General features: G+C 53.4%; 54 protein-coding genes (1 of these 54 only partly in view). 23 read left to right on the top strand and 31 right to left on the bottom strand.

What is annotated here, in order from left to right; genetic code table 11:
* Window positions 1-31: 31 nt before the first annotated feature.
* The 3 genes from CLV88_RS17195 (at window position 32) to CLV88_RS17185 (ending at window position 2,738) form a co-directional block, all read left to right on the top strand.
* Window positions 32-820, top strand: a complete 789-nt coding sequence (locus tag CLV88_RS17195; RefSeq protein WP_106609645.1) for a PaaX family transcriptional regulator C-terminal domain-containing protein — start codon at window positions 32-34, stop codon at window positions 818-820.
* Window positions 821-897: 77 nt separating this feature from the next.
* Window positions 898-1,740 carry a peptidyl-prolyl cis-trans isomerase gene (locus CLV88_RS17190; protein ID WP_106609644.1) on the top strand — a complete coding sequence of 281 codons (843 nt, stop codon included), beginning with the start codon at window positions 898-900 and terminating at the stop codon, window positions 1,738-1,740.
* Complete coding sequence (locus CLV88_RS17185) at window positions 1,737-2,738, top strand: HupE/UreJ family protein (RefSeq protein ID WP_243403702.1); 1,002 nt, start codon at window positions 1,737-1,739, stop codon at window positions 2,736-2,738. The genes CLV88_RS17190 and CLV88_RS17185 overlap by 4 nt, the downstream gene beginning before the upstream one ends.
* Before the next feature lie 5 nt (window positions 2,739-2,743).
* On the opposite strand, the gene CLV88_RS17180 is transcribed toward CLV88_RS17185, so the two are convergent.
* A complete protein-coding gene (locus CLV88_RS17180; RefSeq protein ID WP_106609643.1) occupies window positions 2,744-3,490 on the bottom strand; it encodes a BUD32 family EKC/KEOPS complex subunit in 747 nt (248 codons plus the stop codon).
* Between the two features lie 134 nt (window positions 3,491-3,624).
* Here CLV88_RS17180 and CLV88_RS17175 point away from each other — a divergent pair, with 134 nt between their 5' ends.
* From CLV88_RS17175 to CLV88_RS17145, 7 genes are all read left to right on the top strand, one after another.
* Window positions 3,625-4,236, top strand: a complete 612-nt coding sequence (locus CLV88_RS17175) for a ribonuclease D (protein ID WP_106609642.1) — start codon at window positions 3,625-3,627, stop codon at window positions 4,234-4,236.
* Complete coding sequence (locus CLV88_RS17170) at window positions 4,236-5,210, top strand: KpsF/GutQ family sugar-phosphate isomerase (RefSeq protein ID WP_106609641.1); 975 nt, start codon at window positions 4,236-4,238, stop codon at window positions 5,208-5,210. Before CLV88_RS17175 ends, CLV88_RS17170 begins: the two co-directional genes overlap by 1 nt.
* A gap of 50 nt (window positions 5,211-5,260) precedes the next feature.
* Window positions 5,261-5,827 (top strand): LPS export ABC transporter periplasmic protein LptC, encoded by a 567-nt coding sequence (gene lptC, locus CLV88_RS17165; protein ID WP_133169985.1) that lies wholly within the window; start codon window positions 5,261-5,263, stop codon window positions 5,825-5,827.
* Between the two features lie 3 nt (window positions 5,828-5,830).
* Window positions 5,831-6,310 carry a lipopolysaccharide transport periplasmic protein LptA gene (lptA, locus tag CLV88_RS17160; RefSeq protein ID WP_341477181.1) on the top strand — a complete coding sequence of 160 codons (480 nt, stop codon included), beginning with the start codon at window positions 5,831-5,833 and terminating at the stop codon, window positions 6,308-6,310.
* A gap of 2 nt (window positions 6,311-6,312) precedes the next feature.
* Complete coding sequence (lptB, locus tag CLV88_RS17155) at window positions 6,313-7,071, top strand: LPS export ABC transporter ATP-binding protein (RefSeq protein ID WP_106609638.1); 759 nt, start codon at window positions 6,313-6,315, stop codon at window positions 7,069-7,071.
* A gap of 296 nt (window positions 7,072-7,367) precedes the next feature.
* Window positions 7,368-7,937 (top strand): ribosome hibernation-promoting factor, HPF/YfiA family, encoded by a 570-nt coding sequence (gene hpf, locus CLV88_RS17150; RefSeq protein WP_106609637.1) that lies wholly within the window; start codon window positions 7,368-7,370, stop codon window positions 7,935-7,937.
* A gap of 43 nt (window positions 7,938-7,980) precedes the next feature.
* A complete protein-coding gene (locus CLV88_RS17145) occupies window positions 7,981-8,445 on the top strand; it encodes a PTS sugar transporter subunit IIA (protein ID WP_106609636.1) in 465 nt (154 codons plus the stop codon).
* Window positions 8,446-8,507: 62 nt separating this feature from the next.
* Here CLV88_RS17145 and CLV88_RS17140 read toward each other — a convergent pair whose 3' ends face one another.
* From CLV88_RS17140 to CLV88_RS17110, 7 genes are all read right to left on the bottom strand, one after another.
* Window positions 8,508-9,941 (bottom strand): sulfotransferase family 2 domain-containing protein, encoded by a 1,434-nt coding sequence (locus CLV88_RS17140; protein ID WP_106609635.1) that lies wholly within the window; start codon window positions 9,939-9,941, stop codon window positions 8,508-8,510.
* Window positions 9,942-9,947: 6 nt separating this feature from the next.
* Window positions 9,948-11,645, bottom strand: coding sequence for a DUF5927 domain-containing protein (locus tag CLV88_RS17135; protein WP_106609634.1), 1,698 nt, complete (start codon window positions 11,643-11,645; stop codon window positions 9,948-9,950).
* Window positions 11,642-12,610: a glycosyltransferase family 2 protein gene (locus CLV88_RS17130; protein ID WP_207797090.1), complete on the bottom strand. Its 969-nt coding sequence runs from the start codon at window positions 12,608-12,610 to the stop codon at window positions 11,642-11,644. The genes CLV88_RS17135 and CLV88_RS17130 overlap by 4 nt, the downstream gene beginning before the upstream one ends.
* Before the next feature lie 93 nt (window positions 12,611-12,703).
* Window positions 12,704-13,750 (bottom strand): glycosyltransferase family 4 protein, encoded by a 1,047-nt coding sequence (locus tag CLV88_RS17125; protein WP_165798921.1) that lies wholly within the window; start codon window positions 13,748-13,750, stop codon window positions 12,704-12,706.
* Between the two features lie 172 nt (window positions 13,751-13,922).
* Window positions 13,923-14,906 (bottom strand): UDP-glucose 4-epimerase GalE, encoded by a 984-nt coding sequence (gene galE, locus CLV88_RS17120; protein ID WP_106609631.1) that lies wholly within the window; start codon window positions 14,904-14,906, stop codon window positions 13,923-13,925.
* A gap of 26 nt (window positions 14,907-14,932) precedes the next feature.
* Window positions 14,933-15,826, bottom strand: a complete 894-nt coding sequence (gene galU / locus CLV88_RS17115; protein ID WP_106609630.1) for a UTP--glucose-1-phosphate uridylyltransferase GalU — start codon at window positions 15,824-15,826, stop codon at window positions 14,933-14,935.
* Window positions 15,827-16,034: 208 nt separating this feature from the next.
* Window positions 16,035-17,138 carry a polysaccharide biosynthesis/export family protein gene (locus CLV88_RS17110; RefSeq protein ID WP_106609629.1) on the bottom strand — a complete coding sequence of 368 codons (1,104 nt, stop codon included), beginning with the start codon at window positions 17,136-17,138 and terminating at the stop codon, window positions 16,035-16,037.
* Window positions 17,139-17,699: 561 nt separating this feature from the next.
* Here CLV88_RS17110 and CLV88_RS17105 point away from each other — a divergent pair.
* Window positions 17,700-19,409 carry a polysaccharide biosynthesis protein gene (locus tag CLV88_RS17105; protein WP_341477180.1) on the top strand — a complete coding sequence of 570 codons (1,710 nt, stop codon included), beginning with the start codon at window positions 17,700-17,702 and terminating at the stop codon, window positions 19,407-19,409.
* Between the two features lie 1,641 nt (window positions 19,410-21,050).
* Here the strand turns inward: CLV88_RS17105 and CLV88_RS17100 are convergent.
* The 4 genes from CLV88_RS17100 to cysQ are packed head-to-tail and all read right to left on the bottom strand — an operon-like array spanning window position 21,051 to window position 24,931.
* Complete coding sequence (locus CLV88_RS17100; RefSeq protein ID WP_106609627.1) at window positions 21,051-22,070, bottom strand: NAD-dependent epimerase/dehydratase family protein; 1,020 nt, start codon at window positions 22,068-22,070, stop codon at window positions 21,051-21,053.
* A 30-nt stretch (window positions 22,071-22,100) separates the two neighbouring features.
* A complete protein-coding gene (locus tag CLV88_RS17095; RefSeq protein ID WP_106609626.1) occupies window positions 22,101-23,327 on the bottom strand; it encodes a glycosyltransferase family 2 protein in 1,227 nt (408 codons plus the stop codon).
* Window positions 23,324-24,124, bottom strand: coding sequence for a 3-deoxy-manno-octulosonate cytidylyltransferase (locus CLV88_RS17090; protein WP_106609625.1), 801 nt, complete (start codon window positions 24,122-24,124; stop codon window positions 23,324-23,326). Before CLV88_RS17090 ends, CLV88_RS17095 begins: the two co-directional genes overlap by 4 nt.
* 9 nt (window positions 24,125-24,133) lie before the next feature.
* Window positions 24,134-24,931 carry a 3'(2'),5'-bisphosphate nucleotidase CysQ gene (gene cysQ, locus CLV88_RS17085; RefSeq protein ID WP_106609624.1) on the bottom strand — a complete coding sequence of 266 codons (798 nt, stop codon included), beginning with the start codon at window positions 24,929-24,931 and terminating at the stop codon, window positions 24,134-24,136.
* Window positions 24,932-25,049: 118 nt separating this feature from the next.
* Here cysQ and CLV88_RS17080 point away from each other — a divergent pair, with 118 nt between their 5' ends.
* From CLV88_RS17080 to dnaJ, 4 genes are all read left to right on the top strand, one after another.
* Complete coding sequence (locus CLV88_RS17080) at window positions 25,050-25,871, top strand: ABC transporter permease (protein ID WP_106609623.1); 822 nt, start codon at window positions 25,050-25,052, stop codon at window positions 25,869-25,871.
* Window positions 25,868-26,485 (top strand): hypothetical protein, encoded by a 618-nt coding sequence (locus tag CLV88_RS17075; RefSeq protein ID WP_106609622.1) that lies wholly within the window; start codon window positions 25,868-25,870, stop codon window positions 26,483-26,485. Before CLV88_RS17080 ends, CLV88_RS17075 begins: the two co-directional genes overlap by 4 nt.
* Before the next feature lie 258 nt (window positions 26,486-26,743).
* Window positions 26,744-28,657: a molecular chaperone DnaK gene (gene dnaK, locus CLV88_RS17070; RefSeq protein ID WP_106609621.1), complete on the top strand. Its 1,914-nt coding sequence runs from the start codon at window positions 26,744-26,746 to the stop codon at window positions 28,655-28,657.
* Between the two features lie 80 nt (window positions 28,658-28,737).
* Window positions 28,738-29,880 carry a molecular chaperone DnaJ gene (dnaJ, locus tag CLV88_RS17065; RefSeq protein WP_106609620.1) on the top strand — a complete coding sequence of 381 codons (1,143 nt, stop codon included), beginning with the start codon at window positions 28,738-28,740 and terminating at the stop codon, window positions 29,878-29,880.
* A 107-nt stretch (window positions 29,881-29,987) separates the two neighbouring features.
* Here the strand turns inward: dnaJ and CLV88_RS17060 are convergent, their stop codons facing one another.
* Window positions 29,988-30,827, bottom strand: coding sequence for an amino acid ABC transporter substrate-binding protein (locus CLV88_RS17060; protein ID WP_106609661.1), 840 nt, complete (start codon window positions 30,825-30,827; stop codon window positions 29,988-29,990).
* A 220-nt stretch (window positions 30,828-31,047) separates the two neighbouring features.
* Here CLV88_RS17060 and radC point away from each other — a divergent pair, with 220 nt between their 5' ends.
* Window positions 31,048-31,809, top strand: a complete 762-nt coding sequence (radC, locus tag CLV88_RS17055; protein ID WP_106609619.1) for a RadC family protein — start codon at window positions 31,048-31,050, stop codon at window positions 31,807-31,809.
* Between the two features lies 1 nt (window position 31,810).
* Here the strand turns inward: radC and CLV88_RS17050 are convergent, their stop codons facing one another.
* The 3 genes from CLV88_RS17050 to secA form a co-directional block, all read right to left on the bottom strand.
* Complete coding sequence (locus CLV88_RS17050) at window positions 31,811-33,370, bottom strand: phosphate ABC transporter substrate-binding/OmpA family protein (protein WP_106609618.1); 1,560 nt, start codon at window positions 33,368-33,370, stop codon at window positions 31,811-31,813.
* Window positions 33,371-33,391: 21 nt separating this feature from the next.
* The gene (locus tag CLV88_RS17045) at window positions 33,392-34,417 is read right to left on the bottom strand and encodes a hypothetical protein (protein ID WP_106609617.1); all 1,026 of its coding nucleotides are present in this window, start codon (window positions 34,415-34,417) and stop codon (window positions 33,392-33,394) included.
* A gap of 85 nt (window positions 34,418-34,502) precedes the next feature.
* The gene (gene secA, locus CLV88_RS17040) at window positions 34,503-37,208 is read right to left on the bottom strand and encodes a preprotein translocase subunit SecA (protein WP_106609616.1); all 2,706 of its coding nucleotides are present in this window, start codon (window positions 37,206-37,208) and stop codon (window positions 34,503-34,505) included.
* Between the two features lie 172 nt (window positions 37,209-37,380).
* Here secA and CLV88_RS17035 point away from each other — a divergent pair, with 172 nt between their 5' ends.
* Genes CLV88_RS17035 through mutT form a run of 3 tightly spaced genes read left to right on the top strand, consistent with a single transcriptional unit; the run spans window position 37,381 to window position 39,877 of the window.
* Complete coding sequence (locus CLV88_RS17035) at window positions 37,381-38,238, top strand: peptidylprolyl isomerase (RefSeq protein WP_106609660.1); 858 nt, start codon at window positions 37,381-37,383, stop codon at window positions 38,236-38,238.
* A 14-nt stretch (window positions 38,239-38,252) separates the two neighbouring features.
* Window positions 38,253-39,482 carry a bifunctional glutamate N-acetyltransferase/amino-acid acetyltransferase ArgJ gene (gene argJ, locus CLV88_RS17030; protein WP_106609615.1) on the top strand — a complete coding sequence of 410 codons (1,230 nt, stop codon included), beginning with the start codon at window positions 38,253-38,255 and terminating at the stop codon, window positions 39,480-39,482.
* Window positions 39,479-39,877 (top strand): 8-oxo-dGTP diphosphatase MutT, encoded by a 399-nt coding sequence (mutT, locus tag CLV88_RS17025; protein ID WP_106609614.1) that lies wholly within the window; start codon window positions 39,479-39,481, stop codon window positions 39,875-39,877. Before argJ ends, mutT begins: the two co-directional genes overlap by 4 nt.
* Window positions 39,878-40,279: 402 nt before the next feature.
* Here the strand turns inward: mutT and infB are convergent, their stop codons facing one another.
* The 6 genes from infB to pip form a co-directional block, all read right to left on the bottom strand.
* Window positions 40,280-42,769, bottom strand: coding sequence for a translation initiation factor IF-2 (infB, locus tag CLV88_RS17020; RefSeq protein WP_106609613.1), 2,490 nt, complete (start codon window positions 42,767-42,769; stop codon window positions 40,280-40,282).
* A complete protein-coding gene (locus tag CLV88_RS17015) occupies window positions 42,766-43,398 on the bottom strand; it encodes an RNA-binding protein (protein WP_106609612.1) in 633 nt (210 codons plus the stop codon). Before CLV88_RS17015 ends, infB begins: the two co-directional genes overlap by 4 nt.
* Before the next feature lie 22 nt (window positions 43,399-43,420).
* Window positions 43,421-45,046: a transcription termination factor NusA gene (nusA, locus tag CLV88_RS17010; protein ID WP_106609611.1), complete on the bottom strand. Its 1,626-nt coding sequence runs from the start codon at window positions 45,044-45,046 to the stop codon at window positions 43,421-43,423.
* A gap of 2 nt (window positions 45,047-45,048) precedes the next feature.
* Complete coding sequence (gene rimP / locus CLV88_RS17005; protein ID WP_106609659.1) at window positions 45,049-45,630, bottom strand: ribosome maturation factor RimP; 582 nt, start codon at window positions 45,628-45,630, stop codon at window positions 45,049-45,051.
* Window positions 45,631-45,774: 144 nt separating this feature from the next.
* Entirely contained in the window at window positions 45,775-47,229 is a 1,455-nt protein-coding gene (locus CLV88_RS17000) for an ABC transporter substrate-binding protein (RefSeq protein ID WP_106609610.1), read from the bottom strand.
* A 71-nt stretch (window positions 47,230-47,300) separates the two neighbouring features.
* Window positions 47,301-48,272 carry a prolyl aminopeptidase gene (pip, locus tag CLV88_RS16995; RefSeq protein ID WP_106609609.1) on the bottom strand — a complete coding sequence of 324 codons (972 nt, stop codon included), beginning with the start codon at window positions 48,270-48,272 and terminating at the stop codon, window positions 47,301-47,303.
* A gap of 50 nt (window positions 48,273-48,322) precedes the next feature.
* Between pip and ubiG the strand changes: the two genes are divergently transcribed.
* Window positions 48,323-49,069 (top strand): bifunctional 2-polyprenyl-6-hydroxyphenol methylase/3-demethylubiquinol 3-O-methyltransferase UbiG, encoded by a 747-nt coding sequence (gene ubiG, locus CLV88_RS16990; protein WP_106609608.1) that lies wholly within the window; start codon window positions 48,323-48,325, stop codon window positions 49,067-49,069.
* 2 nt (window positions 49,070-49,071) lie between these two features.
* Here the strand turns inward: ubiG and CLV88_RS16985 are convergent, their stop codons facing one another.
* The 4 genes from CLV88_RS16985 to CLV88_RS16970 are packed head-to-tail and all read right to left on the bottom strand — an operon-like array spanning window position 49,072 to window position 51,388.
* Window positions 49,072-49,512 carry a MarR family winged helix-turn-helix transcriptional regulator gene (locus CLV88_RS16985; RefSeq protein ID WP_106609607.1) on the bottom strand — a complete coding sequence of 147 codons (441 nt, stop codon included), beginning with the start codon at window positions 49,510-49,512 and terminating at the stop codon, window positions 49,072-49,074.
* Window positions 49,512-50,342 carry a carbon-nitrogen hydrolase family protein gene (locus tag CLV88_RS16980; protein ID WP_106609606.1) on the bottom strand — a complete coding sequence of 277 codons (831 nt, stop codon included), beginning with the start codon at window positions 50,340-50,342 and terminating at the stop codon, window positions 49,512-49,514. The genes CLV88_RS16985 and CLV88_RS16980 overlap by 1 nt, the downstream gene beginning before the upstream one ends.
* Before the next feature lie 5 nt (window positions 50,343-50,347).
* Window positions 50,348-50,605: a glutaredoxin 3 gene (grxC, locus tag CLV88_RS16975; RefSeq protein WP_106609605.1), complete on the bottom strand. Its 258-nt coding sequence runs from the start codon at window positions 50,603-50,605 to the stop codon at window positions 50,348-50,350.
* Between the two features lie 36 nt (window positions 50,606-50,641).
* A complete protein-coding gene (locus tag CLV88_RS16970) occupies window positions 50,642-51,388 on the bottom strand; it encodes a ComF family protein (protein WP_243403701.1) in 747 nt (248 codons plus the stop codon).
* Here CLV88_RS16970 and CLV88_RS16965 point away from each other — a divergent pair, their 5' ends adjacent.
* Window positions 51,389-52,210, top strand: coding sequence for a methyltransferase domain-containing protein (locus tag CLV88_RS16965; protein WP_106609603.1), 822 nt, complete (start codon window positions 51,389-51,391; stop codon window positions 52,208-52,210). It abuts the gene before it with no gap.
* Window positions 52,211-52,241: 31 nt separating this feature from the next.
* Window positions 52,242-53,294 carry a ferrochelatase gene (gene hemH / locus CLV88_RS16960; RefSeq protein WP_106609602.1) on the top strand — a complete coding sequence of 351 codons (1,053 nt, stop codon included), beginning with the start codon at window positions 52,242-52,244 and terminating at the stop codon, window positions 53,292-53,294.
* 92 nt (window positions 53,295-53,386) lie between these two features.
* Here the strand turns inward: hemH and CLV88_RS16955 are convergent, their stop codons facing one another.
* Window positions 53,387-53,569 (bottom strand): hypothetical protein, encoded by a 183-nt coding sequence (locus tag CLV88_RS16955; protein WP_106609601.1) that lies wholly within the window; start codon window positions 53,567-53,569, stop codon window positions 53,387-53,389.
* 144 nt (window positions 53,570-53,713) lie between these two features.
* Window positions 53,714-54,310: a L,D-transpeptidase gene (locus CLV88_RS16950; RefSeq protein ID WP_106609600.1), complete on the bottom strand. Its 597-nt coding sequence runs from the start codon at window positions 54,308-54,310 to the stop codon at window positions 53,714-53,716.
* Between the two features lie 171 nt (window positions 54,311-54,481).
* Here CLV88_RS16950 and dalA point away from each other — a divergent pair, with 171 nt between their 5' ends.
* Window positions 54,482-55,003, top strand: a complete 522-nt coding sequence (dalA, locus tag CLV88_RS16945) for a divisome-associated lipoprotein DalA (protein WP_106609599.1) — start codon at window positions 54,482-54,484, stop codon at window positions 55,001-55,003.
* Here the strand turns inward: dalA and CLV88_RS16940 are convergent.
* The 3 genes from CLV88_RS16940 to CLV88_RS16930 form a co-directional block, all read right to left on the bottom strand.
* Window positions 54,994-55,488, bottom strand: a complete 495-nt coding sequence (locus tag CLV88_RS16940; RefSeq protein ID WP_106609598.1) for a L,D-transpeptidase family protein — start codon at window positions 55,486-55,488, stop codon at window positions 54,994-54,996. The two genes, dalA and CLV88_RS16940, sit on opposite strands and share 10 nt — an antisense overlap.
* A gap of 91 nt (window positions 55,489-55,579) precedes the next feature.
* Entirely contained in the window at window positions 55,580-56,794 is a 1,215-nt protein-coding gene (locus CLV88_RS16935; RefSeq protein WP_106609597.1) for a class I SAM-dependent RNA methyltransferase, read from the bottom strand.
* Window positions 56,795-56,833: 39 nt separating this feature from the next.
* Window positions 56,834-57,671, bottom strand: partial view of an ABC transporter ATP-binding protein gene (locus CLV88_RS16930; RefSeq protein ID WP_106609596.1) — the final stretch only. Its footprint extends 1,004 nt past the window's final position; the window shows 838 of its 1,842 coding nt (coding positions 1,005-1,842); the start codon falls outside the window, past its right edge — the gene reads right to left on this strand; its stop codon occupies window positions 56,834-56,836.

Here is a 57,671-nt window from a genome sequence, read left to right as displayed (position 1 = left end):
GGAACAGCGACTTACGGTCTAGGTTAAACCCATGCAAGACGTTGATCTTCATAAGAATATCCAACGTGTGGCAGATTGCGGACCAATCCGCGTCTGGTCACTTGTCGTTACTATCATGGGCGATCTCTGCCTCTCTAAAGACGACTATCTGCCCGGTCGCACTTTGAACCAGATCGTCTCCCGCCTCGGGATTAACAATCAGGCCCTGCGCGTCGCCCTGCATCGTCTCCGCCGGGACGGCTGGATCAGGTCAGAACGTGACGGGCGCGCATCGAATTACTTCCTGTCAGATCAGGGCCATGTCATGTCAAATGCCGTGCGTACCCGCATCTATCGCTCTGAATTTGCACCGGAAATTCCACTTGCTCTCGCGGTTGCTTCGCCGCAAATGTCTTCTGCGGATTTTACCTGTTTACTTCCAGACGACGCTGTTCTCCTGTCATCTAAAACAGCCCTCATCCGTCAAAGCACAGATGGACTCGATGACGTGCTCACACAGCCATTTTCCGCGAGAAATCTGCCGGACTGGGTGCTGGCCGCACTGGCACCAACTGGCCTTCAACGAGATTTGGCCGCGCTCGACAATATTGTACGCAAAACCCTAAAGTCACCAAATCCGACCACCATCATCGACCAGTGCACCCTACGCCTAATAATTTTGCACCATTGGCGCCGTCTCTGCCTCCGCCAGCCCGAGCTCGGAGAACATCTCTTGCCGTCAGATTGGCCTGGCAGACCGGCACGCTATTCGGTGATGCAGGCGCTTGCCAAACTACCACGCCCGGACCTTGCCAGACTATGCGCCGAAACGACTGATTGACAGCACGCCCAAACCGTCGTCACATACCGTCAAGTGTTTCTATAAATAGCCTTTTTTCTCACCGGACGGCCTGCTCAATGATGCGCATTCTAAAAGAACCCCTTCTTCACTTCCTGCTTATCGGCGTGGCCATCTTCGCGTTCTACGCGGTCATTTCCCCCCCTTTACCAACGCAGCAGGCGACCAAAAAAATCAACGTCACTCCCGCGCAGGTTCAACAGCTCCAAGCACGGTTCCAAAACACGTGGTCGCGCAAACCCAACGCCGATGAACTCAACAAATTCATCGACGCTTTCATCCGCGAAGAAGTGCTTTCCCGAGAGGCACTGGCCCTGTCAATGGATCAAGGCGACGCCGTCATTCGGCAACGTCTTGTTCAAAAAATGGAATTCCTGATGACCTCCGCCGCGGCGGCCACGCCGGCCACCGAAGACGAACTACGCACCTTTTACTCTGAAAACTCTGAAACTTACGCGACCCCACCGCGCATCACGTTCGAGCACGTGTTCTTGGGTGATGCCGTCGACGAAACCGCGATATCCAAAATTCTGGAACAGCTCAACACAGGTGCTGACCCTTCAACATTAGGACAACGCCTCATGTTGCCGCCCTCCCTTCGCGATGTACCTAAACGAACAGTGGATAGCGGATTTGGTGCTGGGTTCTTCGACCAGATCGCGTTATTGCCCTCCGACACATGGGTCGCGCCTGTGTCTTCCGGCTTTGGACAGCACGCCGTCTACGTCCTGAATCTTACTCCCTCTGCGCCTCCCCCGCTCGAAGTCATCCGTGATCGTGTTGAGGCGGATTGGACAGCACAGGTCGCAGATAAGCTTAGCGAAGAAGTCTATGCGACCTTGCGAGACACCTATGAAATCACGCGCCCTGACAACGCGGCGCTGTCGGAGCAACTCAAGTGATCCGTTTTGCGTTCCTCCTCCTGACGCTCGTCGCGCTGCCGCGTTTGGCAGACGCCCACGCGCTCCAGCCCGGCTATCTCGACATCTCACGTATCACCGGGGACAGCTATCGCGTCTTCTGGCGTAAACCTGACGTCAAGGGCAGCCCGATGGCCATCGACCCAGCTCTACCCGAAACATGCACGCCCGTTTCAGGTCCGGAACCGCGCTCTGACGGGGCTGCTTGGGTTTCGACATGGGTCGCTGAATGCCCAGGTGGATTTGCAGGCAAAACAATCGGTATCACCGGGTTGGAAAACACGCAGACTGACGTTCTGGTGCGCTATGTTGACACCACAGAAACGACCCGTTCACAGCGCCTTACGCCTGACAAAACCATCTTTACAGTTCCGGAAAACCCCAGCGCATTTGATGTCATCGCCACCTATCTCCCCCTTGGGGTCGAGCATATCCTTGGCGGTATCGACCACCTGCTCTTTGTCTTTGCCTTGCTTCTGCTCATCCGCGACCGTTGGCGACTGATCGGCGCGATCACCGCATTTACCATTGCACATTCAATCACCATGGCTGCGGCCACTCTTGGTTGGGTCGCGCTTCCCGGCCCTCCGGTCGAGGCTATAATCGCCCTGTCGATCATGTTTGTGGCTTCTGAACTGATCCAGCGAAAACCGGGTCAGGAACGGCTCTCTGAGCGTTTCCCATGGAGCGTGTCTTTTACCTTTGGCCTGCTGCACGGATTCGGATTTGCCGGAGCATTGCGCGAAATCGGTGTTCCACAAACAGACGTGCCGTTGGCGCTTTTGTCCTTCAATCTTGGGGTGGAAATAGGCCAGCTCAGCTTTGTCGCCGTCGTGCTTGCCCTCGGCTGGGTGCTGCGACGCATATCAACCAACACGGCCCTTTCCCTCGCAACGGGAACACACGCCGCAGTGCTCAGCGCCTACGCCATTGGAGGCGTGTCAGCCTATTGGTTCCTCGATCGCCTGTCTGGCTTCTAAGCCTCTCAGGCGCGTTGCAAAAACAGATCAAACAGGTCGGGCACGGCTTTAAACTCGCGCCCGTGGCCGCCTTTGCGCCACTGCGCTGGCTTCGCAAACCATTCGGCCCACCGCATCTTGCTGCACCAGTCCTGCGCCAACTCCCACGTACCGCTTGGCGCGACTTCACGATAGGCGGCCACAGCGTCTTTCAAAAACCCTTTCGCACGTGGCGAATGGGCGATGACGTTGAATGCAAACACAACCAAGTCGCGCGCTTGCCCCTTGGGCGTGTTGTTCTTGTGCCGATATCGTTCGAAATCCAACATCACAACGCCACTATCCGAAAGGCACATATCCTTGGGGCTAGGCCGTCCATGGCTGAACCCCAACCCGTGAAAACGGCCCAATGTGCGTGCGGACTCTAGTAACAATTCACGCCGCGCCGTATCCGACTCTTCCACATGCAGCAAATAGCGCAGATCCTTACCGCAATCCGGCAATACTATGAAATCCTCGCCCTCAGCGCACAGCTCTGGCACTGGCGCTCGCGCCGCGTTCATTTCGTGAAACGCCATCCGCTCGCGCTCAAACGCTGCGCGCGGATCACCCTTTTGCAACCTGTACCTCAGGTTCAAACGCTCTGGCCGTTTGATCCAGAAAACGCAGTCTTTTATTTCGACCCGCTCAATGCGCGGCGGCGCCTTCGCAGTGTGCGATTCCGCCAACATACGCAGCTCTTCTTCAACAGAGATCGGGGGTCTGTAATCCATATCGGCAAACTTAGGGTGTCACAGAACCGTCGTAAAGGCGTCAACCAACCGATACAGGTCACAATTCCCTGCAAAACATTGAAACAACGCGGCATACCTCGTAAGTGTCCCTCAACATTTCATTCGAGGTCTCAATGGCAAACTTCCTCTATCAAAACGACCTGCCCGACGGGCTGGATCTTGGCCCGATCGTGGCCATCGACTGTGAAACCATGGGGCTCAACCCGCATCGCGACCGGCTGTGCGTGATCCAAATGTCCGGTGGCGACGGCAACGCCCATATCGTTCAGGTGTCCAAGGGCCAGACTTCGGCCCCAAATCTCTGCGCCATGCTGGAAAACCCCGATGTTCTGAAACTCTTCCATTTTGGCCGCTTTGACATCGCCGCGATGCTCAACGCCTTTGGTGCACTAACCACGCCGGTCTATTGCACCAAAATCGCGTCCAAGCTGATCCGCACCTATACGGATCGCCACGGCCTCAAGAACCTGCTTCAGGAATTGCTTGGTGTAGACATTTCCAAGCAACAACAGATGAGCGATTGGGGCTCCGAAACCCTGACAAGCGCCCAGCTCGACTATGCCGCCTCTGACGTGCTTTACCTGCACCGCTTGCGTGACGAGTTGAACAAACGCCTTGCCCGCGAGGGTCGCACCGATATGGCGCAAGCGTGTTTCGAATTCCTACCCATACGTGCACAACTCGATCTGGCGGGTTGGCCCGAACAAGATATCTTTGCCCACTGATGACCGACGCTGACAAACAGACTTTTCTGAACACGGCCCGCCGCGTCATCGCCACCGAAGCGGCGGCGCTCTCGACACTTGAACAAAGCCTGGGCGACACGTTTTCCGAAGCCGTGACGCTTTTGTTGTCCACTCGGGGCCGCGTGATTGTCTCGGGCATGGGCAAATCTGGTCACATCGCGCGCAAGATTGCTGCCACCTTTGCCTCCACCGGCACCCCGGCGCATTTCGTGCACCCAGCCGAGGCAAGCCATGGCGATCTTGGAATGATGACAGCAGGCGACGTGGTGCTGGTCCTGTCGAACTCTGGTGAAACACCCGAATTGGCTGACCTTGTCGCCTATACCCGTCGCTTTGACATACCACTGATCGGTGTGGCCAGCCGTGTCGATTCCACACTGATGAAACAAAGCGACATCGGGCTAATACTACCCAGCGTTCCCGAGGCCTGTGGCACCGGCGTTGTGCCCACGACGTCCACCACCATGACATTGGCGCTAGGTGATGCGCTGGCCGTGGCATTGATGGAGCATCGTCAATTCACACCCGAGCATTTTCGCGAATTCCACCCCGGCGGCAAACTCGGCGCTCAGCTGGCCCGGGTTCGTGATCTCATGCATGACGGCGACGCCCTTCCGCTCAGCACAACAAACACATTGATGCCCGACGTGCTAATTGAAATCAGCCAAAAGGGATTTGGCGTTTCTGGCGTAACCCGCGATGACGGCGCGTTGGCCGGGATCATTACTGACGGTGACTTGCGCCGCCACATGGAGGGCCTGCTCGAACATCGCGCCGCCGACGTCATGACCGCCGCACCCCAGACCATCGCACCATCTGCCCTCGCAGAAGAGGCTGTGGCCATTATGAACAAACGCAAGATCACCTGCCTGTTCGTGGTCGACCCAGCTGGTCCAGGTAATCCGATTGGTCTGTTGCATATCCATGACTGCCTGCGGGCCGGTCTCGGCTGAGTCAGTTGGAAGGCTTATTCACATATTCTCGCTTGGTCGGATTGCTCAAAGTGGCCCTACCTCTGGCCGCTCTTGCTTTGCTCAGCACACTTTTCCTGGTGCCGCGCAATATCGACACCGACGCCTCTATTCCTTTTGCCGAGGTCGAACTGGAACAGCGGTTGCGCACCCAACAAATCACTGCGCCGTACTTTTCTGGGCAAACGGAACAGGGCCACATGGTCGCAGTCACGTCTGAAACCGCCCGACCAGATCCGGATGACCCCAAGACCACCATCGCTGAAAATGTTTTTGCTCGCATCGATACGACCGCAGGCCAGACATACACTGCAACCTCTGATATCGGTCTGGCCGACAGTCAGTATCAGGAAGTGACGCTCGAAGGCGATGTGGTGATGACAACCTCGTCCAGCTATACGATTACCACCGAAGAAATGATCATTAGCCTTCGCGAAATCCGCGCCGAAAGCGGTGCTGAAATATTTGCAGAAGGCCCTCTTGGAACTTTGAACGCGGGCCGAATGGCTTTGCGCCCAGCGGACACGACTGATGATATCTATTTGTTTTTCACAAATGGTGTGAAACTGATATACAACCCGAAAGACTTTGAGAGGTAAAACGTGCTGCTGCGAATGATTTTGATCGCCGGATTGGTCGGTTTACCCGCAATTTCCGCTGCTCAGGGGCTAAATGTTGCCTTTGGCAGCCTGCAACAAGATACCAGTGAGCCGGTTGAAGTCACCGCCGACAGCCTATCTGTCGATCAGAATGACGGCAGTGCTGTTTTCAAAGGAAACGTCAACATTGCCCAAGCCGATATGCGCATGTCCGCGGATCAGGTGAACGTGTTTTATTCAGCTGGTGGTCAAGGCATAGAAAAACTCATTGCCGATGGTGATGTACTGTTGGTGCAGGGCGAAGACGCAGCCGAGGCTGACCATGCAGTTTACAGCATCGCCACAGGGACCGTTGAAATGAAAGGCAATGTGACGGTTTTACAGGGCGTCAACACCATCACGTCTGACGAAATGCTCATCAATCTGCGCGACAATACGGCCAAGATGCAAGGTCGAGTCCGAACCATCATAAGGTCAGAATAAGCATGGCAAAACCCAGCCTCACGATTGCCGAAGGCGCCTCTGGTCTTCAGGTAGAAAACCTGCGCAAGGCTTATCGCAAACGCGTCGTCATTCGCGATTTTTCGATGGAGCTTTCGCGGGGTGAGGTTGTCGCACTCCTCGGTCCAAATGGCGCGGGTAAGACCACCGCCTTTTATGCTATCGCCGGGCTCGTATTCCCCGAAGGTGGACGCGTGACCATTGACGGGCGCAATGCCACCACTTTGCCGATGTATCGCCGCGCCAAACTTGGCATCGGTTATCTGCCACAGGAAATGTCGATCTTTCGCGGGATGTCCGTCGAAGACAATATCACCGCTATTCTCGACATCACTCAGAAAGACCGTCACAAACGGCGCGAAAGGCTCGAAGAGCTGCTCTCGGAATTTTCGATCGAGCATCTTCGCCGCGCACCTGCGCTGGCCCTCTCGGGTGGGGAACGCCGCCGTGTCGAAATCGCGCGCTGTCTCGCCGCTGATCCCAAATACCTCTTGCTGGATGAACCCTTCGCAGGGGTTGACCCGATCTCGGTTGGCGATATTCGCCACCTTGTTGCAGACCTCAAGAAACGCGGCATCGGGGTACTGATTACGGATCATAACGTCCGGGAAACACTCGAAATTGTCGACCGTGCCTACATCTTGCACGACGGCAAAGTCCTCATGTCCGGAACACCAGATGACGTGGTTGAAAACGAAAATGTCCGTCGCGTGTATCTCGGCGACAATTTCCGAATTTCATAAGCCGTTATTCTAAAATCAAAATCCGGCCCAAAGGCGTTTCTTTGATCGCGTCGAAATTTTGAATCAAGAGAATTTTCGCCGAATTTCTGATTCATATCATTGACCACGGCCCGCGTAGTTCTAAGATATGAAGTATGACATTTGTGCTATTCACTGCGCTGACCTTTACGACCCTGACATTCAGGTTCGGTCAACAGCAAGCTAGCCAATTGTCGAATTCCAGCATTCGGACCTAAAACGAAAATCATGGGCAATTGCACGCCCCCGGTCCGACATGTCATCGAAAAGGAGACAGGATGCGCTACCAAATTACCGGAAAACAGATCGACATCGGTGCGGCTCTTCAAACCCACGTCAAGGACGAGCTTGGATCGGTCGTGGGAAAGTATGCCGAACGACCAACTGATGCGAATATCATTTTCTCCAAAAGCGCACATGAGTTCGTCTGCGAGGCCACGGTCCACCTGTCAACCGGCCTGACCGCACAGGCCAAGGCGCACGCCACTGAAATCTACGCGGCCTTCGACGATTGTAATGCGAAGATGGAGAAACAACTGCGTCGTTATAAGCGACGACTTAAGGACCACCATCGTGACCGCGCGGAACCGGTTGAACTATTCGGCGCGTCCTCGTATATCCTCGCCCAAGAAGTTGAAGCCGAGGAAGCAGAGCCAGAGTCGTTGCAGCCGGTAATCGTTGCAGAGATGGAAACCAAGATCCCATCTCTCAGTGTTGGTGAAGCGGTCATGCAAATGGAACTTGCAGGTGCACCGGTCCTGGTTTTCAAAAATGAAGGCAAAGATGGGGTGAACGTCGTATATCGCCGTGATGACGGCAATATCGGTTGGATCGACCCACAAGCGTAATGCGATTGGGGTGCCTTGCACCTCATCGGGAGATACAGGCAGAATGGACCTTTCTACTATCCTCAAGCCGGAGGCCGTAAAAGTTGTTACGTCGGCATCCAGCAAGAAGCGTTTGCTTCAGGAATTCGGCGATGTCGCCGCCTCAACCTATGATCTGGATGCGTCCCGTACCGTCGAGGCGTTGCAGGATCGAGAGAATTTGGGTCCGACCGGTGTGGGACATGGCGTCGCCTTGCCCCACGCCCGCATGCAATCGCTTTCTCGCGTTGTCGGAGCCTTTATCCTTTTGGAAAAGCCCGTTGATTTCAGCGCTGTAGATCGTGTTCCAGTCGATATCGCCTTCGCTCTTTTCGCACCGGAAGAGGCCGGTGTTGAGCACCTCAAGGCGCTGGCTCAGGTATCGCGCCGCCTGCGTGACCCTGATATCTGCGCCAAGCTGCGTGCAAATCAAGATGCGGGTACGCTATTCACCATTCTAACTGCGTCGGACAACGTTCAGGCGGCCTGACTGCCAAAATATTCGCAGCTTTTTCCAAGTTATCGACGCCGATAAACGGGTAAGCCGCGACTCTATCCGTGCCAGCGATCGAACCCAAATATCCAAAAATCACGCTGATAGATGTCCGTTATCAACGATTCAATCTCATCGTCATAAACGTCCGCCAAACCAAACGGCTGATCAGATTGCGCGCGCTCTGGAATTGGTGGTGCTTTGCATCCAACCTGTTTGGCCAGTTCAGGCAGATCGCGCTGCATGTCGTCTTCTCGGATGATCATATCAGGCAGCGCCACGTCACCGAATCCCCGAAGCGCGCCGGACTGAGTCGCCCAATGCGCATCTTGTCGCAAACTGGTCTGTCCCGCCAAATTCGCCTTCACAAACTTCAGAAATCCAACAAACCCAGCCCGATGTGCCGCAACGTCATAGTCCGGGCCGGGCGCTCCATTGGGCAACGGCACCTTGAACACTTTGCGCAGCGTTTTGTTGATCTGGCGATAGCTGCCCTTGTCGGTCGACAGGATACGGTCGCAAAACACATGATGCGCCCGCGCGGCAGGGTGCCGGACGACGCTAAACGTGCGGTGACCAACATGGCCCCGTTTCCACTGCCTCAAAACTTTCTGGTTAAAATCCTTCAGCAACCCTTCTTCCGCAATATTATCCAACGCTGCCAGCCAACGGGTCACTTCACCTTCCGGACCTGAGCGTACCGGCAGATACATCAACGGTGTATTTGCAGCTGCAACATATGTCGGAACAACGGCACCACGTCGTGGTTCAAAATTTGGGGTACGAGTCAGATTGAACCGATCCAGATCAGCCAAAACCCCAGAAATCGCATTAAAGTTGGCGACTTTCTCCGACAGCGGGCTCGGGTTCTGGCGCTTTAGAGACTGATCAAGACCGTCCAGCCGGTCGTCCACACCCAGATATTGAGCCAAGCCATTCATAACATGCACGTCCTGCAAGTCTTCGTAAGCCACATAAAATGCCGTCTGACCACTACGTTGCAAGGTCTTCATCAGGGTCAGCTGGAAATCCTGCAACCTCTCAACATGTTGCCGGAATTCTGGACCGTCAAACTGAACTTTGCTCGGCTCTTTGCGCCGCCGCACATCTGTCAGTTTCCATTGCCCTGTCGCCTGCGCAATTTTCCATGAAACATAACTGTCCAGCGGATTGCGTGTCAGAATGACCTTTGCACATCTTGGATCGTTTAGATTGTCTTCCAAAATACGCGGGTCATGGTCGTGAAAATACCGAAACCCGCCCAGAGCATCCGGCACATCTTTTAAGGCTTGAATAAGGTCAAACGGGTTCGCCGTCCGCTGCTCCAAAGTGACACCCAAAATTTCTGATTTGTTCGGATACCCTATGAAATGCGGATTAAACGCCTCGCCATGGCAGCTCAGCCCCTGAAAGGCGTTGATGTTCGTCTCCAAAAAATTGGAGCCGGTGCGCATTTCCGCGAACACCACAAAATAGTCAAATTTGCTCGACATGGTCCCCTACTGCACCAAATACGGTTTACGCGGTGGCTTTTTTTGTTCGTTTTCCAAAGTGTCGACCGGGAAGTCCCCCATAAGATACGGGTGCATCCCTTGATTTTTCAGGTTCTGCAGGAATTGCCCAAACCCGCTGAGGTCTGTCATGCGGGGTGCCTCCGATAACCGGCGCGGCGCGCCGTTTCCGATTTCATCGATGATCGACTGCAACGGCTCCATCGGCGCTTCAATGAATTCGGCCATCGTCCAAATACGCACCCGCGCCTTGGCATAAGGCGAACGAAGTGCCCACAATTGATCATTCTCAAGCTTTTGCAGGCGCGCGGCTTCTTTGCGGATGTCCGAGAAGTTCCGGTTCGATTTGAACAACGGCAGCGCCCAGGCGCCACTGATTACCGAAATCTGCGCGTTCGGATCCTTAGCCAGGAACCACACCGGCGCGCCTTCGTCCCGCGGGCCGACCTGAAAACACTGTCGCTCGCCGCGCGTGTTCCAGATCAGGTTGGTCAAAAACGCAATCGAATTGTAATCCCGCGCTATCGGGGAATCACTTAGCGCCCCGTTAATAACCTTTTGACCACCGGAAAATTCGGCTCGCTCAGGAGCAAAAAGGTGCCCGTGTACCTGTGCACCTGTGGTTTTGCTCAGCCACGTTTCAAAATCTTCAAACAGCTCAGAAAACCCATGAAACACGGAATAGCGGCCAAATGTCATGCCGTTTTCCCAACCGTCATTCGGGAACCGGCTCTGCATATACAGCCCCGTCCGCCCCTTTGTGCGCCGCTCGACCGCCTTCGCGAAAATCCGGTCGATCTTGGCCGGGTTGGGTTCGCTCATCTTTATCGCGCCTTCTGGATCTCTCAGGAACCCGTCATAAACGCGGTGCGCCTTGTGCCAGATTTTGCGCGCCACAAAACAATCCGACCGCCGAAGCAGCTGGAGGTGATCGTCATAAAAGATATGCGGCTTACCCTGAAAGTCGAACTTCGAAAGTGTCAGCGACCGGCTTTCGATATTGGTTGAGTACAACCTCGCCAAGGTCTGGAAGTAACTCTCATCCGGAATCCATACACGTTTGAAATAGGTATCAAACGTTTCGCGTTCCGGGTCTTGCAAGATCGCCGACAGCGTCTGTCGCGTCAGGCACCACCATTGCGACCCCATATGAGGCACAATTCCATGTGGAATCTTACGCTTGATCCGCAAAGCACGCTGAATATCAACCCACCTATCAAACAGGTATCGCTGGCGTCTCCATGAAAACGGGAAATGCAAGGTAAACCGCTCGTGATCCAGTCCGCCAACTGTCCACGGCACATCCGCCGTTGTCGCGCTCTCGATGAAATCGGTACGCGGGCGCGCATCCAGATAATCCACCAATTCCTTGACCGGGCGCAGAGGAAGGCAGGACCCTGAAGACAAATATACATGCCGCACATTCGGAAAGGCGTCCAGCATAAGCTCCGCCGCCGATTGAGACGCCGCCACAAGCCCCCAGGCACCCCATTCGCATTTGTGGCGCTTACAGAATTTTACATTCTCGTTATCCGCCAAGCTCGCCGCGAACGCCTTATAGGTTTTGGCACTCACATCGGCGTCCACATGGATCACCACTGGACATCCATATTTTGTCCAATGCCGCGCAACCTGTTCAGCCCGATCAAAGGCCGTGTGCACCAGCATGAGGATACCCACAGTCATGCCCAGTTCCCCTTGGACATCAGGCCTAGAATCTCAAGCTGCCGCCAGTTGATATATTTCTCTGACCACTTGCACCACAGTTCCGGATTGTCCCGCAACCGCTCCGCGTAAGCGAGATACTCAACACTGGCGGCGTAGTGCTGATTACGTTTCAATTCTTCTTCGGCCTTGGTTGTGAACGTGTCCAGAAACTTGGCATGCAACAACAGGCCCGAAGCTTTTTCGCCACCCCATTCGTCAAACACCTGGTTCAAACCGCGCGGCAAAAGCATATGTGTCGAACTGGCATAGACATAGCGCCGGTTCCACTTGACCAGCGGCACTTTGTTCAGCGCCGGTGCAAGCTCGGGGTTTTCCGGGAAAAACACCCGCGACCGTGGCCCGCCTTGTATCCACAGATTTCCAAAATCCGGGTTCTTGGTCATCGTGTAATTTCCGGCATCAAACCAACAGGCAATCTCCATAGGGTCCTGACCCGCGCGATAGGGCTGCTCTGTGATCGGACCACGCGGATACATATCCAGCAACATTGCGCTGAACGACTTGATCGAGCTCGCATCCAGCCAATCGGTCAATGCCGTGATCGGGCGCGTGTCACAAAAGGGGTAGATGAAAAACTCATCCGGATCGACGACCAGACACCAGTGACCGTGCCCATATCGAAACTGTAGCCAGTTTAGCCAATCAACGCCAAATTTCGATTTCTTATAGGAATGGCGCGTGTGCCATACGGAAACATCCGGTTGCTCGGCCAGATACTCCAGCGACCCGTCATCGCTATCATTATCAACAAACAGAAAATGCCCAACGCCCTTGTCTCGATAGTATTCCAGAAAGTATGGCAACCGGACCTGCTCGTTTCGCTGCGTGCTGTACAACAACAAATCATGCGGCTTGATCTGGTCCGTCCGATCCGCAATGGGTCGCAGCTCGCGCCGCTTGCGAAACGCTCTGCCTAATCGCATGCGCCGCCTCGTGCGAAGCTGATATGAACGCCAGATACCCAACCTGTTCCCTTTTACCCCACTGTGCCGCTTCAGAAACAGTCACAATCACTATCAAGTAACCTTTAAGACGGTGTTGAAATGCGCATCCCAACTGGGAGGCTCAAAGCGTATTTCGGTCTGCCCGCCTGTTCTTTCTGACGCCGGTTGTTTCGCCGCAAGCGACAATATTGCCGTTTCCCATGAATAACTGTCCGAAACCTTTGCGTAAATGGGATATTTTTGCAGAATCTCACGTATCACGGGCAAGTCATTACAGATCAACGGCGTACCTAACATAGCTGACTCAACGGCAGGCAACCCATATCCCTCCACCAAGGTCGGATAAACCATCGCTCTTGCGCCGCGCAGTACGCCAAAGATCTGCGCGTCATCCAGATCGTTGAACTCATGCAACAACTTGCCGCGCAAGGGCGAAGCGTCCAAACGGGCCGTCAGTTCGTCAACCATCCAACCACGGCGCCCGCATATTACCAGATGCGGAATGTCATCTTCGGCGCGCGTTTCAACCATACGATCCCACACATCCAGCAACATCGACAGATTCTTGCGCGGCTCAATTGTACCAAGGAACATGACATACCGGTCTGGCAATTTCAGATCACTGACATCACTTGCCACTGGCGTTTCCACCCCCAGATGCGCGACAACAACCTCAGGTGCGTTCGTGGACCCATGCCGCAATATTGCATCCCGCGAGACTTGCGAGTTGGTTAAAATCAAATCGGCCTGGCTCTGCACCAGCCGCAAAAACGCCGCGAACTTTTCGCGGCTCTCTGGTGTCTGCAATTCGGGGTGATCCAGCGGTATCGTGTCATGCACAAAAACCGTTATCCGTGCGCCAGTCAACTCGCGGATCGCATGCAGTTTACGCGCACCCAAATTGGCGTGATCGACATTCACGTAAACCGTTGCCTCAGGTAGATGCCGGCGCAACATCCGACTCAGGAACGATGGCGTCGCCCTTCCGATGCACAAACGGCGCAGCTCTGCCTCGGCCGCTGGGCGCATTGATCCCGCAATACGGCATAACATCTCTACGCCCACCGACCTTTGCCCCCATGCCACATCACCACGCAACCGCGCCAGAAGTGCACGCATCCCGACCCTGTCCAAAAGCAGATACCCGAAACGCGTTCGGGCCAACCCAAAGCATGGTTCCGGCGCGCCCACTATCGCTTGCAAATAGGCAACGCAAACCCGATCCACGCCAGTGGGTCGGTTCCAATACAACCGCATACACCGCGTCAGCTCCAATAGCCGCGCGGCAGGTTTACTTGTCGTAATGGCCGTTTTGGTGCCATCTCCAGGCATCAGCGATCATGATATCCAGTTTGGAACGGGTTGGCATCCACCCTAGCTCTTTCTCGGCCCGTGTCGAGCCAGAGACAAGCTTGGTACAATCACCCGGGCGGCGTTCCCCCTCCGTAACCGGCACATCCCGGTTTGTCACACTACGGGAATGCGTGATCACTTCGCGCACAGAAAACCCGGACCCGGTGCCAAGGTTAAAGATACTGCTGCCCTTGCCATCCATCAGCCATTTCAGACCCAAAACATGCGCGTCGACCAAATCGCAAACATGCACATAGTCACGAATGCAAGTGCCATCAGGCGTATCATAATTCGTGCCATAGATCGTCAGCGCATCACGTTTTCCATCAATCGCGTCCAGCATCAGTGGAATCAGATGCGTTTCGGGCTGATGAAATTCCCCCACTTCGGCATCCGGGTCTCCGCCGGCCACGTTGAAATAGCGAAATATGACATGCTCCAGGCCGTTGGCCCCCTCAAAATCCTTGAGCATATCTTCAATGGCGCGCTTGGACGAACCATAGGCGTTGATCGGGTGCTGCTCGATGCTTTCGTCCAGCATTACATTGTCATGTTCGCCATAGGTCGCGCAGGTCGACGAAAATACAAAATTCTTGCATCCCGCCGCCACGGTCGCTTCGATCAGGTTGAGCGAACCACCTACATTGTTGAGCCAGTATTTCCCCGGCTCCTTCATGCTCTCGCCAACTTGGCTGAGGGCCGCGAAATGCATCACAGCAACGGGCTGGTACCTGGCAAACACTTCGTCCAGCCGCCCGCGATCCAACAGATCGCCGTCTTCAAACGGACCGAATTTGACCGCGTCTTCCCAACCAGTGCACAGATTGTCGTAGGTAACCGGAACAAAACCAGCCTGTTGCAACGCTTTACAGGCGTGCGAGCCGATATACCCGGCTCCACCCGTTACAAGCACATGTCGCATGCACCGAATTCCTTTTCAAATCCCGTTTATTGCGCAGCCTTTTGAATGCCAACCATCTCTTCAAGATAAGTTGACAGCTCGTCACGCAGATCGTCTCGTGCCAGACCGAAGGCCACAGTTGCCTGAAGGAAACCAGCCTTTGACCCGCAATCGTATCGCTGGCCGACAAAGCGATACCCATAAACGTTGCGCTCCTGATCAATCTCATTGGCAATTGCGTCAGTCAGCTGAATTTCACCACCGCTGCCGGCATCTTGCCCGCGCAGAGTATCCAGCACGCTTGGAGTAAGGATATATCGGCCGATTACAGCCAAATTTGAAGGTGCTTCATTCGCCGGTGGTTTTTCCACCATTCCGTTGACGGACACCAACGATCCCATGTCGTCCTTAACATCCAAAACACCGTAGGAAGATGTTTTTTGAGGAGCCACTTCCATCGCAGCAACCATACAGCCGCCGGTCTCTTCGTAGGCATCAACCATTTGCTTTAGGCATCCAACTTCGCCCGCAATTACATCGTCTGGCAGGATCACCGCAAATGGCTCATTTGCGATCAATCGATGCGCACACCGCACGGCATGCCCCAACCCAAACGCTTTGTGTTGTCGAATATAGGCGATAGCGCCGCTTTCCATATAGGTCGATTGCAGTGTATCAAGAAGTTCAGGCTTATTCTTGTTCCTCAACTCTTGCTCAAGCTGAGGCGCATGGTCAAAATAGTCCTCAAGTGCACTCTTGCCTCGCGACGTCACAAAAATGAACTCTTTGATGCCTGCCTCTCTGGCCTCGTCAATGGCATATTGGATCAGAGGCCGATCTACCAAAGTCATAATTTCCTTTGGTACAGACTTCGTTGCAGGTAAAAATCTTGTTCCCAACCCAGCAACGGGGAAAATAGCCTTCGTAACCTTCTTGCGCATTATTCACTCACTTTCAAAATTTCCTAGTGCGCCATAACGCATTAATGCAGACAAACCCTACTAAAGCGGCCTTTTCCGCGCAACTGCAAAAGCCCTTACAAACTTCAGCTCCGCAACGATCCGCCACATTGCCTGATCGACAATCATTTTAGCCATTTACTCATGTCAAATGTTGGTTCAGTTTTTGACTTCTGCGTTCCAACCTAACTCAGTTAACGATGTTGTTGATGGCAAACAACGAACCAACCAAGGCGATAACAGCTTGCGCCGGCTTCAGAGCCGATTCCGTCGCTAGTACAATGTCATCTGGGTTCACCTGAAAATTGTTGGCCCCAAACAACCCATCGGCAGCAGTAAGATCAAATGTGAAAATCACGTACGGAGCCGCGGGACCTCCTCCATTTGGTTTTACGTCTTCAGGCTTGTATTGACGCATCACCAAGAGCCCTTTTGGGTTGGCTCGCGTATCCTGCAATCCACCCAGCATAGAAATCGACTCAAGTGCAGTAATCTCCTCGCGGTCAAAGTACACCAGCTCTTCTTTGTTTGTGGCGCCCATGCCAATGAAATATTGATCTTGCTCGTCAATGATGATCTTGTCACCACCACGCACCGTCACATTTTTTGTCGGATCATGTAGAAGCGAATCCACCGGAATTTCGTACCGCTGGCCATCTCGCATTAAGCGGACTACCGGGTTCTGCACACTTTCCAAAATCCCGCCCGATTTAGAAATTACGGAAAGAATAGAGGTATTGCGGTTAGTCAGTTCGATCGTGCCAGGCGTTCTGAAACCTGAAACCATGTCCACCGAATTTCGTTGACCTGATTTCACTTCGATCTGAACCTGTGCAGATGGTGCAATTGCAGTAAGTTTGTCCTGAATAACTTGCCTTGCTTGGTCGGGTGTCATTCCGCCAATAGTAACCTGGCTAATATAGGGAACAAAAACTGTACCCGATGCGGATACTTCGATTGGGCGCACCTGAACATTGCGCCCTTCCAACGCAATCAATAGCGAGTTGGCCTGATTGTCCCAAATCGTCAGAAGCACTTTGTCGCCAGGCTTCAGCAGAATGGATTCAGGCCCTGAGGCGCGGGCAAACCAGTGATAATGTCCGTGCCAACCTGTCGAAGGCCACTTGCCAATCTCATTAACATTGTTTCGAGTAACTTCTTGAACCGTAATATCAGGTAGCTCGTCTGTATCACCGGTAATCTCAGCTTTCACAGCGGAGCCACGAGGTAGTGTGCAAGACGCCAGCAAGGCACACACAATGGTTGCCAAGACAAAACCAGCTATTTGTCGCATTCAAGACTGCCTCAATGACCTTTTTGACCGTTCTAACGCCAAGTTGCCCTCTGGAACAACACATTGTTGCCCTAGTTTGAGCGATTGATGTGCGCACGCCACGAAAAGCGACTGAGTTTCATGAACATTGACGGAGAATCAGCGCATTCTTGCCGAAATTAGTCCTGAAAAACGGTAGCGGGCAACTAGATTTAAGGAAATCACGCCCCTTCGTACAACATCTGGCGGAAAGACTGGACAGTTCAACTAGAATTCATGGACAGTATATACGATTGATCAAATCGGTGCTATGAGTTCCTAGCAAGGCAGAACAATCATATTCTACTGCATTAGGCGCAGGCAAACTATTTTCAACACTCTGGCAGAGTATCAGCCGGGAATCAAAATATGCTCTACAACTTGCTCACCTCTATGAGCCGTGGTCAAAAAGGCCATATTCTGATGGGTCTGGATGTTCTCTGGGTCATCCTCGCATTCACGCTTTCGCAAGTCATGCTCGCGTCTGAAATCCGCCCTTCGGATCTCTGGGCAACCGCTTGGTACCTTGTTCTTTTTGCACCTTTGGCTGCTGGCGTCATTCACTTTTTTGGGCTTCATCGTATTAAGCTGAACGCTTATGGCATGGATGATATCGTCAAAACGATGTACCTTGCTTTATTGTTCTGCTTGCTTGGCGCATCGGTAAATCTGCTCGGCGGCATCAACCCTAAAGTTCCATTCGCCACATTTGTTACTTTCAGCCTTCTGTTCATTACGATTTCTATTTCCAGCAGAATTCTACTGCGCAAAATAGTACTGCGCATTTACGCATCCAGCAAACAACGCAAACGGGTAATGATATATGGTGCGGGACAGACGGGTCAGCAACTCGCCGCCGCCCTCCAGACCGACGACGAATTCGAAGCGGCCTGTTTTGTAGATGACAATGCCGCGCTTCACAAACTGACCGTCGCCGGGATGCGGGTGCATGCTCCCAAAAATATCCGAATGCTAGTACGTCGCGTGGGTATTGAACGCATTATCCTCGCCATGCCCTCTGCGGATCAATCCGTTCGCATTCAAATTGCCAAGAAGCTGGAACCTCTAGACTGCGAAGTGCTTGCCCTGCCATCATTTGCCGACATGGTCTTGCGCGGCGAAGAAGCCGCTCGCACGGCGCCAGTTGAGCTTTCCAGCCTCCTTGGCCGCGACGCACTGGAATCTGACCTACCCGCTGCCAGCAGCACTTACCGAGAACGACGCATCCTTGTAACCGGCGCAGGTGGTTCAATTGGTTCAGAACTCTGCCGGCAGCTCCTAGAGTGCGACCCGGACGAAATTGTTGTTTTTGACCACAGCGAAATCGCGCTCTACAATATAATCCGCGAGCTACAGGATCATTCAAGCGCGGTGCGGCTTGTTCCGGTACTTGGGTCCGTGACACAACCGGAGTTGGTCCGAGAAACCCTCGAAGCTTATGGTATCGAAGTGGTTTTTCACGCAGCCGCTTACAAACACGTCAATATTGTCGAAACCAACAGTTTTGAAGGCGCGCGCAACAACATTCTGGGTACTCGCATCGTCGCCGAGGAATCTATCCGAGCGGGCGTTCGCCGTTTTATTCTTGTCTCCACTGACAAAGCCGTTCGCCCCACCTCCATAATGGGCTCAACCAAGCGTATGGCAGAACTTGTAGTTCAGGATCTCGCGACGCGCAGTCAGAACACCAAATTATCAATGGTGCGCTTTGGCAATGTCCTTGGCTCCTCCGGTTCTGTGATCCCCCTCTTCGAAGAACAAATTCAGAATGGCGGCCCTGTCACCGTAACTGACCCAGAAGTAACACGCTTCTTCATGACCACCTCAGAGGCTGTACGCCTCGTTTTGCTTGCAGGTAGCTTCTCACGCGGTGGTGACGTTTTTGTGCTGGATATGGGCACCCCTGTGTCGATCCTCTCCGTCGCCCGAAAAATGATTAAAGGAGCGGGCTATTCCATCCGCGACGAAGGCAATCCAAATGGCGATATTCCCATTCTTTTCACCGGCCTCAAACCCGGTGAAAAGATGCATGAAGAGCTGCTGATCGGCAGTGATATGCTAACAACACCGCACCCAAAAATTCTCAGGGCTCAGGAGAATTATTTATCCGAGCTAGAGATCGTCAACGCTCTCAACGACCTGCGTCGCTCGATCGAAGCCCGCGATATTGAACTTCTGCACGCCACCATGCAGCGGTGGGTCGAGCCAGCAGAGAAGCTGGCCGAGATCCTGACTGTAGTTGGCGAAAGCTAATTCCGGCAAGAAAGAAAGCCATATCTTTCAAACGCTTCTCGGTTTACGGAACGATTATTATCGCAAGCCTGCCGCCCATCAACCTTAGCGTACAATCCATATTGAACCCTTGATCCGCATTACATTGCCAAGCGGCGAGGTTCAAAACCGGCCAGCTTTCGCCAGCGACTTGTCGCTCGAACAATTATGCGAGTATCGATTGCGCCGGATTAATACACTTTCCAACGCACATCGTTCTGGAAACACGATGAACTAAAAGTCCACTTACAACGGTCAATGGAAGGCACACATAGCGTGCAACATTCAGATTTCGTCAATTAGCGGCCAAGGGTCATGCCCCAATTCAATCATCGCAAAGTGCACTTTTGGTGACACCTTTAGCAATTGCCGCCCTGACATTGACGGCATTCGAGTTATTGTCGAAGTCTCCTGTGGTTCTGATCAACGGTCGTATTCACAATCCAACGCTACGCAATTTGCAGATGGTACGCGGACTGCAACGTTTCCCGCTGCCGAGAACTGCGCCTGTGGCGTGCCGTTTTCACCCGTGCATTCTGCGCAACCAACCGTGGCTGCCAAGATGAGATGCAGATTGAGTCGCTGGGTTGCACCTTCTGCCCGGATGTAAGCGCGGGTGAGCTCGACGCGCAGGTCACAGTTTTCCCATGTAAACGCGACGGCACACGCGATGTGCGCGTGTCAGCATTATTCTTCAACAATACGGACCGCATCCATTGCGTGGTTCGAACACGGCCATCCCGACGCGGTCCTTGCGCCGGGTTCGTCACCTCAAACGGTTGGCGTTACACCCACGCGGTCTTTCCTAAACGAAGTTGTATTTCGCTATCCTACACCCTCGTCCCCTGCGCATATTTTACGCCTAACAGATTTCGACAGCGAACCAGTGGGCTGCGAACATCTTCCCATTCAGGTGCCGCCACTTGATGCGTGCCGTGCCTGCCCGACCCTGACAGACCTTTCGGTTTCAGTATTAGGTTGCGCCGGCAACGACCTTTCTGAACCGTAACAATCACCTCCGCACTCGTGCCACCCGAGGGTGGATGAACCTTTGGTAAGGGATTTTGTAGAAAACGTAACAGCCACAACCAACACCTAGTCATCCACAAATACATGCGATGCGCCCTGCGATTACCTAGTCGCGAGGGCGCCGGTTGCCGCGGCTGCCCGCCAATCCCCAAATCGATCATGGTCACAATTCCAGCCTGCCCGCCGACGGATGATGAGGGAGAGTCGGAAAACCCATTATGTGGTGTTCTGACTTATGCGATCGGCATCCTTTCAGGTGTCGCGATTGTTCCGACACTTCTCGCCACTACATTGGACTCGTGCACAAACATTCCGGTGTAATCTTTTGTCTGGTCGCTAGTCATTGGCGCTTGGGCCGCCGTCACACTGAAAATCACGGTGTCATTTTTCTTGTGCAAAGTGCTCGATTTCTATCCATGCCTCAGCAAATGCGACTGGTTCGTAATCCTTTGGATGGCCCTTATGATCGGTAGTATTTTTGCACTCCATATCGCGGGGTGTTGCGGAGCAGCCATGTTGGTTTCAGGTATTGTAATGGTACTGTTTGCGCTGTTTTTCCTGACCTTGTGGATCGTCGAATGCAAGCCGAAGCGCTCAACAGTTGTAGAAGTCCCGATACCACGCCACGAACTTCTGCACACCGGTTTCAACTGGCGTGGCAGGGCGTTCGCCTGTAAGTGCCTCCAGCAATTCTGCTGAGGCCCATGTCGCAGGCACATCGCCGGGCTGCATATCCATGAAGTTCTTCTTGGCCTCCATGCCAAGAGCGCGTTCAATCGCACTAACGAAATCCATCAGCTGCTCGGGCCTGCCATTACCAATATTCACCACCCGCCAAGGCGCAACCGCACTCAGGCTATCATGCTCCACAACCTCGTCTCGTGCATCAACCAAGGGCGGGACACACTCTGCCAGTGCAACAATCCCAGTCACCAGATCGTCGATATAAGTGAAATCCCTCCGCATATCACCGTGGTTATGGATATCAATCGTACGCCCTTCCAAAATCGCCTTAGTGAACTTGAACGGCGCCATGTCCGGGCGGCTCCACGGGCCATATACAGTGAAAAACCGGAACATTGTGACCGGCAGATCGTAGAGATGCGCATAGGAATGCGCCATCATCTCGTTTGCCTTTTTTGTTGCCGCATAAAACGACATCTGCGCATCTGCCTTGTGCATTTCGGAATAAGGCATTTCGGTATTCGCCCCGTATACAGAGCTGGTCGACGCCAGCATCATATGTTTGGGGGGATAAGCCCGTGCTGCCTCCAGCAGATCAAACGTCCCGATCAGGTTCGCTTCGACATAAGATCGCGGTGCCTCTATCGAATAGCGCACCCCGGCCTGGCCCGCCAAATGTACGACCAGGTCCGGGCGATGTTTCTCAAACAACCGTAAAAGCACCCCCGGTGTTTCCAGCCGGTCAATCACCGCCTCAAAACCCGCATTCTGCAACAACGTCGCGTGACGACGCTCTTTCAGCGACACGTCGTAATAGTCGGTCATCGCATCCAACCCGATCACCCGCCAGCCTTCATCCAACAGACGTTTGACCGTGTGAAACCCGATGAACCCTGCCGAACCTGTCACCAGCGCTGTGCGTTGTATCATGCTTGTATCCTCTCGCCCGAAATCAGGTCTTCAATCACCTAAAAAGCGCACTTTCGCAACCCGCTGAACCTCTCTTTTGACCCGGCTGGAAAACCGGGTCAGTCGCACCAGCCGCCCAGCGCGCTCTGACCGACCGAACAAACCGCCACGCTGCACCCAAAACCCGCGCGGATCATACTTCACACGGTGATAGCGTGCATTAGGCCGGAACTGGAATACCGACGGCACCTTGCCGTCGCCCACCAACCGAACCGCCTCAGCCTCAACCTTGCGCCACCGCCGCCCGGCAACAACCACTCCCGCCCCTGCCGTGACATCAACCCGGCGAAACCCATCCGCCGCCCGCACAATCTGAGCCAAGCTGCCGAACTCGCGGGCCAGCCCGTCTTTGTACCCTCGTGAAAGACCGCGCATCAGCCGTCCGACATCACCGGGCATTGCATCGCCGCGCACCATATGGCGCAACATGCGCTGTCGCTGTTCTGTTCGAAATGCCTTCCAAACTCCGGCGCGCTCGGATTCAGGGCAATACTTGCGCAGATACACCGCCAAACTTGCTCCGATCTCGCTCAGGTCACGCGGCACCCGACCGGCATTTCGCTGCACGTTTGCCTCAAACCCGTGATGCACCTCGGCCAGCGGTACAATCGCTGTCGCCAGCCCGCGCTGGGCCAGACGCATATTCAAATCGGTTTCATCTAGAAAAAATCGATATGCGGTATCAAACCCACCCAGCTCGGCCAACACATCGCGGCGGACCGCCATATTGGTGCCTTCGGTCTTGATCGCATGACCTGCGCGCCCGTGTAGCACAACGGAGCGCTCCCCCTCCAGCGCAAGCGGGCTGGCCACACCGGTATAGTCCACTTGCCGCGCGCGCCACTGCATCGAGATTCCGTTGCGCCCACGCACAAACCCGCCCGCTGCGGCCACCTCGGCTTCCGCAAAGGGCGCGATCAGGTGGTGCAACCAGCCGGGTTCCGGCACTGCGTCATCATCAATGAACGCAACCACCTCTCCCGCCGCCATCGCGATCCCATGATTGCGCGCGCCGGATATATTTGGGCGTTCATACGGGGCAATCTTGATCTGTTCCGCAAAGGGATGCTTGGCCACCGCGTCCTGACCTTCGCGATCCGTCACAACCACAATCTCAAACGCGCCATACACCAGCTGCGAAATCCCCATCAAGCATCGCTTCAGCGCCTCAGGTCTTCCCCGGCTCACCACCACGACACTGACAGGTATTGCGCTCACGGCGTGCCCATCTCGGCCATCATTGCCTCAAGCTTTGGCACATCCTCGGGGTTATTCAGTTCCCAGAACTGTCGCGCCCGCGCTTCAACCTCGACGCATAAAACAGGCCGCCCATGTTCCATGAACCGCAACTGTTCCAGCCCTTCCAGCTGCTCCAGCGGGCCAGCTGGCCAAAGCGGATACGCGCCCAGCGCCGAAGGTCGATAGGCGTAAACGCCGACATGGTGAAAAACCGGCGTCTCGGCCTCATCGGCGTAAACTTCGGACGTGAACGGCACCACTTCCTTAGAAAAGTAGAGCGCGTGATGATCCCGCGTGAACACCGCCGTCGTACCGCCTACGCGCCCCGCCATACGATCTTCCAAAAATCCGTTCAGCGCGCGCCCGTCGCAGCGCAAAACAGGTGTCGCCACTTCGGCCGTGGGATCGGCTTGCAAGCCTTTGACCAAATCCTCGACAAACCACGCCGGGGTCAGGGGCGCATCACCTTGCAGATTGACTACAATATCATACCCGCCCCCTAGATTATCATGCGCTTCGGCACAGCGCTCGGTGCCATTCCGACACTTGGACGAGGTCATAACAACTTCAGCCCCAAATGCCTCTGCCGCGTCTTTAATCCGAACATCATCCGTGGCCACAACCACTTTATCGATACCGTTCACCGCGATGGCCGCATTCCAGGACCGTTCGATCAGGCTCTTGGCCTCACCGCTCGCACCGCGCAGAACAGCCAAAGGCTTGCCAGGATAGCGCGACGATTCATAGCGCGCCGGAATGACAATCAGAACAGACATGACAGCCTCTTACGCTTGCTTCAGAGCTACACCCGGAGCGTATGCGATAAAGTAGGGATTTGCGAAATCCTCTTTGCCATAGGCCAGCGGTGTGTGGTCATCAAAACGCACAACTCTGCCACCTGCACCCAGCAATACTGCATGTCCCGCTGCCGTGTCCCACTCCATCGTGCGGCCCACACGTGGATAGATATCCGCCTCACCCGTCGCAACCAGGCAAAACTTGAGCGACGAACCCGCGCTTTTGAAATCGGCCACTTCGTACTTGGCGATATAGTCCTTGGTCTCGTCCGTCAGATGCGATTTAGACGCGACAACCAAAAGCGCCGCATTATCAGAGTCCGCGACTGTCATAGGCTGAACTTCGCCCACTGTGTCGGGGTCAAATGCGCCGGTTTCTTCGACGGCCCGACCGTCCGCTTGGGTAAAAAACATGCGGTTCTTGGCTGGCGCATAAACCACGCCGCGTTGCGGTACACCGTTTTCGACGTAGGCGATGTTCACGGTAAAATCGCCACGGCGGTGAATGAACTCTTTGGTGCCGTCCAGCGGGTCGACAATCAGGAATGTGTCACCCTTGGCCGTATGGCTTTCCGCCTGTTCCTCTGTCACCAACATCACATCCGGAAACGCCGCACGCAAACCTGCCGAGATCAGCGCATCCGCGGCTTCATCGGCGGCGGTTACAGGACTGTCGTCTGACTTGGATTTGACGTCAAAATCGTCCGAATTGTAAATATCCATAATGACTGCGCCGGCATCAATTGCCAGCTTACGGATAACCGGGATGAGCGTTTCGTAGTTCAAATCTCTTCTCCTGAAAGGCATTTGTTGTATTGCGCTTGCGCGCCCCTTATGATGCGTCGGTAAGGGAACGGCAAGAATTCCCTGACATAACTGCGTCATTCCGCAATCGGCGAGAGCAATGTTTCAGCAATCCGTCCCACGAACGAACTTTGAGTCGGCAATTAACATTGCTGAATTGATCTATCATTCAATCGTGCGCAACATCCGCAAGAGCCACGGGAACGCGGTTCTATCCATCTTGGTCAACATGCTTCAGGCGTTCATCTTTGTGATCGCATTTTATGTCATGTTCACCGTACTTGGCTTACGCGGGGCGGCCCTTCGTGGGGATTTCCTGCTGTATCTGATGTCTGGCATCTACCTCTTCCTGACCCACACAAAAACGCTTTCTGCCGTGGTCGGATCAGAGGGGCCAAGCTCCCCTATGATGAAACACGCGCCGATGAACACGATCATCTCAATTGCGTCGGCGGCGCTGGGCACACTTTATATTCAGGTATTGTCGCTCTTTACGATCCTGTTCATTTACCATGCCGCCTTCAAACCGATCACGATAGAACAGCCCATTGCCGCCTTTTCCATGCTACTGCTGGCGTGGCTTGCCGGTATCGGCGTCGGCACCGTGTTCCTCGCAATCAAACCTTGGTTTCCCACCTTCGTCAGCATCGCCAGCACAGTTTACCAACGGGCCAACATGATTGCATCTGGCAAGATGTTCGTCGCTAACACACTGCCTTCCTTCATGTTGGCCATGTTTGACTGGAACCCGTTGTTTCATTGCATCGATCAAGCGCGCGGGTTCATCTTTATCAACTATTTCCCGCGAAATAGCTCCATCACCTATCCACTTCTCGTGGCTGTGGTGCTGATCATGATCGGGCTGATGGGTGAATTCTACACACGTAAGCATGCCTCTGTTAGCTGGACGGCCAAGCGGTGATCCGCGCATTCGCATTCTTACTCGCATTCTCGCCTGGCGCGGTTATTGCCTCCGAATTTCCAGCTCTATACCATGTTATCGACGTGGCCGAAGATGACAGTCTCAATATCCGCACCGACCCCAACAGCAGCGCGCCAATCATCGATACGTTCCCGCATGACGCTCAGGATATCGAGGTGATCACAACCAACCAAACCCGCAGCTGGGCCATGGTTGCTTTACCCGAGGCGACAGGCTGGACGTCACTGCGCTATCTCGAACGCAGCCACCCTAATTCATGGACCCACAGCAATACCGGCCTGACCTGTTCAGGAACCGAACCATTCTGGCTCGCGACACTTGCACCGGATCGTAAAGCACTGACCTATCAGTTCTTTGACGATCCCCCGCGGGATATTGAAATCAGCTGGATCATTACGCCGGAAAACTACACTGGCGGTTCGCTTGGCCTTTCCGCGTCTAGCGCCAAAGCCCATGCATTTGCCTCCCTTACCGCTGGGATATGTAGCGACGGGATGAGCGATCGAAGCTATGGCATCTCCATAAACCTCTTCCTAACCGATCCTGCACACACCATCGGCTATACCGGGTGTTGCAGCCTGCAAACACGCTAAACCGGCGGATCCACAAATTCCAGCCAAGCAAAAAACCTCCAGAAGCACTGATTTTTAAACGAACCCCGACAATTGGTGGCAAAAATGCTCGAATTAACGGCCCGCACGCCTATCGAGACGCTTGCAGGGACTTTTTGACCTCCCTATATACCCATCGAAGCGCGCGGGCCCGCAAGGGCCAGTCGTAAAGTGGATCAGGGCAAGGATGCCAAAACGGGTCCGGACCTGAAAATCGCCTTAAGTTAGAAGGGATCGAAAATGAGTAAAGTTATCGGTATCGACCTCGGTACAACCAACTCCTGTGTGGCCATCATGGATGGTTCTCAGCCCAAAGTGATCGAAAACGCGGAAGGTGCACGCACCACCCCGTCCATAGTCGCTTTCACAGATGACGAGCGCCTCGTAGGCCAGCCAGCAAAACGCCAGGCCGTCACCAACCCAGAAAACACCGTTTTTGGCGTCAAGCGTCTGATCGGCCGTCGTTTTGACGACGCAGATCTGGCCAAGGACCTTAAGAACATGCCGTTCAATGTCATGAACGGCGGCAATGGCGATGCATGGGTCGAAGCCAAGTCCGAAAAATACAGCCCGTCACAAATCTCTGCCTTCATCCTCGGCAAGATGAAAGAAACCGCCGAGAGCTATCTTGGCGAGGACGTGACCCAAGCTGTCATCACCGTGCCTGCTTACTTCAACGACGCACAGCGTCAGGCCACCAAAGACGCTGGCAAAATCGCCGGTCTCGAAGTGCTGCGCATCATCAACGAACCAACTGCAGCCGCTCTGGCTTATGGTCTGGACAAAGAAGAAACCCACACCATCGCCGTTTATGACCTTGGCGGCGGTACGTTCGATGTGACCATCCTCGAAATCGACGATGGCCTGTTCGAAGTAAAATCGACCAACGGCGACACCTTCCTAGGTGGCGAAGACTTTGACATGCGCATCGTCAACTACTTGGCTGATCAGTTCAAAAAAGAGCACAACGTCGATCTGACCAAAGACAAAATGGCTCTCCAGCGCCTCAAGGAAGCTGCTGAAAAAGCCAAGATCGAACTGTCCTCCTCGTCACAGACCGAAATCAACCAGCCGTTTATCTCGATGGACCCGTCCTCGGGTACGCCGCTGCACATGGTCATCAAAATGACCCGAGCCAAGCTGGAATCGCTGGTTGGTGACCTGATCAAAGCATCGATCAAGCCATGTCAGGCCGCTCTCAAAGACGCGGGCATGTCTGCAAGCGAGATCGACGAAGTTGTTCTCGTCGGTGGTATGACCCGTATGCCGCGCGTCATCGAAGAAGTGACCAAGTTCTTCGGCAAAGAGCCCCACAAGGGTGTGAACCCTGACGAAGTGGTTGCGATGGGTGCCGCGATTCAGGCCGGTGTTCTGCAGGGCGACGTCAAAGACGTGGTTCTGCTCGACGTGACACCTCTGTCGCTCGGCATCGAAACGCTGGGTGGTGTGTTCACCCGTCTGATCGACCGCAACACGACGATCCCGACCAAGAAGTCGCAAATCTTCTCGACCGCCGAAGACAACCAGAATGCAGTGACCATTCGCTGCTTCCAGGGTGAACGCGAGATGGCTGCCGACAACAAGATCCTCGGCCAGTTCAATCTCGAAGATATCCCGCCAGCCCCACGTGGCATGCCTCAGATCGAGGTGACCTTTGACATTGACGCCAACGGTATCGTGTCGGTCGGCGCTTTGGACAAAGGCACCGGAAAAGAGCAGAAGATTACGATTCAGGCGTCGGGTGGCCTGTCGGATGACGACATCGAAAAGATGGTCAAGGACGCAGAAGAAAATGCTGAGGCGGACAAGGAACGCCGCGAGCTGATCGAAGCGCGAAACCAGGCAGAATCGCTGATCCACTCGACCGAAAAATCCGTGGAAGAGCACTCCGACAAGGTCGATCCAACAACCGTGGAAGCCATCGAACTGGCCATCGCGGCTCTGAAAGACGATCTCGAGAAAGAGGACGCTGCAGCAGAGAAGATCAAATCAGGTATCCAGAACGTGACCGAAGCGGCCATGAAGCTGGGCGAAGCGATCTACAAAGCTAGCCAGGAAGAGGCTGGTGAAGAGCCCTCCGCCGCCGACGCGGGTCCGGCAGATGACGACATCGTCGACGCCGACTTCGAAGACCTGGACGGCGACAAGCGCTAATGGCGCACCATCGGAACTGAAATGTGGGCCGGTCCGGTTGCCGGATCGGCCCTTTTCATTCCGTGCCAAAGGAGTAACCCATGGCAAAACGTGACTTCTACGAGGTGCTTGGCGTCAGCAAAGGGGCTTCCGCGGACGAGATCAAAAAGGCCTATCGCAAAAAGGCCAAGGAACTGCACCCCGACCGCAACGCCGACAATCCCGCCGCCGAAGGCCAATTCAAAGAGGCCAACGAAGCTTATGAAATCCTCAAGGATGCCGAGAAAAAGGCGGCTTACGACCGCTTTGGCCATCAGGCGTTCGAGGGCGGCATGGGCGGCGGGCAACGCGGTGGCCATCCCGGTCAGGGTGACTTTGCGTCGGCCTTTTCAGACGTGTTTGACGACCTGTTTGGTGACTTCATGGGCGGACGCGGCGGCGGTGGTCGCCAACGTGCCGCACGCGGCGCCGACCTGCGCTATAACCTGCGGGTAACGCTGGAAGATGCTTTTTCCGGCATGCAAAAAACAATCAATGTGCCAACGTCGGTACAATGTGAAAAATGCACTGGTTCCGGCGCAGAGGGCGGCGCAGAGCCAACCACTTGCCCCACCTGTTCCGGCATGGGTAAAGTGCGCGCACAACAGGGGTTTTTCACCGTTGAACGCACCTGCCCCACCTGTTCCGGTCTCGGCCAGATCATAAAGAACCCGTGTGACGGTTGTTCCGGTCAGGGGCGCGTCGAAAAAGACCGTTCTCTTTCCGTGAACATTCCCGCAGGTGTGGAAACTGGCACGCGTATCCGCCTCGCAGGCGAAGGCGAAGCGGGCATGCGCGGCGGTCCTACCGGCGACCTCTATATATTTATCGAGGTCTCCCAGCACCGCATTTTCGAGCGTGAAGGCCCAAACCTTTACTGCCGTATTCCAGTGTCTATGACCAGTGCTGCATTGGGCGGTGACATTGAGGTGCCCACTATAGATGGCGGCCGCAGCCGGGTGAAAATCCCATCCGGTTCGCAATCAGGTCGCCAAATGCGTTTGCGCGGCAAGGGTATGCCGGCCCTGCGTGGTGGTGGCTCAGGAGACATGATGATCGAGCTCTCGGTTGAAACTCCTGTAAACTTGACATCACGTCAAAAGGAACTCTTGCGCGAATTCGAGGATCTTTCTTCCGATAACAACCCTGAAAGCAGCAGTTTCTTCAAATCGGTCAAGAACTTCTGGGATTCGATGAAGGGCTGAGCATCGATTAACACTTAAGCCAAAAATACAAAAAGCGCGCCCAAACCGGCGCGCTTTTTCCTTTCAACACGTCAGGCCGCCCACTGGGCTGCCAAACGAACGCACATTCAATCCAAGATCGGTGCCACCATATACAATGCCTGCAACGCAATACCCGGTGTCAAACTCGGGATCGCTTCTTTTAGAATGCTCTGCATTTGTCCATTTGCATACATTTGCGAGACGGCCTTATCTACCACGTCACGCAATTCGCTATCGCCACGCGCCATCACAATACCCTGTTTTTCTACGGTCAGGATATCTGTGGACATCTTGAACTGATCGCGCTCCGGGCTGCTTGCATATAGGCCCACAAGGATCGACTGATCGGCAAAATAAGCGTCAATCTCTCCAGATTCCATCGCTGCCATACCTGCTTCATGGTCTGCAAACCGCACCACTTCGGCAACGACGGCAGCTCCGGTCAGTGAATTAACCAGTGCGTTTTCGGTGGTCGTCGCTCGGCGTACACCTAGCTTCTTTCCTGCCAGATCGGAAAACTGTTCACCTGCATCCTTGCGCAGTATCAATGACGTGCCATCGATAAAGACTGGAACCGAAAAATCCACCATTGCTCGTCGTTCCATCGTGATCGTTGCAGCGCCGCAATGCAGATCCACTTCGCCGTTTACGACTTTCTCAAAACGATCCGTGGAGTCCACGGGCACAAACTGCACCTGCAAATCGTCCAGCTTAAGATGATTGGTAATCGCCTGTGCCACGCGCACACATACCAGCGGCGTGTAGCCAGCTGGTTCGCCCGTTTCGAGCGCATAGGACATCGGCTTGGCGTCCAACCGGTAGCCTAGGTTCAATTGTCCCGTTTCCTTGATCCGGTCCAACGTTTGGGCTGTTGCTGGCAATGCCAGCGACACGGCAGCGATCATCGTCAAAAGGGTCGTACGCATAAGAATGTCCATTTCCGAAAATGTGAAAGTCGCGATGGCGGTTTGAGGGCAAGCTTCCCACCAATATGCCGCACTCACAACCCCAAATGCCAAAGGTTAAACTTCGGCCCCAATTTGAATTCCGCACCGACGCGATACCGACGTAACACCGACGTTCCAAAGCGGCGTTAACTCTTTTCAGATTAACAGAATATTCACCATATTCTGGCAGGACTCTTGCATGTCGGATCGCCACTCATTTTCAGAGATGCCGCTGCCCCTCTTTGACAAAGAAGAGGTCACGCTGCGCCCCTTGGCGAACGGAAAGCTGCCGTCATATATTGCTGATCACCGCAAGCGTTTGCGCGCGCGATTTGTGTCCGGTGGCGCGGATGCAATGCCGGATTACGAGCTGCTTGAGCTCGTTCTATTCCGTGCAATTCCGCGACAAGATGTTAAACCCATTGCCCATAAGCTGTTGGAAACATTTGGTGATTTCAACGGCACGTTGTCCGCGCCACGGGCACGCCTGAAACAGGTTAGCGGTGTCGGAAACGCCGTGATTACCGAACTTAAAATCGTCGAGGCGGCTGCGCATCGTCTCGCGAGATCCAAAATTATGCAGCGACGCGTTTTATCCAGCTGGGATGCATTGCTCGACTATTGCCACACCACAATGGCGCATCGCGACACCGAACAATTCCGCGTTTTATACCTCGATACCAAGAACACTTTGATTGCTGACGAAGAGCAAGCCACGGGAACTGTTAACCATGTTCCGGTCTACCCTCGAGAAGTGGCAAAAAGGGCTTTAGAATTGAACGCTAGCGCTTTGATATTAGTGCATAATCACCCGTCTGGCGATCCAACACCTTCTGACTCCGATATTACCATGACCGAACAAATTCACCGCGCGCTCGACGCGTTAGGGATTACTTTGCACGATCACATTATTATCGGAAAATCCCAGGAACTCAGTTTTCGATCAGAGGGTTATTTGTAAGTTACTGTACCCAGATCTCCACGCGTCGATTTACTTGCCGGCCCCAGGCACTGTCATCACACGCCATCGGCATCGCCTCGCCATAAGCTTGGACGTCGATCTTCAACCGGTCCAGATTCGCCGTTTCGGCGGCATCCAAAACGGCATCCCTAACCGCCACTGCTCGTTTCATCGCAATTTCCCGGTTAGCCGCAGCCGGCCCCGCTCCATCGGAAAATCCAACAAAAACAAGGCGCCGCGTGTCATAATACCCAGCTTCCAAAGCCCGCGACAATTGTTGAACGTTGGAACGAGACTGGGCGTCCAGACGTGTTGATCCCGCTTGAAATCGGAATGATGTTGTCAGTCGTTTCATCCCAGCCAGCGATTTCGTCATGGCTTGCAGTTGTTCCAGTTCGATCTCGGGACCAGCGACAGAAATCGCATTCACAAAGCGATCACCTTGAATATTTGCCGGGATTTCCTCTGCGGTCTGATCCACAAAACCCGCCCGCCGGATCACAAGTTGCGCAGAAGGGCTGCGCGTATAGGTCAAAAAATCTCTCGCCAATTTGGGTAACCGTCTCGCAGGAAAGTACAGGAACATGGGTGCATTAAGCGGATAATCCTCAGTCTTGATGGTTCTACGAGATGCCGACAGCGAAAACCCGCAACTGCCCGTCAACGTCAACCCACGAGCCGAACCTGTCTCCGCAAAACTTGCAATCCCTATAGAAAACGGGTCTCTTTCAATTGCAGAAACCAGCGCGAGATTCCTGCTGTGCCGAACAATATCTAACGAAAATGTCAGCTGGGCTCGCTGCATCAGCTGATCTTCAACCGCTTGAGCCAGTCCGGATTGAGCCTCCATCATATGAAGTGTGATTGGCGCATTTGGCCCGCCAAGGTCTTGCCAATTTGTAATATTTCCAGAAAAGACGTTCGCCAACTGTAACGGCGAAATCGACAAAACTGGGTTATCTACGGCAACAATTGGCACCATTCCATCTAGCGCCAGTACACGGCTGCGGTTTGTCTCGCTCATGTCACCTAGGCCGGCTTCATAACCCAGTTGAGATTCACGTGGTCGGATTTCACGCAAGGACATGGCAATGTCAGCCTCGTTCGCCAATAGATCCGCAAAACCTTCGTCTGCATTGCTGGCGTGGAACCGAAACTTGGCCACTTTTGCTTCAGTTTCCGCGTCTATCAGGTGGTATTCGAAGCGCATCGGGTTTTCCCTGAATCGCTCGACAGAGTATCCTTCGCGAAGCGCAAAAGCCTCCAACAAGGCGGGCATCAAGATTTCCGCCATTGTCGCAGATCCGGAAATCGAAATATCAGCAACATAGTTGATCAGGTTCGGACAACCTGGCCCCTCGCACAACACTCCAGTGCCGTCTACTGTCAACTCGCCATAAATCGTTTCAACTCGATAGAGCTCTCCATCAAAGCCCAAAAGCGTTCCGGAGATCTCAACCGATCCATCTCGCGATGTGAGCGTCACATCTTGAGCGAGCGCGGAAAATACCGAAGAAAAGAGGAAAAGTGCGGCGCAAACCGCCGCACGAAACTGAAACATTTTGGGCCCTGACCTTGTTGATCAATTCTGGGCGATTGTCAGGTCTTGCAACAGGTTTTTCAACACCAGAAATTCACCTATCGCGTCACAATCAGGCATGTGCAGCGAATACTCATGAACTTCTTTGATCTTGCCCTCAATCATCTCAATGGACTGGCCCGAAACGTGCTGACCACAATTTGTTTCCGAGATTTCGGCCTCAACCGTCACTCGTATACTCGCTTGTTGTGGCAAGCTCCCAGAAGGAAATGTATAAACTTCCGCTGTGTTCGCATTTGGAATTCCGGGATCGCCCAACTGTATCAGGAATCCGCCTTTTCCATCAATGACTGCTGTAAGTTCTCTTGGAGTATCTGCCGAAACATGCCCGGAAGTTCCATAACTCGCGCCGAATTCGAGCGCGTGGAGTTGAAGCCCCTCAATGCCGCTACCCTGCAGAACTGCTCGCTCATACAGCACAGCGCTGTCGACAGATAGCGAGGTAACAGCATGGTCGCCGTTCGCAAATGTGGCAACCACATCGACCTCCTCTGACAAGGCGGGAACAAGAACCTGCAAGTACCCTTCAGCACCCACTATTTCGGTAAACCGCAAGCCTTTGTGCTCAAACGTTACGCGTTCACCAGCTTGGCATGGTGCCGTAAGGTATACCTCCAACATCGCTGCCGCTGCGGTCTTGGCATCGAGCAACACATCACACCCAAGAGCAGGAGAGTGCTCCTCTTGAGGCAACATGCCTACCGGAACATCCTTTGAAACGATAAGGACGAGCGGTTCTTTGGGTAGCTCTGCCTGCAATGTCGCATCCTCTGGCATGGGGGGCAATGACTTGGCTGCTTTCGATTGTGGTTGCGTCAAACCCGTAGACAGGCTGGTTTCTTCAATGTGGTCAGAAATGGCTGCACTGTGTCGGGCTGAAACAGCAGGGGCTTGGCTTGCCTCACTTGACTGCATGAAAAACCCTATGGAAATGGCGATCGAAAAGGTTGCACCAGCTAGTGCATACCTACGATATACATTTTTCATTTTCGACATTTTGCGCTCCATTCCTCTCCTTCCCCACGCAGCGGTTTTCGCAATAAAAAAGGGCACCCATAAGGCGCCCTTTTGATCATTGTCTGACTGAATTCGGTCAGGCTAGCCGACCATGGCAATGTTTGAACTTCTTACCGGATCCACAAGGACAAGGCTCGTTGCGCCCCGGATTTCCCCAGGTTATTGTGTCGTTTTCGTCAAAACCATCTTTGGCGTTCTCAGGATTGGAAACCACCGACGGTTCCGCAGATGTTTGAGCAGCCTGCTGCAGTTGCTGCTGCTGCGCGGCCATTTCCATTGCCATTTGTTTTTGTTCTTCTTCTGACATTGGTCGTACACGGGACAAGGTTGTCGTCACCTCCTCACGCAAACCATCAAGCATAGATTCAAACAACTGGAACGACTCATTCTTGTATTCGTTCAACGGATCACGTTGTGCATACCCGCGGAAACCAACAACAGAGCGAAGGTGTTCAAGCGTCAGAAGGTGCTCGCGCCATTTGCTGTCGATTGTCTGTAGCAGGATTTGCTTTTCGATCATCCGCATAGATTCCGGCCCGAATGCCACAGCTTTCTTAGCCATTGCTTCATCGCCTTCTTTTTCCAAACGCTCACGAATGTCGTCGTCATCGACACCTTCTTCATTCGCCCATTCAATCACAGGCACGTCCAGGCTCAGTTTTTCGATGCACGCCGCATACAAGCCTTCGGTGTCCCACTGATCGGCATAGGATTTCGGTGGCATGTACTGCTCGATCAAATCCGAGATCACGTCATGACGCATGTCCTGGGCGATTTCAGAAAGGTCTTCGGCTTCCATGATTTCGCGACGCTGGCTAAAGATCACCTTGCGCTGATCATTCATCACGTCGTCGAATTTTAGAAGCTGCTTACGAATGTCGAAGTTTCGGCCTTCGACCTTGGCCTGAGCCCGTTCTAGCGACTTGTTGACCCAAGGGTGCACAATCGCTTCGCCTTCTTTCATGCCAAGCGTAGAAAGAACTTTGTCCAACCTCTCAGAACCAAAAATGCGCATCAGGTCGTCTTCAAGGCTTAGGAAAAACGCTGAACGTCCGGGATCCCCTTGACGGCCCGAGCGGCCACGAAGCTGGTTGTCGATGCGACGACTTTCATGACGTTCCGTCGCCAGAACAAACAATCCACCGGCCGCCTTCACAGCTTCTTCGTCAGAATTATGAGCTTGCTCAATCTCCTTGCGGATCGCTTCGTGATCCCCCTCAGGATTGTTTGCAATCGCCTCCAGAACTTTGAATTCGACGTTGCCACCCAATTTGATGTCCGTACCACGTCCAGCCATGTTGGTGGCAATTGTGACTGCGCCAAGTTTACCGGCATCGGCAACAATCTGCGCTTCTTGCTCGTGTTGACGAGCGTTCAGAACGCTGTGTTTAACGCCTGCATTGGTTAGCAAGTCGGCCAGGAATTCCGACTTCTCGATCGATGTCGTCCCCACCAAAATTGGCTGACCTTTACCGCTGGCTTCTTTGATGGTTTCAACGACCGCTTCATATTTTTCTCGCGCAGTACGATAGACGGCGTCGTCTTCGTCTTGCCGAGCAATTGGACGATTTGTTGGAACTTCAACAACCCCAAGGCCGTAAATCTGGGCGAACTCCTCAGCCTCAGTTACAGCGGTACCTGTCATACCCGCCAGTTTATCATACAAACGGAAGTAGTTCTGGAACGTCACCTGAGCCAACGTCACGTTTTCCGGACGGATGTTGCAATCTTCTTTGGCTTCAATCGCTTGGTGCAAGCCCTCAGATAGGCGACGACCTGCCATCATGCGACCAGTGAACTCATCGATCAGCACAACTTCGCCATCCCGCACGATGTAGTCTTTGTCACGTGTGAACAGTTTGTGGGCACGCAGGCCTTGGTTTACGTGGTGCACAAGCGTAGTGCTCTCGGGATCGTAAAGGCTCTGTCCTTCGGGGAGCAGGCCGCGCGCCGAAAGATGCTCCTCCAAGAACTCGTTACCTTCGTCAGTAAAGGTGACGTTCTTGGTTTTTTCATCGACAGAATAGTGTCCTTCTGACAGCTCAGGAATAAACTTATCAATGGCTACATAAAGATCAGAGCGATCTTGCGCCGGTCCTGAGATAATCAGCGGCGTCCGTGCTTCGTCGATCAGGATCGAGTCAACCTCATCCACGATAGCAAAGAAATGATCGCGCTGAGACATCTCACGAAGATCGCTTTTCATGTTATCGCGTAGATAATCAAAGCCAAGTTCGTTGTTTGTGGCGTACGTTACGTCACAGGCATAGGCTTCGCGCTTTTCGCCATCTGGCTGGTTCGGATAGACAACACCGGTCGTCATGCCAAGCGCGCCGAAAACCTTACCCATCCATTCAGCGTCACGGCGGGCGAGGTAATCGTTCACAGTCACGACGTGAACACCCTTGCCCATCAGGGCATTCAGGTACGCAGGGAAGGTAGCAACAAGCGTTTTGCCTTCGCCAGTTTTCATCTCCGAGATATTACCCTGGTGCAGAAAAATACCGCCCAGCAGCTGCACATCAAAAGCACGCAAGCCCAAGGCACGCCGAGCGGCTTCGCGACAGTTTGCAAACGCTTCGGGCAACAAATCGTCCAGACTCTCGCCACCCTGCGCGCGCTCAGACAATTCATTTGTCTTTGCTATGATCTCTTCATCAGAGAGTTTCTCGAAATCCGGCTCCAGCGCGTTGACCTTGGCCACCAACGGACGCGTCGCCTTTACCTTGCGATCATTCGGCGTTCCGAAGACCTTTTTGGCAATTTTTCCCATTCCGAGCATTTAACATCGTCCTTCGTTGACACTTATGTGCGAAGCAGTTGCTTGCTGTCCTGATGTACTACTCATACAAACAGACAACCAAACAGTTTGCCCTAACCTCACAGCGATGTAAGGGGCGTCAAGAACAGTGTCAACGCCGCCAGCCAGCGCGGCCTATGCCAAGGACCAAACGATGTCAAAACAGCTCAAATTCCTGTGCGCAACTGCGCTTTGCGCAGCGATCTCTATGCCTGCCGCAGCACAAGACACGCCAGACATCAATTCGGTTGTTGCTAGCGTAAACAGTCAAGACATCACGTTGGGTGAAATGATTGCCGTGCGCGACGCTTTGCCGGACCAGTACAAGTCACTGCCAGCAGATGTGCTGTTCAACGGAATTCTGGACCAACTGATACAACAAACTGCCTTGGCGCAATCTATTGGCGACGCGGTGCCTAAGCGCATTGAACTGGTACTTGTGAATGAGCGCCGTACCTTGCTGGCCGCAGACGTTATTGATCACGTGTTGACCGAAAACGCGCCGACCGAAGACGATGTGCAGTCAGCCTATAACGAAAAATATGGAAATTTTGAGGGGGCACCCGAGTTCAACGCGTCACACATCCTGGTGGAAACCGAAGAAGAAGCCAATTCCATTCGCGAAGCCCTGAATGCAGGCAGTGATTTTTCCGAAATGGCCAAAGCCAAGTCAACCGGCCCTTCTGGCCCTTCTGGCGGCGCACTTGGCTGGTTTGGCCTTGGTCAGATGGTCCAACCGTTTGAAACAGCGGTCACTTCAATGGCGGTCGGAGAGATTTCGCAGCCGGTTGAGACGCAGTTTGGCTGGCATTTGATCATTCTAAACGACAAACGTCATCAGGCCGCACCCTCGCTTGAGGACGTGCGAGCAGAATTGCAAACTGAGTTACAAAACAAGGTGGTAGATGCCTACGTAACCGAACTGACGCTGAAATCCGAAGTTGATCGTTCCGGCGCAGAAGGCGTGGATCCATCTGTGATTTCCCGTAGTGATTTGCTAGACGTCGAATAAGCTAGAGAACGACAATGGCCGATATTTTACATATTTCTCCGTTAGCGCCCAAATCCTTTCCCGATCTTCCACGGGTTGCTGGGGCTGAATTTGCGGCCATTGAGGCCGGTATAAAATATGAGGGTCGCAAGGATGTGACCCTCATACGATTGGCACCAGGCACAACGATGGCGGGCGCTTTCACCAAATCGTCAACCCGTGCGGCTCCTGTTTTGGATTGTCAGGTCAAAATCAGCGGCGATAGCACCGATGGCGCGGCCATTGTCGTAAACGCGGGTAATGCAAATGCGTTTACTGGGAAGAACGGAATGCAAGCCACTGAGGCCACAACAAACGCGGTTGCGAGATGCCTTCAACTCCCAGTTGAGAGGGTGTTTTCATCTTCGACGGGGGTTATTGGCGAACCGTTACCTTACGAGAAGATCACAACAAAACTGGAAGAGTTGAAGACCCAGTTGTCGGAAACGTCCATTCATGATGCCGCAGAAGGTATCCGGACAACTGACACTTATGCAAAGGGCTCTGGCCAAACAGTGCTCATTGACGGTGTTTCTGTGAACATCGCCGGTATCGCAAAGGGTTCGGGGATGATCGCTCCGGACATGGCGACGATGCTTGTCTATATTTTCACAGATGCCGAAATTGAACGTGCCACATTGCAGGAAATGGTATCAGAACTGACCGAAAAAACGTTCAATTGCATTACCGTAGACAGTGATACGTCAACGTCAGACACATTACTTGTAGCGGCGACCGGCCGATCAGGCGCTCGAGTAACAAGTGACAACGGACAATTCAAAAATGTTCTGCATGAGGTCATGCTGGATTTGGCTCATCAAGTTGTAAGAGACGGTGAGGGCGCTACCAAGTTTCTAGAAGTGAGGGTCACGGGTGCGGCGGATGCAAAGGACGCAAAGACCCATGCAATGGCAATCGCCAATTCGCCATTGGTTAAAACAGCAGTAGCTGGCGAAGATCCAAACTGGGGTCGCGTTGTTATGGCGATTGGCAAAAGCGGAGCAGCCGCGGATCGGGACAAGTTGTCCATTTGGTTTGGTGAAAATTTAGTCGCCGAGAATGGCTGGATTTCTCCCGAATATCGGGAAGATAAGGGCGCGCAGTATATGCTACAGGAAGAGCTTAAGATTACGGTTGATCTCGGTTTGGGAGAGGGCAACGCGACCGTCTGGACATGCGATCTGACTCACGGTTACATAACTATTAACGCGGATTATCGCTCATGAAGACGGTTCTTGTTTCGGCAGTTGTCCTGGTCGACACTGACGGTCGCATTCTGTTGGCACAGCGCCCAGAGGGTAAATCGATGGCTGGAATGTGGGAATTTCCAGGCGGGAAAGTTGAGGCAGGAGAAACTCCCGAGGGGGCTTTGATCCGGGAGCTCCAGGAAGAACTGGGCATAGATACCTGGGAAAGTTGTCTCGCTCCACTTACTTTTGCGTCACACAGCTATAGTGATTTTCACCTGTTGATGCCCGTCTACATTTGTCGAAAATGGAACGGCATTCCCACGTCCAACGAGGGGCAGGCGCTCCGCTGGGTGCATTCTGAAAACCTCAGAGATTTCAATATGCCTCCTGCTGATTTGCCTTTGCTGCCCATGATTAGAGACTGGGTTTAAGCTAGTTGCATAGTTTTTTGGCACTAGTGTTTAGTTTTTTCTAAAAATGCGAAAAGTTTATTCTTCTCTGGTTTGGCGGGTTACGCTAACGTGAAGTTAATGTGACGTCCGATACGGTTTCACAGAGGTAACAACGAACTTATATCTAACCTGTCAATCAACTGGGGAGTTTTGACATGCTTAGGACTATAACAGTGGGCAGCAGCGTCTCTATCCAAGGGACATTTGTTCGATCGCTACCTTGCGGTCGAATATCTGTTCGAGTTGGCAATACTGTTTATGCTTGCTTGCCAATATCCGCGACAGCTTCCTAATGTCCAGAGGTGTTCGCTCTTAGATCAAGTAAAAACAGGGGTTGCATTCAGCAACCCCTGTTTGATTTTGGATACACTACTAAGCAATTTAGTCTAAGCTTCTAGACACTTCTTCGCGCTCAAAGATCTCAATGACGTCTGCAGGTCGAACATCGTCATAGTTTTCAAATGCCATGCCGCATTCCTGACCAGACTGCACTTCAGAAACCTCATCCTTGAAACGTTTGAGTGTCTTGAGTGTACCTTCATGAATAACTACGTTGTCACGCAGCAGGCGAACACCCGCAGAACGTCTTGCAATACCCTCAGTTACAAGACATCCCGCTACTTTTCCGACGCCGGAAACTTTGAACACTTCCTTGATTTCCGCGTAGCCGATGAAGTTTTCACGGATTTCCGCAGACAGAAGACCCGACGCAGCAGCTTTGACGTCATCTACAAGATCATAAATGACCGAGTAATAACGAATTTCGACACCCTTTTGGTTTGCCGTATTTCGAGCAGACGCGTTTGCTCGGACGTTGAAACCCATAATCGGCGCACCACTTGCTTCGGCAAGCCCAACATCTGTTTCGGTGATCGCACCAACGCCAGAGTGAAGAACGCGAACGCGCACTTCGTTATTGCCGATCTTTTCCATGGCTTGAACGATTGCTTCGGTTGAGCCTTGAACGTCAGCTTTGACTAAGATTGGCATTTCAGCGACGTTCTCGTCTTCCTTAGCTTTTGCCATTAGCTGTTCAAGCGTAGTCGCAGCACCGGCTGCGGCGCGCTTATCTTTGGAGACTTGCTCGCGGTACTCTGCAATCTCTCTGGCCTGCGCTTCAGTTTCTACGACGTTCAACACATCGCCCGCTTCTGGCGTACCGTTGAGACCAAGAACCTCTACCGGAACCGAGGGTCCTGCTTCCTTAACGCGATCGCCCTTGTCGTTGATCAGCGCACGGACCTTACCGAACTGCTCACCAACAACAAAGATATCACCTTGGCGCAGCGTTCCATTCTGAACCAAGACAGTCGCAACCGGACCACGACCAACATCAAGCTGGGCTTCAATCACCGCACCTTGAGCGGAGCGCTTTGGATTCGCATTAAGCTCCAGGATCTCAGCTTGAAGCGCGATCGCCTCCAGCAACTCATCTAGGCCCTGACCAGTGATCGCAGACACCTCTACGTCCTGAACTTCACCCGACATTTGCTCAACGATCACTTCATGCTGAAGAAGCTCCGCGCGCACCTTGTTTGGATCAGCTGCAGGGCGATCAATTTTATTGATCGCCACGATCATCGGCACACCAGCTGCCTTGGCGTGGTTAATAGCCTCGACCGTTTGCGGCATCACCGAATCGTCTGCGGCCACAACAAGTACAACAATATCAGTCACCTGAGCGCCACGAGAGCGCATCGACGTAAACGCCGCGTGGCCTGGTGTATCCAAGAAACTCAACGTCACACCTTCATCGGTGGTCACCTGGTAAGCGCCGATGTGCTGAGTAATGCCGCCGGCTTCTCCGGACACAACCTTAGCATCTCGAATAGCGTCAAGTAGTGATGTCTTGCCGTGGTCAACGTGACCCATGATCGTGATTACCGGAGGACGGGACACTAGATCATCTTCGCTGTCTTCAATCGCCGCGATAACATCCTCAACATCAGAGTCGGAAACGCGTACAACCTTGTGTCCGAACTCTTGAATGATGAGTTCTGCAGTGTCAGCATCGAGCGACTGGTTTTGCGTAACCATCATACCCATCTTCATGAGTTCTTTTACAACATCAGCCACGCGCTCTGCCATGCGGTTAGCAAGCTCGGAAACGACAATCGCTTCAGGCAACTGAACGTCGCGGATAACCTTTTCCCGCTCAACAGAGCCACCCATCGCTTTTTGACGAGCGCGTTCCTGTTTACGCTTCATCGCTGCCAGCGATTTTTGACGCCCACCTTCTCCGGAAAGCGCTTGGTTCAGCGTCAGCTTGCCTGAACGACGTCCGTCATCCCGGCCCTTACCACGGTTCTGCCGCTGCTCACGTTCCTGCTTGCGGGGCGCTGCTGCTGGCATGGGTTTGTTGCTAGGAACACGTGCCGGCGCTTCGGATTTGGGCTGAGCTGCGGCGGCTGCAGCCTCAGCTGCAGCACGTTTCGCGGCTTCCTCAACCTCAACGCGCTTACGCTCTTCATCTTCTGCCTTTTTGCGAGCTTTTTCCTCAGCTTCGCGCTGTTCGCGCTCCTTGGCCTCCGCTTCGCGGCGACGACGCTCGCGATCTTCCGCACGGGCCTTTTCTTCAGCCTCACGGCGAGCCGCTTCTTCAGCCTCACGCGCTTTAGCTGCTTGCAGAGCTTTCAGGCGACGCTCCATTTCCGCATCGGAAATTCCAGCCGGGCGACGAGCAGGGTCCCCACCGCCTTTTGCAGAAGAAACACCTGTTTTAGCCGCACCTGGTTTGGGAACCACAACGCGTTTACGTTTGGTTTCCACCACGACATTCTTGGTTCGCCCATGGCTGAAGCTTTGCTTCACGTTACCAGGGCGGTTTCCGCCGCGCAGACCCAAGGTTTTTTTACCGTCGTTATCGCTCATCTAGCTGTCTTTTCCTTCCCGGTGGCCCCTGCCACCGCAATTCCGCGTACGCCTTTTAATCTTTGAGCTTCCTGTACAACACGTTGAGCGAGTCCACCAGACGCAAGCGCCCCATGTATCACAGTTTGTCGTCCAAAAGCCAAACCCAATTCGTCTGCCGTAAGCCAGTCAATGTGGGAACCGCCAAAAGGGGGGCGCAGTTTGCTTTTTCCTCGTTCGGACCCATCGGCCGCCTGCAACAGGATTTCCGCCTGTTCTTTGACCAACCAATCTTTTACTTTTTCGAATCCGGTCACAGCGTGACCTGACTTTCGCGACAGGCTGATCAATTCGATCACCCGTCGTTTCAGCTGTTTCTCGACCTGATCCGCTAAATCAGGCGAGGCCGTTACTTTGGTTTTGGACGCACGCGAAAACAGGCCTTTAGTCGCGGACTTTGTAATCGCATCGCGGTCGGCGCTGACCCACATGCCACGTCCTGGTAATTTCCCAAGCACGTCTGGCACGACTTGGTTTTCCGGGCCAACCACAAAACGCACCAAAGTATCGCAAGCCGAAATTTCGCCGGTTGCGATACACTTGCGTTCGGGTCCATCCGCCCTGTCGCTGGGTCGTCCACCGCGCCCCATGTCGAGCCCCCGAGGCCTGAAATCAGGCCTCGGCCTCCTCTTCACTGTTAGTTTCTACGCTGTCTTCCGCACCTTCTTCTGCGGCAAGCTCAGCCGGATCAACCCAACCCAATACGATGCGCGCGGTCATAACCATGTCTTGCGCTTCTTCCAATGAAATACCATGGGGTTCTAGAAGCCCATCATCCTTAACTCGCTCGCCATCCACGGTTGTCCAACCGCCGGCCAGCTCCCAATCAGCACAAGTTGCGAAGTCTTCTAGGTTCAGAACGCCGTCTTTCGCCAACGCTTCAATCATTTGAGGTGTAAGGCCCTCAAATGCAACTAGGCTATCTTCGACACCCAATTCCCGTGCCGCATCCAGTGCTGCACGATTCTGAGCTTCAATATAGTCGCGGGCACGAGCTTGCAATTCATTCGCAGTATCCTCGTCCACACCATCGATAACCAAAAGCTCGTCGACCTCAACATAGGCGACCTCTTCCAGATTGGTAAATCCTTCTGATACCAGCAGCTGGGCAAAGAACTCGTCCAAATCGAGCGTATCCATGAAGAGCGCTGTGCGCACTTCGAATTCTTTCTGGCGGCGCTCGGATTCCTCGGCCTCGGTCATAATGTCGATGTCGAGCGCGGTCAGCTGCGATGCGAGTCGCACGTTCTGACCACGACGACCAATCGCCAGCGACAGTTGTTCGTCAGGAACAACAACTTCGATTTTGCCAGCTTCTTCATCCAGAACAACTTTGGACACTTCTGCTGGCTGCAATGCGTTCACAAGGAAAGTTGGCTGATCTTCGTTCCAAGGGATAATGTCGATTTTCTCACCCTGAAGCTCATTCACAACGGCTTGAACACGGCTGCCGCGCATACCAACACAGGCGCCAACGGGGTCAATCGATCCGTCATACGAAATCACAGCAATCTTGGCGCGAGAACCAGGATCGCGCGCAACTGCTTTGATATCAATGATGCCATCATATATTTCAGGCACCTCCATCTTAAACAGTTCCGCCATGAATTCAGGTGCCGTACGGCTCAGAAAGATTTGCGGTCCGCGGGTTTCGCGGCGCACATCCTTAATAAAGCAGCGGATGCGATCATTTGGACGATAGCTTTCGCGGCCAATCTTCTCGTTGCGGCGCAGGATACCTTCGCCTCGACCCACATCGACGATGACGTTGCCGTATTCTTCACGCTTGACCACACCATTGATAATGGTGCCCGCACGATCCTTGAATTCTTCGAATTGGCGATCACGTTCTGCTTCGCGCACCTTTTGAAGGATAACTTGCTTGGCTGACTGCGCCGCAATACGGCCCATTTCTACCGGCGGAACCTCCTCGACAAAGGTATCACCGACAACAGGATCAGCCATATATTGTTTGGCCTGCTCGACCGTGAATTCGGACTGATAATTTTCCAGTTCTTCGTCTTCGACAACTGTGCGAACTCGAGTGAACGTAGCTTTACCGGTACGGCGGTCAATCGACACGCGAATATCCATCTCAGCGCCATAGCGGGATTTCGCAGCACGCGCCAACGACTCTTCCATCGCTTCAACGACCAAAGACGGGTCGATCATCTTTTCGCGGGCAACCGCTTCGGCTGTTTGCAACAGTTCAAGCTGGTTTGCAGAGGTAATTGCCATTTCTATTCCTCCTCGGACTTTTCAGTCTCGATCTCGTCAAAATCGTCTTCGTTCAGTGTGCCCGCGGCTTTTCGCGCCTTGAGCATTTCCTTGACCAATTCGTCGGTCATGACCAGTTTGGCTTCGGCCAGCCAGTCGAAATTCAATCCAACCGTTACGGTCTCGCCCTGATCGACAATGTTGATCAGCACTTCATCACCCTCAACACCCGCCAATACGCCTTTGAAACGTTTGCGTCCGTCGATCAGCTCACTTGTTTCAAGCTTGGCGTCATAGCCTTCATACGTGTCAAAATCCTTGAGGCGAGTCAAAGGCCGGTCGATGCCCGGGCTGCCCACTTCTAGCGTATAGCTATCTACCAATGGATCTTCTACGTCCAAAGTTGCGCTGATCGCATTCGAGATTTCAGCGCATTCATCCACTTCGATCCCACCATCAGGACGCTCGGCCATGATTTGCAAAGTGTGGGTTTTACCCCCCATCAGACGCAGACGCACCAATTCAAAACCCATGTCTTCGATGACAGGGGCAACAATGTCGGCCAGCTTGCGGTCGATCGCCGCTTTGGCAATAAGGTCACTCATCTCACGTGCTCCAAGCACAAAAAAACGGGCACGCGGCCCGTCGATCTTTCTCGGTGGAGCGTTGAAGCTTCCCTCAACACGCCGCTGTTGATTGGCGATATACGTTGCATTGATCGAAACTGCAAGAGACAACTTGGCTAGCCGTTAGGCATGCCACCAGCGCTCTGCTATTCGCGCATTATCAAGGGTACGCATATTGCCAATCGTCGAAGGCTGCATGACGGTTTGACGAGAAGCAAATAGGTGGTCGGCAAAAACAGGAATAGCCATCGGTCCCGTTTCTTGCATCACAACCTGGATATCCTGATACAGAGTACGTCGGCGCCACGAATCCATTTCCGAGCGGGCGGCTGAAATCAACGTGGAAACGCTGCTGTCCAGCCCGCAAACCCCGGCCTTGGTCGCGAAAGTCGAAAGCGCCCAATCCTCGATGATGCGACCAGAGGAATGTCCCAGTTCAACGTTAGTGCAGACGCCTTGCGAGCTCAATGCTCGCGCGTTGCGATCATGAACTGGCAGAGAAAGTGCGCCTGTGTTCATCTCATCAAGCCCATGCTTTCGTAGGAAAAAGCGCGCCTGATCCGGGTCATATGTCGACGACTGAATGTCACGCGCAAAGTATTGGTTTTGAGGACCAATTGGGGTGTCTTGCGCCACTCGACCGTAGCCCAACAAAACTTCGTCAACCAAACCCTGCCGGTTAATTCCCACCCTCAACGCCCGCATCAAGTCGTTCTTTTGGTCTGGCCGAATATCGGATGACAGCGACATGCTAATATACTGATTGCCTTGTGCACGGTGCAGCTTGACCCTACGGTTTTCGACGCTTTCCCGAGCCGTATGTGCAGACAATTGCGAAATGACGTCGACGACCCCGGTCTCGAGCATTTCGGTTCGTGCATTCGCCGCAGCTTCATTAAGAAGCGTAATTTCACCAAAGAACCCTGAGGAGTTACCTTTGTAGTGCTCCGAAACACGACGCGCTAACAGGCGTTTGCCGGGTTCGAAATGTTCAACCTGATATAGTCCGGTGCCAATCCCCTGTACCATCGCCAATTCTATCATACCAGATGGGTAGATAATCAGGTGATGGTCAGCCAACAGATAGGGGAAATCCGGGTTTGAAGACCCTAGTATGAACTGTATCTGGTGATCTGTGATCACCTTGATTTCTGCCAGGGGCGCCAAAAGCGGTGCCGCTGGAGAAGTGTTCAACACACCGCGATGCAGCGCCAACGATTCAACAACATCCCGCGCGCCGAATTTCTTTCCATTGTGAAATACAACACCCTTACGCAAGTTGACCGTCCAGACGCGGGCGTCAGAACTGGCTTCCCAGCTTTCGGCTAACTCTCCACGCAAAGCGCCATCGGGTCCGATTTCAGTGAGGCAATCAAAAACGGCGCCATGCGCTGCGACCTGCATAAACAAACCAGAATGCGTGCGTGCGTCCCAAGAATCGTTTGGCGTTGCACCTGCCAGCGCGACACTCAGCGCACCACCACTGCGAGGCGCCGCGTTAACAGACATGCCAGACGCCGCCAAAACACCAGCGGCGGCACCGCTTGTCAAAAGGCTACGTCGGCTGATTCTGGACATAGTGTCCTGCTCCGTCCAAGGATTGCGGACAACAGCAGACGGTTTTGCCGTGCCATTGTCCAGCCATTTTACTAAATCTCGGCGATATCATCCATGATACGCACCAGTTCCGCACTAATTCCCGGCTCACTCAATGCATGGCCAGCATTTCGGATCATACGCAATTTTGAGCTCGGCCAAGATTGTGCAAGCTCATAAGCTGACAGAGGCGGGCAAATCATATCGTAGCGACCCTGGACAATGTGCCCCGGAATATTTTTCAGCTTGTACATATCTCTAAGAATTTGGCCGTCCACTTCAAGGAAACCTTTGTTCTGGAAATAGTGATTCTCTAAGCGCGAAAAAGCTCTGGCGTATTCCGCTGGTGGCTCGCCCCCAAAACCGTTTGAATAGACTGACGCCAAAGCGTTTTCCCAACTCGCCCAAGCTCGTGCGTACTTGACCTCAGTCGCATGATCGCCCGAAAACAATCGGCTGTGATACGCTTTGATCATGTCGTCACGTTCATCTACTGGAATCAACTCTTCAAAACGCTGCCATGTCTCTGGCCAGAATCGCCCGGCACCACCTCTGTAAAACCAATCCAGCTCGGATTGACGCATCAGAAAAACGCCGCGTAACACCAGACAGACAGACCGTTCCGGATGGGTCTGAGCGTAAAGTAGAGACAGCGTTGCCCCCCAGCTGCCGCCGAACACGATCCAATGATCAATTCCTAGATTCCCGCGGATCATTTCCATATCCGCGATCAGATGCCATGTTGTGTTTGCCTCGACACTTGCGTGTGGGCGCGAACGACCACAGCCGCGCTGATCGAATAGGATAATCCTGTATACCTTGGGGTCAAAATACCGTCGCATTGCCGGACTGCACCCTCCACCGGGGCCACCATGCACAACAACAACTGGCAACCCATCCGGATTGCCCGTTTGTTCGTAATAGACAATATGGCCATCGCCCACGTCCAAGTGTCTCTGGTCAAATGGTTCGACCGGAGGGTAAAGATAATGCACTGCGCGCTTTTGGCTCAAGTTTCTGTCCATGTCCTTCCTATACTGGTTGTGACAGCCCAAATGAACACGGATTATCAAAAATGCAAGCAACTCAGACCACTGTCGATCCCGCTGAAGTCGCTAAATTCGAAGCTATGGCTGCGGAATGGTGGGACCCAAAGGGGAAATTCAAACCGCTCCATATGCTGAATCCGTGCCGTCTCGACTATATTACGTCTCAGATCGCCGCAGAGTTCAATCGTGACCTGAATGTCGCGCTGCCATTCGAAGGGTTGCGAATTCTCGATATTGGATGCGGCGGCGGTTTGCTTTCTGAGCCCATGGCCAGACTCGGCGCGACTGTTGTGGGCGCTGACGCCGCCGAGCGCAATATTCCGGTGGCGCAAGTTCATGCCGAGCAGTCTGGGCTTACTATCGACTATCGCCACACAACCGCCGAGGCGATGGCGGCAGATGGCGAGCAATTCGACGTCGTTCTGAATATGGAAGTTGTCGAACACGTCGCTGATCCACTGTCCTTTCTCACCGCTTGCCAAGAGCTCTTGAAGGCAGGCGGCCTACACCTGTGCTCGACGATCAATCGCAACCCTAAGAGTTTCGCGATGGCTATTGTCGGGGCTGAATTTGTCATGCGCTGGTTACCCAAAGGCACCCATGAATGGAACAAATTCATTACACCTGAGGAGCTTTTCGCACTAATCGAACAGGCTGGGTTGGAACCCGTTGATCGAAAGGGTTTCGTATTCAACCCGATAACTTGGGGGTGGTCCATTTCCGCGCGAGATCTGAGTGTGAACTACGTAACAAGTAGCCTTAAATCGGCGTGAAATTAGGCACTTTCGTCAAGTTGCAGCCGCAATTCACGTAAAATTGGAAGAGCGGAACGAACCCGCTCTTCGCCTAGTTTCTCCACGATATCGCTAATCATCGGCGCAATTCCCTGAAGAGCAGCATCGCGCGCATTGCGCCCGGCCGGGCTGATCGCGACCATTTTTCGGCGTGCGTCGTCCCAATCAGGGCGAATATGAACATATCCGGCCATTTCCAGCTTGCCCAATGTGTTTGTCATTGCCCCTCGTGTAACGTGAAATGTTTTGGCGAGCTGAGCAGGGCTCCGCTCATCTTGGGCTCGATCGAGATGGTTCAAAACCGAAAAATGAGAAAGTTCCATTCCTTTGGGAAGGACTTTGGACAAGCGTGAACGGGCGAGCTGATCCGCCATCAGGATCTCGCCAAACAAGGTAATCGCTAGGCCGTTTTTATCGTTCATCAAGGTCCGTCAAAGGGGCGATCATGGGTCAGCGCCGGAATACGACTACGTGCCTTGTCTACTTCTTTGAGGTCAAGATCAACAAAAGTTATTCCCGGTTCATCGCCAGCATCTGCCAACACCTTTCCCCAAGGGGCAACGACCATGGAGTGACCATGTGTGCGCCTTTTTTGCCCACGACTTGCAGCGTGTTGACCAGTTTGGGCGGCCGCGACTACGAAACAACCTGTCTCAATAGCGCGCGCGCGCAACAGTGTCTCCCAATGTGCAGCGCCGGTCACATGTGAAAAAGCTGCAGGAACTGTAATTATTTGCGCACCAGACTGAGCAAGCGCCCTGTGCAAATGCGGGAAGCGCACATCATAGCAGATTGTAAGTCCTACTTTACCCCAAGGGGTTTCCGCCAAAACGGCATTTTGACCAGGACGATAACCGTCGGATTCACGGTACGTCTCTTCCGAAGAAACTTCAACGTCGAACATATGGATCTTGTCATACCGAGAGACAATTTCACCACGATCGTTGACCAAAAATGATCTGTTTGCAAATCGCCCATCAGCATCTTGAGTTTTCAGACCCAGACTACCAATTGAAAGCCACAGTCCAAGCTCCGCACTCAGCTCGCTAAGTGCAACAAGCGTTTGGTCATTCTCTTCCGTTTGCAGAACTGCATTCTGATGAGCTCGACTAGTTGAAATACAATTGGTTACCTCCGGTGTAAACGCAAAATCCGCGCCACCAGCTTTGACCTCATGCAACATTTGAGAAACCAAACCGAGGTTTTTCTCGGGGTCGTCCGAAGAGGTGATCTGCAAAAGGGCCAGTCGCAAAGCAGTTAGGCCGCCAATAATTCGTCAAGCTTGCCCGCGCGCTCTAGTGCGTGAAGCTCATCACAGCCGCCGACATGATCCTCACCCACAAAAATTTGAGGCACAGTTCGTCCACCATTTGCGCGCTGGATCATTTCCGGCTTTCGTTCGGGATTGCGAAAAACATCAATCTCGTTGAACTCGACGCCCTTTTGGCTCAGCAGACGTTTCGCAGCGTGGCAAAATCCACAAAGCGGGCTGGTATAGATTTCTACAGGTTTCATCACATTTCCCTAAATCGGCAACTTGTTTTGGCTGATTTAGGCATCCTTTGCAACGCGCGCTAGTGTTATGATGATCACTTCCGTGGCATGGCCAGCAAGACATGCTTGTGTACACGCCTCTAGCGTCGCGCCAGTTGTCATCACATCATCGACCAACAAAACCGAGCGACCGGCCATCCGGTGCAGGCGCTTAGGGTGCGCTTGGATGGCACCGATAAGTGCCGATATGCGCTCTGCGCGACATTTTCCTTCGCTGCTCTGTGTATGCTTTGTGCGAACCAAAAGGTCAGGACAAAAAGACAAACCAACCTCTTTCGATAATGCTCCGCCAAGTAATGCTGACTGATTGAATCGCCGCTTAACCATGCGTCGCCAATGCAAAGGTACGGGCGCTATTATCGTATTCTTTTCGAGCAAAGGGCGAATTGAATTGGCCATCCACTTTGCTGCCGGGGCAGCGATATCCTGTCTGTCGCCATGCTTTAAAGCAAGAATCAGTTTTCGCGCCGAGTCGGCGTACACCAGCGCGGCGCGCCCGCGCTTCCAGCTGCGCGGATTCTGCATGCAGTCATCGCAAAGCTCCCGATGCCCGTCACCGCTTCCTGGAAGCTGGGTGCCACACGCATCACATACCAACCCGCCAATAAAAGGCGTATTTGACCAGCAAGTTCCACAAAGCCCAAAGTCACTGTCAACCATTTGCCCGCAGCCTACACACCGGGGCGGGTACACCACTCTTAGAGCTGTTTGAAACTTCGAAATCATCGCTCTATTGTCCGCCATATGCAGGACACCCCCTTGATCACAGACCGAACAGCGCTGCTTAGAAACCGGGCGCGCGCAAACCTTGCGCAAACTGGGTTCCTTCACGATGCCGCCTTTGAGGACATTCAGGATCGCCTGCGCATGGTTAATAAGTCGTTTACGGCGCCAGCGATTGTCACTGGGTTTCCAGAACATTGGAGGGTTTGTGTTCCCGGTGCGAAGGTTGTGTCCGACGAAGACACACTTCAGCTTGAGCAAGGGGCGCATGATCTGATCATCCACGCCATGTCGCTTCACTGGGCCAACGATCCTGTTGGGCAAATCATCCAATGTCGACGAGCGCTCAAACCTGATGGCTTGTTCATGGCGGTGGCATTTGGTGGACAGACGCTTAACGAATTACGGGCTTCATTGGCGCAGGCTGAAGTAGAAGTGACAGGCGGGCTTTCTCCGCGCGTGGTTCCGATGGGCGAGATTCGCGAACTTGGCGCGTTGTTGGAGCGCGCAGGATTGGCCTTGCCTGTCGCAGACTCTCTACCGTTAACTGCCACTTACGAAACACCTTGGAATTTGATGAAAGAGCTCCGGTTAATGGGTGAGACCAATGCCTTAACTGGTCGTCAACGCACCATGACCCAGCGGAAATTAATGATCCGTGCTGCAGACATTTACGTAGAAGAATTTATGTCTTTCGGCAGAATACCGGCGACATTCGAACTCATTTTCCTGTTGGGATGGGCGCCAAGCTCGGATCAACCGAAACCGCTCCGGCCGGGATCTGCAACTGCGCGTCTGGCAGACGTGCTGGGATCCTCGGAATTGAAACTTCCCGGCGACTGACGCCGGACTCACCCACGGAATACAAGCGACCATGAACCAAGCTATCTGCCCCCGGCACGCTCCTGCGGATCACCCCAAAATCGCACCCTCAAAAACAGGCATTTTGTTGGCGAATTTGGGAACTCCTGACAACTATACCTATTGGCCGATGCGTCGTTACTTGAACGAGTTCCTGTCTGACCAACGCGTCATCGACTATCCTAAATGGAAGTGGCAACCGTTGCTGCAACTGATCATTTTGACAAAACGCCCCTTTTCAAGTGGCAAGGCGTATGAGTCGATTTGGGACAAAGCGCGCGGCGAGAGCCCACTGATGACCATCACCCGTAACCAATCGGAGAAAATTGCAGCCGAGATGGACAACCGGTTTGGCGAACAGGTGATGGTCGATTTCTGCATGCGATATGGCAACCCTTCGACGATTTCCAAAGTGAGAGAGATGGTCGCCGCAGGCTGTGATCGAATTTTGTTTTTCCCTCTCTACCCTCAGTATGCAGGCGCGACAACCGCGACAGCAAATGACCAGTTTTTCCGCGCGTTGATGGAAGAGAAACGGCAACCAGCCGCGCGTACTGTTGCGGCTTATTGCGACCACCCCTCGTATATTGAAGCTTTGGCGCAATCTGTAGAGAAAGCCTATGCATCATTTGAGAAACGTCCAGATCTATTGGTCGTCTCCTATCATGGGATGCCAAAGCGGTATCTGATGGAAGGTGATCCCTATCATTGCCAATGCCAGAAAACGACCCGCCTGCTTCAAGAGAGATTGGGGTGGGGCAAAACCGAGCTTAGAACAACATTCCAATCACAGTTTGGTCCAGAAGACTGGCTGCGCCCTTACACAGTGGATGAGGTTGCCCGATTGGCAAAAGAAGATGGGAAAAAGAACATCGCCGTTGTTGCGCCAGCTTTCTCGTCGGATTGCATAGAAACACTTGAAGAAATCAATGAAGAGATCAAGGAGAGCTTTGAGCACGCAGGTGGTGAGACATTCCATTACATCCCATGCCTGAACGATAGTGCCGAACACATTGACGCGCTATCGAACATTATCGCGGAAAACCTGGGCGGCTGGGTCAAATAGCTGCCGGGCTGCAATCAGTTTGCCCAGCTTAGCATATGAAAAAGGCAGAGCCAAAGCTCTGCCTTTTCCTACTTTAAAAATCTGTTTCCAGATTACAGTGCAGCTGCACCTGCGGCTACGATAACCAGCAGCAACAGTGGAACCCAGATGTTCGAAGACGAGCTGCTAGCAGCTTCTTCGATTACGGGGGGTTCAACAACCGGATCTTCCAACGAACCTGCGAACGCGGTCGAAGCGGCGGCGGTCATTGCAGCAGCGAGAACGAGTTTCTTCATAGTATCCTCCAGAATTCGCTTAACGTCACAAATGAGGACGACGTTAAGCACCCAAGTCTTACCTCGTGTTTCTGTCTAAACAGCAAAAAACATTGATTGCAAACCCAAGTTACGGAGAATCAGCGCCTTGCTGTGCAAATGTCGTCAAATTAGCAACACTTGAGTGCCTACATTGGTCAGCGCGAACAGCTCGGAAATGTGTTCATTAAACAGACCGATACAGCCATTGGACGAACGACGTCCGATTTTCCGCGTATCGTGTGTTCCGTGGATCCGATAATAAGTCCAACTCAGGTACAACGCGTGCGTCCCCAATGGATTATCAGGACCCGGACCAACATAGTCAGGCCATTCAGGATTGCGCTTTTTCATGGAAGGCGTTGGGCGCCAGCTTGGACCTTCCACTTTCCGCACAACTTTTGTTCGCCCAAGCCGAGTCAGGTCTTCTGTCAGGGGTACCGAAGTTGGGTACAGCTTGTATGTAGATTGATCCGCAGACCAATAATGTAGGGCCCGAGAAGTGGTATCGACCAAAATGGCACCACCATTCAGGTTCGAAAAGTATGGTTGCCAATCGAGTGACCGGAAACTGGAAATGTTGCGCACAACCGATTCGCTAAGATCACGCTCAACTTCAGTTGTCTGAGATTCTGATTGTGCAATTGCGGGAGCGCCGAAAAATGCGGCTCCGGTTGCGAGAAACGAACGTCTCCCAAAATTTCTTTTCTTGTGATCTGCCATGACTCGCTCCAAAAAACACTGCCGGATTTGGTGGCAAAGGATATTGCGAGAATATCGCAGTCGCAAATCAATCTACCGTTAAATGGGCAAGGTCACGCCTAAGTGGGTTTCCAATGCAACGTCTCGACGCTAAGACCAAAGCGAACATAGCTAAAAAAGAGACGGAAAAACATGCGCTCCATTGCCATTTTGTTGGTTGCCGCACTTGGTCTGGCAGCCTGTGGTGCCCCAGGTGGTGGCGGGACCAAACAGTACAAGATTTCGTCCGGCAGTACGTCAAAAATTCAATTCCGGATATTGGACTCTGTAAATGTGCTGCGACAGGCGGCTGGCGCGGCGCCCGTGGAGCTCAGCGCTCAGCTCAATGCGGCTGCTGCAACGCATTCGCGAGATATGGCGTTGCAGAACCGGCCCTGGCATTTTGGGTCTGATGGATCAAGCCCATTGGATCGCGTCGCACGCGTTGGATACAGCGGCACACTCGCGGGTGAAAATATCTCCGAAACTTACGAAACCGAGATTGAAACCCTGGGCGCATGGATGGAACAGGATGACACACGCAATGTTATTTTGGACCCGAATGCACAGGATATGGGATTTGCCTGGTTTCAGGAAAACAACGGCAAAATCTGGTGGACCCTCGTCATGGGTAGCCGCTTGGGCAATGTTCAGTTAGCCGACGTTCAAGGATAAATGGAAACGCGCGTACCGTTTTTGACCATTGCATAAACGTCGCGCATTTCTTTGTCTGAAACCGCAATACAGCCCGCAGTCCAATCGCGTTTGCCGTTTTGGTAGATCCTTGGACGTCCGTGAATAAATATATCGCCGCCGGGGGATTCACCGAGCGATGCGGCATAGGCGCGGTCTGCTACATTGGGGTATGAAATACCAATCGACAAGTAGAACTGGCTGTTGGGATTGCGGCGATCAATATAATATTCGCCTTCGGGTGTACGCCCATCCCCTTCGATTTGTTTATGGTGTTCCGGCGCGAAGCCAAGACCAATATCGTAAGATTTCAGCGCTTTGTGGTGATGCATCAAGTGCATCTTACGGTCTTCTTTGAAAATTATGACCCGCGTAACTTCGGGGCCGTTGTAAGTTTTGAATTTGGACGCACAGCCAGAAATGCTGAACACTAGCAACATAGTGGCAATAATTGATATCCAACGCATCGATAGGCCCTCTTGTCCGCTTTACGGCTTCTTACGAATGATGTCTTAGCAAAGAAACGATCAGATAGCCCTTCACGCCTATGTGAAGCGGTCAGGTTTTCGAGAACCGTGCCGCCAATTCCACATGCGAGGACCAACGGAACTGGTCTACTACCTGTATCCAGTCCAAGCCATAACCGCTTTTAACAAGGATGGCTGCGTCCCTGGCGAAGGTCACCGGATTACAGGAAATATAGGCAATTTCGTTTATTTTGGATTGCGCCAACTCTTTGATCTGAGCCTCAGCCCCTGCGCGCGGCGGGTCGATAACAGCAAAGTCGTAACCCAGATCAGCAGCTATGATGGGATTGCGAAACAGATCACGAGTTTCGACCGTGACTTGTTTTAGTCCCTGCGCCCTGCGCCAGCCTGCGTCTAGCGCTTTTGTCATGGCGCCATCGACTTCAACCCCATGCATTTGTGCACGTTTAGCCATAGGCAGGGTGAAGGTGCCGCAACCTGCAAACAGGTCTATACCTCGTTCGCCTTGGGTGATGGCACCCAGAACGGCTGCCAACAGCGCTGATTCACCATGGGCCGTGGCTTGTAAAAAGGCCCCCGGTGGAGGAACAACATTTGCATTTCCAAAGGTTTGATAGGGCGGCGATCGCATGGCGATCACTTCGCCATCCCAGCTGAGCCGCGCTAGCATGAAACGCTCAGTCGCCTGTGCCAGAACGGATTGCAGCGGGCCGTCCAGCGATTTGCCCCCTGTCACGGCTAGATCAAGCCCAACAGGGGAAAGTGTCGCTGTGACGCTCAATTCGCCCTTGCGAGAACCACCAATCTTGGCCAGCTCAATCGCAATTTCGGTCGCTGGCAGCAAAGCCGGGTCGACCAGTTTACAATCGGTAATTTCCGTAATGACCCCAGAGGCCCGAGCATGAAAGCCGGCCATCGCGCCCTTTTTAGTACGTTTTGCCGAAATGACTGCCCGACGGCGAGAGTTGGGCGGAGAGGTCTGGATCGGCTTGAGGTCAGCTTCGAGCGATTGCCCTGCAAGGGCAGAACGAACCACTTCAAGTTTCCAGTTCGATACAAAATCGTCAGAAGCGTGTTGCAGGAGGCACCCGCCGCAAGCCTTATAGTGCCGGCAAGGTGCTTTCACCCGATCACCCGAAGGCTCAACAACGCGCATATTCGTCAGGCGATTGCCTTCGACATCTCCACTCACCACCTCACCGGGCAGGGCCATCGGCACAAAGATCGGCCCAGCTGCAATACCATCGCCTTGGTGACCCAAACGTTCAATTACATATTCTGTCATGCCCGGCACCTATACCGACGCCGGGGCATTGGTCAAACCCTACTCGGCTGCTTCGTCGGCATTCAGGAATCCACCTGATTGCCGCTGCCAGAAACCAGCATATAGTCCACCTGCCGAAAGAAGCTCGGAATGGGTGCCCTGTTCGACGATACGTCCTTGGTCCAAAACGAGAATTCGATCCATCTGGGCAATCGTTGAGAGACGGTGCGCGATGGCAATTACGGTTTTTCCTTGCATCATGCCATATAGTGTTTCCTGAATGGCGGCCTCGACTTCACTATCCAACGCGCTGGTTGCCTCGTCTAGCAACAAGATTGGCGCGTCTTTGAGAATAACACGAGCCAACGTAATCCGCTGGCGTTGTCCACCCGAGAGCTTTACCCCACGCTCCCCAACATGTGCGTCGTACGCTTTCCGTCCCTGAGGGTCTTCGAGATCTAGAATGAAATCATCGGCTTCGGCCTTTTTGGCAGCGGCGATCATCTGGTCTTCGCTGGCATCAGGCATACCATACAGGATGTTGTCGCGCACAGACCGATGCAGCAGAGAGCTGTCTTGTTGCACCATGCCAATCATATCGCGCAGGCTGTCTTGGGTCACATTGGCGATGTTCTGATCATCTATCTTTATCTGACCCTGCTCGACATCGTAGAACCGCAAAAGCAGTTTGACCAAGGTCGACTTACCCGCGCCAGAACGTCCAATGAGGCCAATTTTTTCACCGGGCCGAATAGTCAGGTTGATCTGATCCAACCCACCGGCACCGCGGCCATAGTGGTGCGAAAGGGATTGGATTTCCACTTTACCTTCAGACAGTTGCAGAGTCCGAGCGCCTTGCGAATCAACAAGGTCAATGGGTTGCGCAATCGTCTCCATT

The sequence above is a fragment of the Shimia abyssi genome (assembly GCF_003014475.1).
Taxonomy (GTDB): domain Bacteria; phylum Pseudomonadota; class Alphaproteobacteria; order Rhodobacterales; family Rhodobacteraceae; genus Shimia; species Shimia abyssi.
The sequence above is the reverse complement of the archived record's forward strand: the minus strand, read 5'-3'. Positions and strand labels throughout refer to the sequence as shown.

Bases quoted from the DNA above. Each gene is read 5' to 3' on its own strand.
- grxC (WP_106609605.1), bottom strand. From the start codon at position 50,605: ATGAAACCTGTAGAAATCTATACCAGCCCGCTTTGTGGATTTTGCCAC.
- dnaK (WP_106609621.1), top strand. From the start codon at position 26,744: ATGAGTAAAGTTATCGGTATCGACCTCGGTACAACCAACTCCTGTGTG.
- CLV88_RS17110 (WP_106609629.1), bottom strand. From the start codon at position 17,138: ATGCGACAAATAGCTGGTTTTGTCTTGGCAACCATTGTGTGTGCCTTG.
- CLV88_RS17135 (WP_106609634.1), bottom strand. From the start codon at position 11,645: ATGACTGTGGGTATCCTCATGCTGGTGCACACGGCCTTTGATCGGGCT.
- CLV88_RS16985 (WP_106609607.1), bottom strand. From the start codon at position 49,512: ATGAACGATAAAAACGGCCTAGCGATTACCTTGTTTGGCGAGATCCTG.
- radC (WP_106609619.1), top strand. From the start codon at position 31,048: ATGTCGGATCGCCACTCATTTTCAGAGATGCCGCTGCCCCTCTTTGAC.
- CLV88_RS17080 (WP_106609623.1), top strand. From the start codon at position 25,050: ATGTTTCAGCAATCCGTCCCACGAACGAACTTTGAGTCGGCAATTAAC.
- nusA (WP_106609611.1), bottom strand. From the start codon at position 45,046: ATGGCAATTACCTCTGCAAACCAGCTTGAACTGTTGCAAACAGCCGAA.
- dalA (WP_106609599.1), top strand. From the start codon at position 54,482: ATGCGCTCCATTGCCATTTTGTTGGTTGCCGCACTTGGTCTGGCAGCC.
- CLV88_RS17195 (WP_106609645.1), top strand. From the start codon at position 32: ATGCAAGACGTTGATCTTCATAAGAATATCCAACGTGTGGCAGATTGC.
- CLV88_RS17015 (WP_106609612.1), bottom strand. From the start codon at position 43,398: ATGGGGCGCGGTGGACGACCCAGCGACAGGGCGGATGGACCCGAACGC.
- CLV88_RS17035 (WP_106609660.1), top strand. From the start codon at position 37,381: ATGTCAAAACAGCTCAAATTCCTGTGCGCAACTGCGCTTTGCGCAGCG.
- hpf (WP_106609637.1), top strand. From the start codon at position 7,368: ATGCGCTACCAAATTACCGGAAAACAGATCGACATCGGTGCGGCTCTT.
- mutT (WP_106609614.1), top strand. From the start codon at position 39,479: ATGAAGACGGTTCTTGTTTCGGCAGTTGTCCTGGTCGACACTGACGGT.
- CLV88_RS17000 (WP_106609610.1), bottom strand. From the start codon at position 47,229: ATGTCCAGAATCAGCCGACGTAGCCTTTTGACAAGCGGTGCCGCCGCT.
- CLV88_RS17175 (WP_106609642.1), top strand. From the start codon at position 3,625: ATGGCAAACTTCCTCTATCAAAACGACCTGCCCGACGGGCTGGATCTT.
- CLV88_RS17100 (WP_106609627.1), bottom strand. From the start codon at position 22,070: ATGATACAACGCACAGCGCTGGTGACAGGTTCGGCAGGGTTCATCGGG.
- galU (WP_106609630.1), bottom strand. From the start codon at position 15,826: ATGCGCAAGAAGGTTACGAAGGCTATTTTCCCCGTTGCTGGGTTGGGA.
- CLV88_RS16955 (WP_106609601.1), bottom strand. From the start codon at position 53,569: ATGAAGAAACTCGTTCTCGCTGCTGCAATGACCGCCGCCGCTTCGACC.
- infB (WP_106609613.1), bottom strand. From the start codon at position 42,769: ATGAGCGATAACGACGGTAAAAAAACCTTGGGTCTGCGCGGCGGAAAC.
- galE (WP_106609631.1), bottom strand. From the start codon at position 14,906: ATGCGACATGTGCTTGTAACGGGTGGAGCCGGGTATATCGGCTCGCAC.
- CLV88_RS16965 (WP_106609603.1), top strand. From the start codon at position 51,389: ATGCAGGACACCCCCTTGATCACAGACCGAACAGCGCTGCTTAGAAAC.
- CLV88_RS16970 (WP_243403701.1), bottom strand. From the start codon at position 51,388: ATGGCGGACAATAGAGCGATGATTTCGAAGTTTCAAACAGCTCTAAGA.
- secA (WP_106609616.1), bottom strand. From the start codon at position 37,208: ATGCTCGGAATGGGAAAAATTGCCAAAAAGGTCTTCGGAACGCCGAAT.
- CLV88_RS17190 (WP_106609644.1), top strand. From the start codon at position 898: ATGATGCGCATTCTAAAAGAACCCCTTCTTCACTTCCTGCTTATCGGC.
- CLV88_RS17145 (WP_106609636.1), top strand. From the start codon at position 7,981: ATGGACCTTTCTACTATCCTCAAGCCGGAGGCCGTAAAAGTTGTTACG.
- CLV88_RS17045 (WP_106609617.1), bottom strand. From the start codon at position 34,417: ATGGAGCGCAAAATGTCGAAAATGAAAAATGTATATCGTAGGTATGCA.
- hemH (WP_106609602.1), top strand. From the start codon at position 52,242: ATGAACCAAGCTATCTGCCCCCGGCACGCTCCTGCGGATCACCCCAAA.
- CLV88_RS17090 (WP_106609625.1), bottom strand. From the start codon at position 24,124: ATGTCTGTTCTGATTGTCATTCCGGCGCGCTATGAATCGTCGCGCTAT.
- lptB (WP_106609638.1), top strand. From the start codon at position 6,313: ATGGCAAAACCCAGCCTCACGATTGCCGAAGGCGCCTCTGGTCTTCAG.
- argJ (WP_106609615.1), top strand. From the start codon at position 38,253: ATGGCCGATATTTTACATATTTCTCCGTTAGCGCCCAAATCCTTTCCC.
- CLV88_RS17125 (WP_165798921.1), bottom strand. From the start codon at position 13,750: ATGCGTGCACTTCTGGCGCGGTTGCGTGGTGATGTGGCATGGGGGCAA.
- rimP (WP_106609659.1), bottom strand. From the start codon at position 45,630: ATGAGTGACCTTATTGCCAAAGCGGCGATCGACCGCAAGCTGGCCGAC.
- CLV88_RS17060 (WP_106609661.1), bottom strand. From the start codon at position 30,827: ATGCGTACGACCCTTTTGACGATGATCGCTGCCGTGTCGCTGGCATTG.
- CLV88_RS16950 (WP_106609600.1), bottom strand. From the start codon at position 54,310: ATGGCAGATCACAAGAAAAGAAATTTTGGGAGACGTTCGTTTCTCGCA.
- CLV88_RS17170 (WP_106609641.1), top strand. From the start codon at position 4,236: ATGACCGACGCTGACAAACAGACTTTTCTGAACACGGCCCGCCGCGTC.
- pip (WP_106609609.1), bottom strand. From the start codon at position 48,272: ATGGACAGAAACTTGAGCCAAAAGCGCGCAGTGCATTATCTTTACCCT.
- CLV88_RS17140 (WP_106609635.1), bottom strand. From the start codon at position 9,941: ATGTCGAGCAAATTTGACTATTTTGTGGTGTTCGCGGAAATGCGCACC.
- ubiG (WP_106609608.1), top strand. From the start codon at position 48,323: ATGCAAGCAACTCAGACCACTGTCGATCCCGCTGAAGTCGCTAAATTC.
- dnaJ (WP_106609620.1), top strand. From the start codon at position 28,738: ATGGCAAAACGTGACTTCTACGAGGTGCTTGGCGTCAGCAAAGGGGCT.
- CLV88_RS16935 (WP_106609597.1), bottom strand. From the start codon at position 56,794: ATGACAGAATATGTAATTGAACGTTTGGGTCACCAAGGCGATGGTATT.
- CLV88_RS17050 (WP_106609618.1), bottom strand. From the start codon at position 33,370: ATGTTTCAGTTTCGTGCGGCGGTTTGCGCCGCACTTTTCCTCTTTTCT.
- CLV88_RS16940 (WP_106609598.1), bottom strand. From the start codon at position 55,488: ATGCGTTGGATATCAATTATTGCCACTATGTTGCTAGTGTTCAGCATT.
- CLV88_RS17130 (WP_207797090.1), bottom strand. From the start codon at position 12,610: ATGCGATTAGGCAGAGCGTTTCGCAAGCGGCGCGAGCTGCGACCCATT.
- CLV88_RS17180 (WP_106609643.1), bottom strand. From the start codon at position 3,490: ATGGATTACAGACCCCCGATCTCTGTTGAAGAAGAGCTGCGTATGTTG.